Genomic DNA, 57,671 nt, shown 5'->3' with positions numbered 1-57,671 from the left:
ATCGGGCCAGACTTACCGACCTTGGCGCTCGGCATAATCCAACAACCCGCCGCGCCAGCGGGGAAACCCATAGCCATGTATCATGACCAAGTCGATATCCTCCGGCCTCTCCGCGATCCCTTCGCCCAAAATCGACCTTGCCTCGCCGATCATCGCTTCAAGAAGGCGCTCCTGAATTTCAGGCGAATTGAAGGTTCGGCGTTCTATATTTGCCTCATGTGATACTTGATCCAGCAATGACAGCACCACGGACGACTGCGTCGGGTTGATCCCCTCGTAGTTATACCAGCACGCTTCAGTTTTCCGCCCCAGCCGCTTATAGTCCTCGACGAGCCTGTGGGCTATTGGGACATAGCGAACGTCGTTGCTTTTACGAAGCTTTTGCCGTTGACGGTTCGCGTAAGCGATATCTAGACCCGACATATCCTGAGCCTCGTAGGGTTCCATAACCATACCAAACGACCGCATGGCTTCATCGATCTGGTAAGGCGTTGCTCCCTCAAGGAGGAGAAGGTCCGCAGCCTGTCGGTATCGGGCCAGGATGCGATTTCCAATGAACCCGTCACAGACCCCCGACAGAACAGGCACCTTCCGCAAGGTCTTGGCCAGGGCGTAGGCCACGCCGAGAGTTTCAGGCGACGTCTTATCGCCACGAACGATTTCCAGCAGCTTCATAATGTGAGCCGGACTGAGAAAATGCAGACCAAGGAAGCGTTCCGGTGACTGCACCTCCAATGCCAGTTCGTTGATGTCGAGGTATGAAGTGTTCGTGGCGAGAATAGTCGGGTCCGGCAAGGCAGCCGCTAGCGACGCGAAGACAGCCTTTTTTACTGCCATGTCCTCGAACACGGCCTCAATAGCGATGTCGACGGCGTCAAGACAATCATACCCGACTCGGTGATTGATCGGAGCCGTCAGGGCTTGCGCCTCACCTTGCGTTAGAATTCCGCGCGATTTCCCTTGCTTGATAATCCGGTCCGAGTTCGACTTTGCGCGGCGAGACGCTCCGCTATCAGTCTCCAAAATCGTGACGTTCAAACCACCGACCGCCAAGGCATATGCAATGGCCGCCCCCATGTTGCCTCCACCGACAACGAGGGCCGTCCGCAACTGGCGTTGTGGAGCCGGGAACTCGCCTCCTCGCGACGCTGCACCGCGTTCCGCGAAGAAAACATGTCGCAATGCGCGGGCTTGTTCAGAGCCTCGAAGCTCCAAGAATATGCTCCGTTCCTTTGCCAATCCCTCGTCGATCTGAGACATTCCAGAAAGCAACACGAGATCAACGGCCTTTCGAGGCGCGACTTGACCGGATGATTTTTTCAAGACCTGTTCTATTGCACGCTGCACAACCGGGGCATCGCTGTCCGGTAACCGAGACATTCGCTCCGTTCGCAGAGGCTTTCCCGGAGTTGGCGAAAATTGAGCGCGTATTCGTGTACTGCGAACCCTCGGCGGAAGTCCGAGCAAAGCTCAGCGATTTGCTCCTACCTATCTGAAGCCCATCGACGGTTTCACGAAGCCCCTGGCTTAAAGCACCCTTACCCACCCCTGACGCGAAGTCACCATGCCGTGACTTGGCCCCCATCTGACTTTGGAGAACCCTGTGAACATTGTGTCGGAATTATCCAATCCCGCGTATCGGCCAATAGCTTCGACCCGTCGCGCAATCTCTCGGACAACGAAATCGCCGAATTGATCGAACTGGCGACATACGCCCCAACAGCGTTTAACGCTCAGAACTGGCGATTTATCGCTGTCAGAAGCGCAGAAGCTAAGGAACGGTTGCTGCCGATGGCATACGGTCAGCAGAAAGTCGCGAACTCTTCTGTCACGTTCATTGTCTGCGGGACGATGAACATTCATCTCTCGGTTCCGACGTCGCTGAAGCCATCGGTTGAAGCGGGCATTATCTCGCAGGAAATCTATGAGGGATGGGTCGGCGCGTCACGCAACATGTATCAGGACAATTCGACCTTTCAGCGTGACGAGGCCATTCGATCAGCTACTTTCGCTGGTATGAGTTTGATGCTGGCGGCTCAAGGTCTGGGCTTGGTTTCTGGTCCGATGATAGGCTTCGACCCGGTAGCTGTCTCGAAAGCGTTCGGCCTGGCTGAAACAGACATCCCTGTGATGCTGATCTCGGTAGGATACCCCGGCACGGAAAATTGGCCCCAGAAGCCGCGCAAAGCGGTTTCGGAAGTTTTGACGTTGGCCTGACGCGCCGGGAGGTCGATCTGGTTTGCGGTCAGGTCAACCTTCAATCCTCGCCGTGGACGTCGACTACCCATTCTCACATCACCTTCGACGGCAACACTTCACGCGATCTGGAGCATACGTGTATAAGCACCGACACCTCTACTAAATCAGTGAACAACCACCAAACATCATTGCGACGAAACTGATTCAACGCGACATTGCAAAGATCGTTGGAGGTATACTTTTGCACTGCGAGATCGAATTTCTGCCGGTTGGAGATGCTTCCAAAGCTGGAGACGCTATTGTTCTTCGTTACGGCAACGCTTTCGACTACAAGCTTATGCTGGTGGACGGCGGCCATGCGGAGACCGGTGATCAGATTGTTTCTCACGTAAGGAAACACTTTGGACAACGTCCCGTCCTGGAGCATGTTGTTTTAACTCATTCGGACGGCGATCACGCGTCCGGCCTTCGGACGGTGCTCGCCGAAATTGAGGTCAAAAACCTCTGGCTTCATCTACCCTGGGAACATGCGTCGGACACATTGCATCTTTTTGCCGACAAGCGTTGGACTGTTGATGGATTACGTCGCGCAATCAAGGACCAATATTCCATTGTATCCGAGATACATGACCTGGCGGTGGCACAGGGAACTACAATCAACGGGGCTTTTCAGGGCCAGAACATCGGACCATTTCATGTTTGCTCTCCAAGTGTTCCCGCTTACAATTTTCTCCTTCCTCAATTCGACAAAACACCCGAACCCGATCAGGCAGCTATTGAACAGGCGGGAATGTGGCTTGGTAAAGAGTCACTCGTAAAGCGGATCATGGAGGCTGCGAAGGCGGCGCTTCAAGATTGGACGACCGAAACATGGGCGTTCGAGCGTCTGAAGGATGGAGGTCAAACAAGCGCGAGTAATGAATCCAGCGTTGTGCTTTATGGGACTTTTGAGAATAACGCTCGGGTACTGCTCACTGGTGACACTGGCATCAACGGGTTAACCTGGACCGCCAACTATGCCGACCGCATTGGCCTCCCTCTTCGACAGTTTTCCTTCGTTCAAGTGCCTCACCACGGGAGTCGGCGCAACGTAGGTCCAACGGTATTGAATAGACTCGTTGGACCCATATTACCTCAGGGTAGCAGCAGCCGGTTCGCGGCCTACATCTCAGCCCCCGCCGATGATGCCAAACACCCTAGACGAATTGTTATCAACGCGTTCACGAGGCGCGGCGGATTACCGATAGCAACACAGGGCAATTCGAAAGTTCATTGGGGAGGATTCCCCTCACGCCAAGGTTATTCCAACGCCGAGCCCTTGCCCTTCTATACCGAGGTCGAGGAGTATACGTGACAAGCTCCGTGCCTCCTAAGTCGTTGAAGGACCAGATCAGGTGGCAGCTCTGGCTAACAATCGCTGCAAACTTCGCGTTGTTCTACGTCGTCGCTCAATCAGACGCGTTTGCCGCTTCTGGCGTCTCCGGCCTCTTAACCGGCGCAGCAAATCTCTTGCCTGTCGGCTTGGCCCTGATCGTCACAACGATAGCAAACGGTTTGCTGGATGCGAGCATGAAAGCTCGATTGGTTTTTCTGCGTTGGAACTTCGCACTTCCTGGACACCGAGCTTTTAGTGTCTATGCGGTCGCTGATCCTCGTGTGGATGTAGCGCGGCTTCGTGAGTCGATTGGAGAGTTGCCCACTACTCCGGCCGACGAAAATCGCTTGTGGTATCGACTTTATAAACAGATCGAGACGGACCCGGCGGTTACACAAATTCACCGCGAGTTTCTCTTCACCCGCGACTATGCGGCTTTTTCCTTCTTGTTCCTACTTGGTTTTGGAGTTGCGGCGCTCTTCCTCATCAGCGAGTGGAAAGTCGCGCTTCTATATCTGCTGGCTCTGATTGGTCAGTTCATCGTCGTGCGTCACGCGGCAGCAAACTACGGGATACGGCTCGTAACCACCGTCTTAGCACAGTCTTCTGCACGGTCTCGGAAGGACCAGAAATCGTCAAAAAAATCACAGAGAGGGCGGAACGATCAAAATGACTGAGTTGAGCGGCGATCCGGCGACCGAAACGGAGCGATCAATACCTGGTAACCAAGCACCGACGGCTGAAGACGTTGAGAAAGTCGATTTCGACCAGCTCATCAAAGATGTACCGTCCGCTGATTGCTATGATTATCAGCGGCCGTTTGTGACGGCTACGGAGCATGCAAAAACCGAAGGAGATGAAAGTGCCGCATCGGTGTACGCGGCTCTTTCGGCGCTTTGCAGCTTCCATTTTCGTCCCGGTGACGTGAATGACCCTTTCGGGCCCATGATCCAGATGGAAGGTAAGCGGTCTGCCATCCCGGACGACTTCCGCTCTTGTGCAACCGTTGTTGCCCTGATGGCTGATCGCACCTCGGACGTGGCGCTCAAGGCTCGTCTGGCCGACGTAGCCTGGCTTCTGGATCGAAGACGTGTCGATCTCGGGCTTGCCGCGATATCGGCTTATTGCCAAACGGTCCGGGATGTTGCTGCTGGTGCCAGAAAATTTCGTTTGGATCAATCAAATACGCCGTACAGTGCGCAATCTCGCAACCTACTCAAACGGGCTATGAGCTTAGCCATTATGCGATCCGTCGGACTCGGCAAGCCAGAGGAAGAAGATGTCAGGTCTCTCGTAAAGCAACTCTTCAGCGAAGTATTGACGGGATCAAATCTCAGAGACGTGCAACGGTTTGCCGACCTGGCGTTACAGTACGGAATTGTACCATCGCTCGATATTGGCCGTTCGTGCGAGGATTGGCTCCGTCGCAGCAACGTGGCAGACGGCCACGACCGCGTCGACCTACTCGGCCTCGCAGCCACGGCTTATCACAAGGGCGGTTCGATGCCGGATCACTATCGATGCAGGTTGGAAGCTGCAGATACCCGTGTGAGAATGTCTCAAGCCGGACATTCGGCAATGCTTTCAGCGAGCTTGCTTACTGATGCAATTTCGGAGCTGCATGGAATTCCAGACGTCAAAGAGCGACGACGCGAATTGAGGCATCAGCTTGTCGATGTTCAGGCGAACATCTCAGACGAGCTGACGAGTTTCTCCCAAGAGATCGATTTAAAGGAAATCGTTGCGGCGCGAGAAGCGTCTTTCGAGGGACTTTGCTTACGCGACATGCTTTTTTACTTCGCGGACATGTCTCAATCACCCACGCCGGACGAACTGCGAACAGAGGCGCAGCGGAGTATCAACGACAATCCTTTTTCGTCGATTTTCTCAACATCCTTCCATGATCGAGACGGCAAGGTTTCCTATCGGTCCGAGAACGTCGATCTGATGTCGGCTCCCACTGACGAGGCGCTGAGATCGACAGTTGCCGAGGCAGAGCGTATCCGGAGGCAGATATTTGCTGAGGGTGACATCCAAACCGCTCGCCGTTTGATCAATGAGAGCTACTATATCACTGACGGAACGCTCGTTGCGCTGCTGCGTCACAGCAACTTTGTCCCCGCAGAATTGCTTCGAACATACGGTCGAGGTTTCCAGCGCTTCTTCCAGGGCGATCCCGTCAGTGGCCTATATATCCTAACGCCCCTACTCGAAGCATCAATCAGGCACGTTCTGAAGGGGCGCGGATACGACGTTTCGACTTTCGACAACGCCACAAAGACGCAGCAGGACCTAACCATCTCGGCGATGTTCGATCAGATGAAGTCGGAGTTACTCGAAGTTTTTGGCGCGGCTTTCGTTGCAGATATCGAAAAGGTATTTCTAGATCAACCGGGGCCCACCATCAGGCACCAAGTCGCTCACGGACTGATGACGGACGGAAATCCTTATGGACCAGACTCCGCATACGCGTGCTGGCTTATCTTTCGGCTTTGCCTGATTACGCTGTTCCCACACCGAGAGAAAATCGACGTAAACCTGTGGCAGTGACGCCAGAGCCACTTGAATTTGAAAGGACGACATACCGTCACTCAAGGACTTTGCTGATGCCATGAAAGCGTCTTGGGCCCGTGGCCTTGGCGATTTTCATCGCTTGCGCTGGCATATTCGCATGCTCTGAAGAACCCTATGCACAGGGAATGGACCTACAATGAAGAGATCGCTGAAGGGGAGGCTGTACCGCTCGTTTGGTTGGCACGCCTGGGCTAACCAGGCCGACGAAGACGCTGAAGAAGGTCGGCTTCTGATAGAAGAACATCGGAAACAGCCGATTCACAAACCCACTCGAAAGATCAGCTATGCGGAGATCATGTCAGATTTGGCAACTGGAAAACCAGGCAGGTTTTTGGATCGGAAGGTTCAGGCCCTGATATCGAGCGAGCTGTGGCCACCGACATCGCTAAATGAAACGTATGATCAAATCAAAGAGCGTGGCGTCGACAACGCTTGGACAACGTCAGTCAGAGGGGTCGAACACCTGTTAATGGTCGCTCATCCATCGGTGTTCAGCACTATTCGATTGGAGTTCAGCCCGCACCGAGCGACATTCGCTGTCGACGGCTCTCGTTACCAAGTCAAAGGCCAGTCTGCGGCCATGGCTATGATGGGGGTTCATATTGCGATGAACTGTCTCCGATATGAGGCGGCAGAAGAAATCGTATCGATCCGGGAGTGGATCACCCCTATCGTAGACCCCTCATTTACCGCCGTCAGGGCGAAATTTTGACGCCAAGGACGTCGCACGTGCCGTCAAAACCAAAAAGCCAAAGCGCAATCCTATCGGACGACGTCGTTTCCACTCGCTTGTGAAGAGCGCGTTTGAGTTCCTGGAAAAGGCGATTAGCGAATTCGAGAAGTCCGCGAAGTTTTCGACCGTCCATTTCGCCATCGCAATCCTGCTTTTCTTGAAGGCACGCCTCATGAAAGAGCACTGGTCACTTCTCTTAGGTAAACCCGACCAAGCTGACAAAGCAGGTTTCTTTCGAGGAGAGGCAAAGACGGTTGCTCCCGAGCAGACAATCGAAACGCGGTCGTCGTGAACGAGCTGACGCCAGAATCTCGCTCCGCCTTGACGGATGATCTCGTCACCATGGTCATAGCCACGCCTGTCGGATCACTCTGCTCGAAACTGATGTCGCTCATGGTTACATCGGTACTTGAGCCAGCCGAACAAATTTCAACGCAGACATTCCTTCCGTTCAAAATCTACGTATCCGAGAATCTCTGAGGGAATTTATGCAAGATTCCAATCATTATCCCTGCAATATCTCTCAGACTTGAGGTCACCTCCATCTGGACTTGAGTATACCATTGGCGATTGATCGCTCCTTCCATATCGACAGGGAGGTCTCAATGAACGACGACAAGATCATTTCCGGAAAGCTTGCCGCATCAGTTCTGATCGAAGATGTGAAACGCGAAACTGCAGCATTGGCTGCTCGGGGTATCAAACCTGGTCTTGCAGTGGTGATGGTCGGCGACGATCCCGCCAGCACTGTTTACGTTACCTCCAAGGGCAGGATGGCGGACGACTGTGGCTTCCTATCAAGAACATACGCACTTGATGCGAAGTCAAACCAGGCCGAAGTCATCGAGCTGGTGAAAACCTTGAACGACGATGACGAAATCCATGGCATCCTCATACAGCTTCCCCTCCCGGCAGGACTGGACGCTGAACGCGTCATTCAAACGGTCACGCCTAGTAAGGACGTTGATGGCTTCAGCGAGATCAACGCCGGGCGTCTGGCCATCGGCTCTACCGGGAGCACCATCGTACCTTGCACACCGGCAGGCTGCGCCCTCCTTATCCAGCAACGTCTTGGAGCTGATCTTTCTGGCAAGCGAGCAATCGTCATCGGCCGTTCGAATATTGTCGGCAAGCCAATGGCCCAACTGCTCCTCGCTGCGAATGCCACAGTAACCATTGCGCACTCCAGGACCGCAGACCTGCCATCATTGGTGAGAGACGCAGACATCGTCGTCGCAGCGGTAGGACGGCCAGAGTTCGTGAAAGGTGACTGGATAAAGCCCGGGGCGTTGATCATCGACGTCGGCATCAATCGCGTTTCGCGCGGTGAGAAGAAGGCCTTGGTCGGCGATGTGGCGTACGACGAGTGCTATGCCAAAGCCTCGGCGATCACTCCTGTGCCAGGGGGTGTAGGCCCTATGACCATCGCGATGCTGATGAAGAACACCCTGGAAGCAGCTCGGCGAATTGGTCGGTGAAGCAAATTCAGGCCATCGAAATGATCCTCGGTCCCGAGTTCATGGCATCTCTGACTTGACGGACCAGACGCTGCCCGCATCCCTTCCAAGTGCGGGCAGCGACCTTAGAAGTGCTGTGGACACGGCAACTTCGCCGCTGGCCGAGCTTTACATGACCCTGGGTGGCCACCCGGGAGGCTATCTGGGAGATCGATGGCGTGGTCGACGTGACAGACCGCTTGAAAACTGTTCGGTGAATGCCAGTTCGCGAACGCTTGATTTGAGTGTGCATCCATTGAAGACGCCGGTTCGCAGCATCGTTCTTGCGAGCCACCGGCCGTGGGGTCGCTGCTTGTGTATCGATGCGTCGACAAGTTGGCTCCGAATGGCCCCAAATTCAAGGTTGCGCGAAGATCGATTCGTCACTTGGCGTCCGTTCACCAAACATCTCGCACCAGGCCCTAGCGTTTCAGCGCGACAATCAATGGATAGCGTGCGCCGAACTCGAACCCTCACAACTTTTTTCACCACCGCTGGAAGCGCTGGCTGGTCTCGCTGTCGCGGTCTATCCAAGTTCAAAACAAAGTAACCTTATAAGCTTCCGCACCTCAAAACTTGCTTGATAGTCAATCATTGACTTCCACTAGGTGTCTTCTAGCACGTCGTAGTTCAATTGCCTGCAGAAACTTCAAACAATACTTACAAGGAAATTAATTAAAAAATGTATTTCCTTGGGTTTTTTCCAGCCTCAAGGAATTCTTTGAAATTTCGTAGAAGTACAATTAAGTATATTTTGAACAGATCCATTTTAGATAAACGCACATGCCTCACAGATGCTCTACAATATTCTCTGTTGACGGATTATTTTCATCAGCTTTACGGTAATCGTCGAGGTTCACCACTACGATATTCTAACGAGGCATCACCGACATGAGGACTCTCCCTCGAAATCTTCAAAAGCGACTAGCCGCCAACCCAAATCTCCCCGCCATATCGGCCGTGTGCCGGGTTATTGAGCACCTTCCTCCAATCCTTCAGTCAACCGCGTGCTTCTTAGCAATGGAAGGTCGGCGTGCAGCTGACGTACTCGAATGGACGATCAAGGTTGTGGTGGAAAGCATTGACCGAGTGTTCCGGATTGAGCGTCTCGAACATTTCATCACACGTCCAGACCGAACTAGGAAGCAATTGGTTTTCACAACCAAAGAGGCTTCCTTTTTGGCGACCTATATTTCGCAAGAACGGAACGAAATTGTCTCACGGGTCCATCGAGCTGGAGGACAACTGGAGCCAGTAAAGCTCTTCCTTCTTCCCAACGGACGTCCGGTAACACTGCGTTTGTTGCGACACCATTTTCGCCGCGTCAGCGAGGAGCTAGGCCTTCCCAGCAGCATCAACCCGTCTGCGATCCGCCAGCGTTACATTTACGAATTGATGCAACGGATACAGACATTGCCAAATCCCGAAGTTCTCTATGGGGAATGCACATTCCTCATCCAAGAGGCAGCAATTGCCACGCACAATCCGGCGTGCCCCATGTGCACCCATCGTTTGTAATTTGAACTCATCGCTTGGCGTTTCTTCGCTTTCGCAATTCACCTGGCATTGGCAACAATGAGGAGCGGCGTAGATGCGCAGCGCTGAAAATCTCTGGGATGAAGGCTCACCAGGAAGCGACTTCGACGCAGAATTCTCCCAACCAGTCCATCGGATCAAATCCCTAAATGATCCAACCGCAAACACCGGGATACCGGATGGGGTGACCCTCCTTTTTGACCGTTGGTTCAAGCCGCTTACCGAAATGAATCTCTTCATTCTCAATCATGCGAAGGATAGGCGAAATCTCTTCAACACCGCCAACAGCTATGCCGACGACCTAGCTAATTATGAGATGTATTGCGATTACAAAGGCATCACCTGGAGGGATGCGACCACCAGCGACATGGAGTTTTACCACTCGATTTTGTCATCTGGCGTCTCTTGGATCACACGCAAAACCTTTTCCCCTTCCACCATCGCCAGACGCATTGGGACTGTTAAGCATTTCTACGAGTTCTGCATCACGAAGGGGTTCATTTGCGACTCCGCATCGTCACCACACCGCTACAAAGGCAAAGCGTCTCGTGGGACGAAAGTGGTCAAAGTTAAATTCATCGATTTGCGGTCGTTGCGGCAAATTCTAACCGTGCTTGGACCATCCCCGGAGGAGAATACAGCGTCACCCACACGGGATCGAACTGTAGCCGAATATTTGTTCCTGATCGGTGGACGCCTTGAAGATGCTGTTGCTCTCACCATGACCGACGTTCTGAACTGGGAACTTGAGTTGCGGGAGCGACCAGACCGATTTCTTGTTGAGCATACGGTCGTAGGAAAGGGGAATGTCCAGCGCACGGTCCTAGTGCCGCGCCCTCTCGTCTCTCGCATCATCAAATACATCGAGACGACACGCGCCCAAATCATCACGTTGGCGCTTAAGATAAAGGGGCCAGGCTGGGCTCCTCCCAACAAAATTTTTTTGAACGGCATTGAATCGAACCACCGGGACCTCGGCAATGCAGCCTCCGCCGATACCCTCGGTCGGTCTTTCGTAGAGGGCGTCCGGAAGGCGGGCGTGCTAAAGGCGGAGGATAGAGTGCTGTTTGATGCAGATGGCAAGCCGTTCCGAGAGGGTGGATCGCCAAAGACCGAGATCGTCCTTTCCCCCAAACACTCTATCCATCATCTCCGCCACACATTCGTTGCCGTGATAGCCGACGGATTACGCCGCCACGGAAATTCAGCTCCCTTTAAGGTCATCCAAATGCTGCTGGGGCACTCATGGCTCTCGACAACTGTCGACACCTACGGAGGATCGCTGGCGTTGGATGAACCTGATATCGCAGATGCTTATGAAACTGTTTTGCGGAGCTATAACTTCCACGAGGACGTCGAATGACCTCAAAGCGGAAAGGCTCCCACCTTTGGGATGCGGTTCAGTCGCGAACCGAAAATGAACTGTATCAGCCACAACTAACGATTACTGAAAAGGAACTTTTCGCAAACGTTTCGGTAAAGGGCGGAGGCATCTACCAGGCTGACTTTTCGGAAGCATTTCGAAAACGACCAGAGATCACCCGGGCCATCGCGACAGGTTTCATCGGGTCTTCCAACGGGAAAGCAAAATCATCGGTTAAAAAAGACGAGTCTCACGCAAAACTTTTCCTAACGACATTCCTTGATGGACTCCAAAAGTCGTTCGGACAAAACGTCGCAAAACTCGCGCAACTTAACGGAAAGATTGGGAATGACTATCTGGAGTGGCTGTCTGGCGAATTTAAACTCGCAACTTTGCCAAGTGCGAAAGGTATTTTGGGAGAGACCTCTATACCAGCGATCTACAATCGCATCAGGTTGATCGTCGAGTTTCTTTCTACCTCTCCCTCCTACTCGAAGGACGTCAACGGCGTCATATTCAAACCCAACCCGAAGCCGGGATCACACAAGGCAATCAAACATCGCGAAGCTCTGTCGGAAGCCGACATGCGTCTTCTGATTGCCGCCTGTCAAAGAGAAATTCGACGAACGATAAAGCAGCTAGAATATGGTGATACTCTCAAAGAGAGGCCCGACCCAAGGCTTGACGTTTGTTCTTGGATTGAGAAAAAATTCTATTCCTTGGACGCTTGCATTCAGGCCTATTTGCACGCCGACAAAATTAGAGCCTGGGAGCACGGCAGTCTTGCGACCGAAATGCGGGGGTTCGAACGCGCTACCCACGGCAGAAAAATCAACAGGGTGTTTATTCGCGAGCACCTTCACTTCACATCTGCGACAATAATTCCTTTTGTCATCCTGTTAGAGATGACGAACCTGTTTGCCGTCGACAGCCACATTCTATTGACATGGGATGACGTCGGGGACGCCCTGACGTCAGATAAACGGGGAAGGATCGAAGCAAATAAGCCGCGTGGCGACGTTCTTCAGGTGAGAACGTTTCGGAAAAATGATCCTTATTACTTTTCCTCGCACAACCTGCTACGGCTCCTCAACAAGCACACCGCGTACACACGCACTCTTGTAGACCCAAAGTTTTCTCGCCGAATATTTTTATTCGTCGACGGACAAGGAAGACCGAAAGCGTTTACCAGCCAGAACGAGTCTCGCCTTTTCTATAAATGCCTCATGGCCTTCATTAAACGAAACAAGCTCAAGCACTTCTCGCTCTCCCAATTAAAGTCCACCGCGCCAATTTTAGTAGGTGCGGATATCAATGCTGCTTCAGAATTGCTTCATCACGAGCAAATCCGCACAACTCAAACCCACTATGATCCAGCCGCCGCTAAACGAGTGCGGCGTGAGAAAATCGCCTTTGAGATGGCGGTAAGGGAACGCAATCTCGCAACGCTTGGCAAATCCGATACCCGGGGTAAAGGGCTGACCAAGGCTGAAAAGACGGCTGTCACACCCGGATTTTTGTGTATCGAACCACTGAACTCGCCCTATCGAGATCAGATACCCGGTCGGATGTGCACGGCCTACGGTAGGTGTCCAGCCTGCCCCAACGCCACTGTCGACTGCCAATCGTCAAAGGCAGCTTACCGGCTGGCTGAGCTGTTGTCCCTACTCAACGATCACCGATTCAAATGCCTGGAAGCTCGATGGCTCGTATACTGGAAGCCTCAGGTCGATGCATTGCGAGATTTCTGGTTACGGAATTTCGATCCGAATGCCATCGCTGCGGCTGCGAACCTTAAGCTGTCGCCTTTGCCGGAGATAGATTGATGTCGTCACGACAAGGAACACGCAATCCTGATCCCATTTTCCTTCTACCTGATGCTGAACTTTCAGTCACAAAGTTTAGTGAAAGGTCCTGGTGGTTCGACCGAACATGGCACTTTGATACCGCGAACCCCGGATCACGATATCCATCTCTGAATTGGGCCCTATATTGTACAGAGCACCACTGGCAATGCCCACGATGGCAAAAATTGATCGGCGCGGGCCGGAGATTTTTGGCATCACTTCGAATTGAGAATGTGACTGGCACGAAAGCGAGCGACCTCACACTCACTTTGTTTGGGGATCGCCTTCGGTTCTTTACTCACTGGATGTATGCAGAAGGGTACTCTCACTATCGAGAGATAGGAACTCAAGCTTTCTCGTCTTACCAAGACTATGCGGTGAGCATACTTGCTGACGAGACTGTTGAAAAGCGAACGCTGACCACCATCGCGGCGTACTTGGATGTTCCTCGACGTCTTTATCAACAGTCAAGCCTCTTTCACAGCATCCCAGACATGGTTATTGCCGCTGATCCACTTGGAGGCGAGACCGGCAGGAGCATTTGCAAACGATTGAACCTCGACGACTTTGGGAGCGTCAAACCCGTTCCTGACGAGATTGCACGACCCGTCATCCAGGAAGCAATTCAATGGGTCGATCACTTCTCCGTAGACATTCTAAATGCCATTGAACTTCAGTCTTTCCTTTTCCGTCGTGTGGCGTCGTGGAACAGCAACGATTATACAAAACCTATCAACACTGGGCTTACGGGCTTTCGCTTCAACATTGGAGGACGCGACGCCGAATGGCGACCGCCTCTAGTTGCATCGCTACCAGTCCGCGTCGATTCCGAGCATGGGGAGAGAATTGTTCAGCAATCGCCGCTACAGCAACTTAGTGACCTAACGGAAGACCTTGTCGGCGCTTGTGGAATCACCATCCATGGACTTACCGGTCTTCGATCATCTGAAGGCGCGAGCCTCAAAGCGCTGCCGCTTTCTGAAACTGGCCTGCCAGCCTGCATCGAGATTAGGCCATCGCAAATCGGCCTCAACGAAGTCTTCTACATCAAAGGGAAGTTGACCAAAGGCCGCAAGGAACCCGTTGACTGCGAATGGGTCGCGGGCATGCGTCCAAGGGGAACAGACTATCTCCCGCCTCCAGTTCGCGCCGCCATTGTTCTAACGAAAGTCTATTCTTTTTGGCGAGCTTTATCAGGTACCACCGATCTCTGGCTTTCCGCAAAAAGAGCTAGTGGGTTTGCTCGTCGTACTCACACTGTCACTCGCGTGCAAACGAAGACACTCCTGAACCATGAGAACAATTTCATACGCCGCCATGTCGCCATTCCCGACAAGCTTCGATCCTGGCGAATTAACCGAGCGCAATGGCGCAAAAAGTTCTCTCAAGACGTGATCAAGTCGGACCCCGATGCGATCCCAGAGGTACAGTTGCATTATCAACACTTGTCCGACCACCTAATTGAAAGCGCCTATTTCGGAAATGATGCAAAGCTCTTGCAGCTCATCGAGGACGAGGCGATGAATCAGGCGGCGCAGGACGTCGCTCGCATGATCTTTGGTGAGCAACCATACCAATCGAAGGTCGTAGACCAGCTTGCCGCAGCGCTAAAACGCCTCTCTCTGGAAAGCAACGACCCTGAGGATATTGCTGTAACCATAAGGCGGGAACTCGCACATGAAGGCATCCGCATTTGGAGCGGTACGCACGGCGATTGCTTCTACCGCTGGGAAAGCGCCCTCTGCCATATTCGTTCGAAGGGAAAAGTTAACTTGACGGACGACCGGCCCCTGTTTGCGGACAGAAGCAACGACACCTGTGGCAGCTGCTCAAACTACATCGTCGCCGCTCGACACCGGCCATACTGGCTCTCGACGTTCAAAAGGCGGCGAAAAGGATGGCAGGACATGCTAGCAGCTGGTGAACTGCTGCTGGCTGAGGCAATGCACCAGAGAATGACGGTCGCAAGAAACTACTGCCTAGCATTGCGTGTACCCGCAGACGAGCTGAGTTGAGCAATGTCAGAAAAAACAGAGCAGGACTATCTCCGGCCATCAATCGAATCAAATCCGGAAATGTAACCCACCCCGATCTGATCAAGCTCGCAAGCCTTGGAAAGTTGAAGCTCAACGTCACAAACGTCGCAAAGGAAGCCGGACGCTCCAGAACTGCAATCGCGACAGAAGAAACCCCTTATCCTAAGGTCAGGAACGCAATTCTCCCCTATCAAAACTCCGAGGGTTACCCTCAAAGTGACACAGCGACCAAGCGCACCACGGTTCAATTTCATCTTCTTAAAAGCCGCGCGGAGGTTCGGACAAAAGAACAGATCATCCAAGTCCTCGGCACGCAGCTCGTGTCCGCAACAAAGCAGATTGACGAGCTAAAGCTCAAGCTGGACAAAGCTGAAGAGAAGCTGGCGAGACTATCGCAAGCCCGTCACACTTCCTTCTGAGCGCCAGCTACTCCGGAATTTTGTATAATGCTTGCCCTAACGGTTCACGTCGCCTACGGCAAAACATGTTCATTGTGTTCAGTCTCGCAGCGGTCTCTGAACAATCGGAAAGCAAAAACTCCAACTTCACTCGATCAAGTGAACAGTTTTAGGTTTCAGAATAATTCGATTTTTCGAATTGACGGGCTGTCGCCCGACTTCTTTGATTTTTTGTTCTTCGACCGAAAGATGGACTCTCCCTCAGCCATACCCATGGTCGGTCCATCTAAGTTCGAAGAAAAGCGGTGTCCGCCTGGTCGGCGGACAAGATAGGCATAAATTGCTCCGGTTCACCGTTTTACAACCAATGCCACATTGCGTGGCTCCGATCTGCGTCTCATGAACAGTGCAAAAAACTAAAAGGGCCAGTCAGCAGAATGCCAACTGACCCTTTCTAAACCTCGGAATGGCCGGATTTGAACCGACGACCCCTTGACCCCCAGTCAAGTGCGCTACCAGACTGCGCTACATTCCGTCACGACCAGTTATGCAAGTCTGAACAAAATCACCGGCCCACATAATGAACCTGCGACCCCTTGACCCCCAGTCAAGTGCGCTACCGGGCTGCGCTACGCCCCGACCTGCCTTTACGGCCTGATCCTGTTAGTCTTTTGGCTTTTTCCGTGCAAGCGAAAAATGCGGACGCTTGAAATAAAAGGGCTTATCCAAACACTGGAGACATGCGGACAGCACTGCCTTCACTTGTTTTTGCCATAGGTCGTCGGTGGCATCCGGCCGGCTTCTATCCGGCGGAATGGTCACGGCTTATCTCGCACCGCTGACAGAGCAGCCAAAACTCTTGCTCAAGCCGCTGCTCCTGACTAAGGAGAGCCTTATAGAGGAGCCTTTGATATGCAGATTGAAATCCCCTGCCCCAAGTGCAGAAACACCCGCATGAAATTCGAGCATGCCGAGCCGCGTAACAGCGACATTGTCACCTGCTTCACCTGCGGCCACGAGCTCGGCACCCTTGCCTTCGTGAAAGCGAGAATGATGGCCGCATTCGAGCGGATGCGCAGGCAGGCGCTTCAGCGCAAGAATTAACGCTTAAGGCTGACCGATCCTTCGGTCGAAGCGACGCGGAGCCCGAGATAATCAGGCGTCGAAAAATGCGGCGTCTCGAAAGGCGTGGCGTGGGTGGCCGTGATGACGGTCACATCCGCGCCGGCGGACTCCCCAGCCAGGATGCCGGCGACGGCGTCCTCGAATACCAGGCACTTCGCGGGATCGACGCCGAGACGACGAGCGCCCAGGAGATAGCCTTCAGGGCTCGGCTTACCGGCGGAGACTTCTTCGCCACTCACCAACATCGCAGGTGTCGGAATCCCCGCAGCGGTCATGCGGCGCTTTGCAAGTTCTATCGGCGCGGATGTGACGATCCCCCAACGTTCCCGGGGTATCCCTTCGAGGAAGGCCACTGCGCCCGGTATAGCCAGGATACCGTCCACGTCTTCCATTTCCTCGTCGAGCAGCAGCTTCGCTTCCACGACCGGATCAACACCCGGCAATGCCAGTTGCTTGATGACGTCAACCGCGCGAATGCCGTGAATGGTCTTGAGGAAGACCTCAGGCTCTATGCCGTGTCTCACCGCCCATCCCGTCCAAACGCGCTCGACGACGGCAATCGAATTGAGAAGCGTTCCGTCCATGTCGAACAGAAAGGCTTCGTACGGCTTGTCGAATATGGCGCGAGATGCAGACACGGGAATTTCCTTAGAGCTTTGGCAAGAGAGCCCTCCCCGGAGCTGATCCGGAAAGGTTATCACCCACAGGTCGGCGTACTAGCGGACCTGGTCGAGAAGACGCTTGCACTCGAGCAGGTCGTAAAGCGCTTCCTGCAACAAGGCCCGATCCTCCTTGCCGACACTCGATTTGCCGATCGAGACTTCCGGAGATTCCTCGTCTCCACCGACGAAATTGAAGAAGCGGCGCGTGATCGGCGGCTTGGCGCGGCCAACGACCTGATCTTCCTCTGCCATGGCAACGCGCGGATCACCTTCCGCGTCCTGATGCCCGGTCAGCGCCTGCACGCTTGCAAGGTCACCGTGGCCGATGGAGATGACGAACTTGTTGCCGTTCGTCTTCAAGAGCTTCTGCACGCCCTTGATCGTGTAGCCGTGATCGTAGAGCAGATGGCGTATGCCCTTGAGAAGGTCGATATCCTCAGGGCGATAATAGCGGCGTCCGCCGCCACGCTTCATCGGCTTGATCTGCGGGAATCGCGTCTCCCAGAAACGGAGGACATGTTGCGGAAGATCGAGATCGTCCGCCACCTCGCTGATGGTGCGGAAAGCATCCGGGCTCTTGTCCAACATCTTACTCCCTACGCTCTCTTGAGGCTGTCCGGGCATACCCATGGAACGCCACCGTCGACGGTAGCGACGCGAACATGCCTTCGCGACTCATCATATTTCAACGGTTTGCCGACGTGAATTCAAGTCACGTCTTCGACAAGCGCACAGATCACTGAGGGAATAGCGACGCGCCCGGCCGTCTGGCCTGCGCGCGCATCCGAAAAACCTCAGGGAGCGGGGCTTGCCGGCTTCAGCTTGGCCTTGCGGGAGGTATGCGCCTTGAGGATGCGTGTCTTCAGGACGTTGGATGCCTTGAAGGTCATCACGCGACGCGGCGAGATCGGCACTTCTTCGCCGGTCTTCGGGTTGCGGCCGATCCGCTCGTTCTTGTCGCGAACCTGAAACGTCGCGAAAGAGGACAGCTTGACTGTTTCGCCGCGAACGATCGCGTTGCAGATCTCGTCGATGACGGTCTCAACGAGTTCCGCCGACTCTGTTCGGGACAAACCAACCTTGCGAAAAACGGACTCTGCCAAATCTGCTCGCGTCACTGTTTTTCCGGTCATGGTTTCCCCGCCCATCGCCTAAGATATTTATGAAACGAGCGAAGATTATTTGTCTTGCGCCTTACGGTCAAGCTCTTGTTCGTTGTCAGTTTTTTCGGTTTTTGGATGCACTACCAGCGCAGCAGTACAGCGCCCCAAGTGAAGCCGCCGCCCATGGCCTCCAGCATCACCAGATCGCCCTGCTTGATACGACCGTCAGCAGCCGCCGTCGCCAGCGCCAACGGGATCGAAGCAGCCGAGGTGTTGCCGTGCAGATCGACGGTCACGACGACCTTTTCAGGCGCAATGTTCAGCTTCTTTGCCGAACCGTCGATGATGCGGCGGTTGGCCTGATGCGGGACAAGCCAGTCGAGATCGTCTGACGTCGTACCGGTCGCCTTGAACGCGGCCTCGATGACGTCGGTGATCATGCCAACCGCATATTTGAAGACCTCACGGCCCTCCATGCGAAGCTTGCCAACCGTTCCGGTGCTCGACGGACCACCGTCAACGTAAAGCTTGTCCTTGTGTGAGCCGTCGGAGCGAAGGTGCGCGGTCAGAACGCCGCGATCCGCCGTCGTGCCGGCGCCCTCGCCCGCCTCAAGTACGATCGCGCCCGCGCCATCGCCGAACAGAACGCAGGTCGTGCGGTCGTTCCAATCGAGAATGCGGGAGAAGGTTTCAGCGCCGATCACGAGAACACGCTTGGCCAGACCGCCGCGGATGTAGGCATCCGCCGTGGTCACGGCATAGACGAACCCGGTGCAGACAGCCTGAACGTCGAAGGCAAAGCCGTGGGTCATGCCCAGCCGGTTTTGAATGTTCACGGCTGTCGCCGGGAAGGTATTATCGGGCGTCGAGGTGGCGCAGATGATGAGATCGATATCAGCAGGCGTCAGGCCTGCATTGTCGAGCGCCGCGCGCGCGGCCGCTTCGCCGAGCGACGACGTCGTCTCATCGTCACCGGCGATATAACGCTGGCGGATACCCGTACGCTGGACGATCCATTCGTCGGAGGTATCAACGACATCTTCCATGTCGCGATTTGTCATTACGCGCTTCGGAAGCGCCGCCCCGAAACCACGAACCACTGAACGGATCATATTGCTTAAACCCCGTCGCTCACGCGGCTTCCGGCCCGATAGGGGGCTGCCGCTTGGCATGATATTTTTGAAGATCGTTTTCTATTTTCTGATTGAGGCCATTCTTGGCCATGTCATAGCCGACCTCGATCGCGGCCGCGATCCCGTCGGCATTGGCTCCGCCATGGCTCTTGATGACCACGCCATTCAACCCAAGGAAGACGCCGCCGTTGACCCGGCTCGGATCCATCTTCTCGCGGAGCATGTCGAATGCGCCCTTCGCAAAGAGATAGCCGATCCTTGCCAACAAGGTACGCGACATCGCCGCCCGCAGATATTCGCCGATCTGGCGCGCGGTGCCTTCGGCAGCCTTCAGCGCGATATTTCCGGAGAAGCCTTCGGTGACGACGACGTCGACCGTTCCCTTGCCCAGATCATTGCCTTCGACGAAGCCGAAATACTCAAGCGAATCGAGGTTGGCTTCGCGAAGCAGGCGTCCGGCTTCGCGAACCTCTTCCTGCCCCTTGATCTCCTCAACGCCGACATTCAGAAGGCCGATCGTCGGGCGCTCGACATCGAACAATGCACGCGCCATGGCGCCACCCATGAGCGCGAAATCCATCAATTGTTGAGAATCGGCGCCGATCGTCGCGCCCACGTCCAGCACGATGCTCTCACCCTTGAGGGTCGGCCAGATCGCGGCGATCGCCGGACGTTCGATATTCGCCATCGTGCGCAGACAGAACTTGGCCATCGCCATCAGCGCGCCGGTATTCCCGGCCGAAACCGCGACGTCGGCTTCCTTCGTCTTCACCGCTTCGATGGAGCGCCACATCGTCGAGACGTAGCGTCCGCGGCGGAGAGCCTGGCTCGGCTTCTCGTCCATACGCACAGCAAGTTCGCAGTCGTGGAAAACCGACTTCTCTTTTACCTTCGGAAACTGATTGAGAACGGGCTCGCACTGTTCCTTCAAACCATACATCACGAACGTAATATCGGGATGTCTTTCCAGCGCCTTGGCGGCACCGGGGATGACAACCTGGGGACCAAAGTCGCCACCCATGAGGTCGAGAGAAATTCTGATCACGCGTCCCTGATCCTTATTTTTCGCCCAAAGAGAGCGAAATTTCGGCCAAAATACCGGTTTTCCCGTCGCATACAACTGAATTGTGTCAAATAGCCAAAGGCTTTCAGTCCTTTTTCCAGTCCTTCAGCACGGCAAAGGCGGATGGCTTTTTATCGTTCTCGCCTGTGTCCTCTATGTGACCGTCGAACTCGATCCCCTCCTTGCGCGGGTAAGGATCGATCGCCAGGGCAGCGAACTCCGTAACCACCTCTCCCGCATCAATCGTATCGCCGACGAAGCTTTCCGGCAAATCGGGGCCATCGGGATCAAGGACCATTTCGCCGGCATCATTTGCCGGGCGACGCGCCAGCTTCGAATTCTCGGGAACGAAGATCTGCTCGAAGGTTTCGTCGATTGCCGACGGCACGGGCTCCAGGGTGACGACGCATTCCTGGACGATATTCGCCTTAACCCTGCCCTTCACGCGCACGCCGTCGCGCTTCCAGCGGGAAATCTGCAGGTCGGCGCGGAGGGCTTCGACCGAAAGCACATCCCATGTCTCTGCCAGTGCCTTCAGCTCCCTTGCATCAGCCTCAAGGTGCACATCAACCGGATTGGCGGAGATGTGGCCGACCTTCACGAGGTAGGAAAAGGGTACTTCGTCGTGTGATTTCGTCATAGTTGTCTCCTCACGCAACGGCCGGGAGCGTTGCCGAGCCCGTTGCGATCACGTCTTCGGACTGAGCGGACAGATGCGCTTCGGCCTGAAACATCCAACCGGCCAAACCGCTCATATCGATCGCTTCGACCGCCTTGGGGTGAATATTGCGCCCGAGGGCGGTTGCCAAGGCCTCGGCGTCTCCAGCATCCATGGCCTTCGAATAGGATTCGAGCCGGCCGTAAAACATCCCCGCCAGCTTCTTCATGCGCTTCGGCACAGTATTGTCGCCGATACCTAGCTCGCGAATGGAGTAGTCGATGTCCTCGAAGAAGGCATCGACAATTTCCTGAGCAAGTTCCTGACCGCTTGTCTGCGAGGCACGTGTCCTGCGAAAGAACAGGATCATCACGGCCGACAGCATCTCGAAGCGTCCCATGACAGTGTCGGGGACGTTCTGATGCTCGTAGAAACCCGGCATGCGCGCAGCCGATGTCAGCGTCGCATATTGTCGGTCGACGATTGCTTGATTGTTGTTTTTCTTGCCAAAGAGCCCGAAGATCATTGTTTTTTCCGGAAAGGCCTCATTCTTCGCGCCAAGCAGCGTCCGGCCTTGTTGCATGATTTTGAAAGCTGGTTTACCGAAGCATGCGCGAATTGCAATGCCGAAGCTGGCCGCCGCCGACAGACAGCGCTGGGATACTGATCGATGCCGTGGCGATCATCCGACCCCGGAAAGGCCACAATGGTTTTGCATCAGCGACACTCGCGGGCCAATGGCTGCCTTTGAATATCTTTAGGGAGTAGATGTCGTTGAAGAAACGGTATTTCAAGTCTGACAAAAAATTCCTCAGCAATGCCGCCATTGCCATCATGATCGCTTCCGCCGGGTTGTCCGGCTGCCAGACCGGCACCGTCCTGAACGGCGGTTATGTTGCCGACGAGCAGTCTCTCAATCTTGTCCCGGAAGGATCGAGCCGCGAGCAGGTCCTTCTTTCGCTCGGTACGCCGTCGACCACGGCGACCTTCGACGGCGAGGTCTTCTACTATATTTCCCAGCGCCGCGAGCGCTCGGTCGCGTTCCAGAAGCTGCGGGTCGTCGACCAGAGCGTTCTGGCGATCTATTTCGACAAGGACGGCGTCGTCGCGCGTCGCGCGAACTACACCCTCCAGGATGGCAAGGTCTTCGATACCGTCACGCGCGTCACGCCAACGGGCGGCAAGGATCTTACCTTCCTGCAGCAGCTGCTTTCCGGTGGCAGCGCCGCGAATATGGCCAAGGGCCTCTTCGGCACCAGCACCCAGGCCTCGCCGCAGAACCCCGGCAGCCTTCGCTAAAAGGCGCCACACCAATCAAAAACCCGCCGGATCGCTCCGGCGGGTTTTTCTTTGTCCTGTCGAAATGCTGTTACGCCAGAATTGCCAGCAGAAGCAGCGCGACGATGTTGGTGATCTTGATCGCCGGGTTCACGGCAGGACCGGCCGTATCCTTGTAGGGGTCGCCGACAGTATCGCCGGTCACTGAAGCCTTGTGGGCTTCCGATCCCTTCATGTGGCGAACGCCGTCCTTGTCGACGAAACCGTCCTCGAAGGACTTCTTGGCATTGTCCCATGCGCCGCCGCCCGAGGTCATCGAGATTGCGACGAAGAGACCGTTGATGATCACGCCGAGGAGCGATGCGCCGAGCGCTGCGAAGGCAGATGCCTTGGAGCCCGAGATCACCAGCACGCCGAAGTAGACGACAATAGGCGCGAGAACAGGCAGGAGCGACGGAATGATCATTTCCCGGATCGCCGCCTTCGTCAGAAGGTCCACGGCCCTGCCGTAGTCAGGCCGCTCGGTGCCCTGCATGATGCCGGGCTTCTCCTTGAACTGCCGGCGAACCTCTTCGACGATGGCACCGGCCGCGCGACCGACCGCCGTCATTGCGATGCCACCGAAGAGATAGGGGATGAGGCCACCGAAGATCAATCCGGCGACGACATAGGGATTTGAGAGGTCGAATGAAATGTCGCCGATGCCTGCAAAATACGGATACTTGTCGCCGTTGGCGGCAAAGTACTTGAGATCGTAAGAATAAGCGGCAAACAGGACCAGGGCGCCGAGACCGGCCGAGCCGATCGCGTAGCCCTTGGTGACGGCCTTCGTCGTATTGCCGACAGCATCGAGCGCGTCGGTCGACTTGCGTACTTCAGGCGGCAGATGGGACATTTCCGCAATGCCACCCGCGTTGTCCGTCACCGGACCGAAGGCATCGAGAGCCACGATCATGCCGGCAATCCCGAGCATGGCGGTAACGGCAATGCCGGTGCCGAAAAGACCGCCGAGCTGATAGGTCGCCAGGATGCCGCCGACGATGACGATCGCCGGGAGTGCCGTCGATTCAAGCGAGACGGCAAGCCCCTGGATGACGTTGGTTCCGTGGCCAGTGACCGAGGCCTGAGCGATCGAATTCACCGGGCGCTTGTTCGTGCCGGTGTAGTATTCGGTGATCACGACGATCAATGCCGTGACGACCAGACCCACCAGACCGCAAATGAAGAGATCGGTTCCCGTCGTCTCGACACCGCCGAGCGTTCCGACGGATCCCCATCCAATCGTCAGCGAGGTCGCAAGCCCAAGCCCGACGATCGACAGCAGGCCGGTCACGATGAGCCCCTTGTAGAGAGCGCCCATGATCGACCCGTTGCTGCCGAGCTTGACGAAGAACGTGCCGACGATCGAGGTGATGATGCACGCGCCGCAAATGGCCAACGGGTAGATCATCGCCGTCTCGAGAGTCGGCGTACCCGCAAAGAAGATCGCGGCGAGAACCATCGTCGCGACCACCGACACAGCGTATGTCTCAAAAAGGTCTGCCGCCATCCCTGCGCAATCGCCAACGTTGTCGCCAACGTTATCAGCGATGGTCGCCGGGTTGCGCGGATCATCTTCCGGAATTCCAGCCTCGACCTTGCCAACGAGATCGCCGCCGACGTCGGCGCCCTTGGTGAAAATACCACCGCCGAGACGCGCGAAGATCGAGATCAGCGACGCGCCGAAGCCGAGCGCGACCAATGAGTCGATCACCTCACGCGAGCCGGACTCATGTCCGAGCACCGAGGTAAGCACGAAAAAGTAGATGGAAACGCCGAGAAGGGCCAAGCCGGCAACGAGCATGCCGGTGATGGCTCCAGACTTGAAGGCAATTTCCAGGCCGGCAGAAAGACTATGAGATGCGGCCTGCGCGGTCCGGACGTTCGCCCGGACAGACACGTGCATGCCGATGAAGCCTGCAGCGCCAGAAAGAACGGCTCCGATCAGGAAGCCGATTGCAGCCGTGCCGGAGAGTAGCAGCCAGGCTACAATGAAGACAACGATACCGACGATGGCAATGGTCTTGTATTGACGCGTCAGATAGGCCTGCGCGCCCTCGCGGATATAGCCCGCGATCTCCTGCATGCGGGTATTGCCCTGATCGGCTGAAAGCACCGACCGGGTTGCCCAGATGGCATAAACCACCGAGAGCAGACCGCATGCTATTACGCATAAAAGAATGGTCATTTCGCTCTTTCCTCCAAAAGAGCCGGAGCTCACTCCCTCTCCGGCTGCGAATACGCCGACTCGATTTCCTCCCACAGAAATGCTGCAACGCCGGGTGGAGATTGCGTGGTGGAACAAACGACGTCAAGCCCCGCAAGGGCTGAAAACCCTTACGGAGCAACGGGAAAGGAGGAATGGCCAAAATGGCGGAACGCTCGGCGGGGAGCGCTCAGGCCCTATTTTTTGGCGTCGCCGCGCACCTGCTTGGCAATGCGATCAAGGACCGCATTCACCAGCTTCGGCTCATCTTCACTGAAGAAGGCCTGAGCGATCTCTACATATTCGGTGACGATGACCGCAACCGGCACGTCCTTGCGCTCGAGTATTTCGAACACGCCGGCGCGCAGGATGGCGCGAACCGTGCTGTCCAGACGCGACAAGGCCCAGTCGTCCTGCAGCGCGGACGCGATCAAGGGATCGAGGCGCGTCTGCTCGCGAACCACGCCCGAGACGATGGAGCGGAACCAGGACGCATCGGCCTTCAGGTAGGTCTCACCGTCGAGCTCCTGACCAAGGCGATGCGCTTCATACTCAGCAACAATCTCGAGGACGCCGGTTCCACCGATGTCCATCTGATAGAGCGCCTGAACCGCGGCGAGACGCGCAGCGCCTCGCTGGTTGGCCGTCTTGACCGGACGCTCCGAGTTTTCGTTCGTCATTCTTTATGCACCCAACTTCTTTTTCAGCTCGATCATCGTGAGAGCCGCACGAGCAGCAAAGCCGCCCTTGTCCTTGTCCGAACGGCGCACACGCGCCCATGCCTGTTCGTCATTCTCAACTGTCAAAATGCCGTTGCCAAGAGCAAGCGATTCACTGACCGCAAGATCCATCAACGCGCGCGAAGATTCATTCGACACGATATCGAAATGATAGGTTTCACCACGAATGACCATGCCGAGGGCGACATAGCCATCGTAGTTCGTGCCTTCATTGTCTGCTCCATCGAGCGCCATGGCAATGGCCGCGGGATCTCGAGAGCACCCGGCACGGTCACGACATCGTAAGTGGCTCCAGCCTCCTTCAGTGCGAAGGTCGCGCCTTCGAGGAGTGCATCTGCCATATCGTCATAGAAACGAGCTTCGACGATCAGAATATGGGGAGCGGTTTCGCGCGCCATGCTTCACCTTCATTTCCTAGAGGACTTGCCACGCGGCAGGTCGCGGTCAAAACACGCCTTAGTGCGAATGGCAAGCAAATTCGGCTCATGTGCTGGATGCGGAATGTGAAATTTACGCAGCGCGATAGCATTTAAACGAACGGGCGGCGGTCTGCCGCCGTCCGTGCAATCAGGACGACGATTTTTTACTCGGACTTTGCTGCGGGAAATTCCGCCAGCCTGGCAGCGTAGCGTGCCATCGTATCTACTTCGAAATTGACAGAGTCGCCTGCCTTACGCTGGCCCCAGGTCGTGACCTCAAGCGTGTGGCGGATCAGCAGGACGTCAAAATCAGTGCCGTCGACCGCGTTGACCGTTAGCGATGTGCCATCCAGGGCGATCGAGCCCTTGGGGGCAACGAACTTGGCAAGATGCTCCGGCGCGCGGAGGCGAAACCGCGTTGCATCACCTTCCTCCGTCACGGAGAGAATCTCGGCCTTGCCGTCGACATGGCCTGACACGATATGACCGCCCAACTCGTCACCGATCTTCAGCGAACGCTCGAGATTGATGCGGCTGCCTTCCTTCCACGTTCCGACCGTGGTGAGCCGCAGCGCTTCTTCCCAGGCTTCCACCTCGAACCAGCGACCATTGCTACCTTCATCAGGCAGCCCGGTGACCGTCAGGCAGATACCGGAGTGCGAGATCGAGGCGCCCATGTCGATGGTCGCGGGATCATAAGCCGTGGCGACACGCAGCTTGATGCCTTCCTTCAACGGGGAAACGGACTCGATCGTGCCAACGTCGGTGACAATTCCGGTAAACATCAAACTTCTCTTTCGTATTCGTCCAGGCGATCGTCGCCAAATATGGAAGTGCCCCTGTGCAGGAAGCCCGATGGCATATCGGTCTTCGTTACCGGCGATTCAATACCGCCCTGCCCGATCATGCCCGGGCCCTGGTAGAGAAGAATGCGATCGACATAGCCGGCGTCGAGAAAGAGCTTCGCCGTTCTGGCCCCACCTTCGACAAGCACCGACGAAATACCCCGGGAAGCAAGTGCGGGCAGCAATTCCTCGGGCCGGGAAGGATCGCTTTGCACGACCTCGACGCCCGCCTCGTCCAGGGCCTGACGACGCGCGAGAAAAGCCTTGTCCTCGCTGTTGTCGAAACGCGGAGGCTCCCTCGCGATCACGATCACTGGCACCTGCCGCGCCGTCGACACAAGCTTGCTGTCGAGCGGCAATTGCAGGTCTTCGTCGAGAACGATTCGGATCGGCGAACGATCCTCGAGGCCCGGGATACGAACGGTCAAAAGCGGATCGTCCGCGATTGCCGTGCCGATGCCAACGAGGATCGCATCGGTCTCGGCGCGGAGTTTCTGGACCTCGGCGCGCGCAAGCGGACCGGTTATCGCAATCTGGCCCCCACCCTTCCTACCGATCATCCCATCTGCAGAAACTGCAAGCTTGAGAATCACATAGGGGCGGTTCTTCGTCTGCCGCGTCAGGTAGGCGGCAAGCGATCTCTTGCCTTCCTCTTCGAGAAGGCCGGCCTCGACCTCGATGCCGGCATCGCGCAGCATGGAAATGCCCCTGCCGGAAACGCGCGGATCGGGATCGGTTACGCTGATCACGACGCGAGCAACGCCCGAGGCAATCAATGCGTTGGCACAGGGGGGCGTCTTGCCATGATGCGAGCAGGGTTCGAGCGTGACGTAAGCAGTGGCGCCGAATGCCCAATCACCCGCTTCGGCCAGAGCCTGCGGCTCCGCATGCGGACGACCGCCGACGGCCGTGGTGCCGCGCCCGACGATCTGCCCGTCACGAACGACGACGCAGCCGACCGACGGATTGGTGGATGTCTGGCCAAGATGCAGGAGACCCAGCCGGATCGCCTCCTGCATGAAACGCGCATCGTCTTCCGAAGCGCTCATCAGCTAGTTATCCAGGGGATCGCGGGCGATCTTGGCGTTGATTTCGGAGATAACCTTCTCGAAATCCTCGGCGTGCGAGAAATCCCGGTAGACCGAGGCGTAGCGAACGAAACCGACATCGTCGAGACTTTTCAGGGCTTCAAGCACTTGCAGGCCGATCTGCTCGGATCCGATTTCGACCTCGCCCGAGCTTTCCAGCCGCCGGACGATACCGGAAACCGCGCGCTCGATGCGATCACGATCGACGGGGCGCTTGCGCAGGGCGATCTCGAAGGACTTTACCAGCTTGTCGCGGTCGAAAGGCACCTTGCGGCCGGTCTTCTTGACCACCATGAGTTCGCGCAGCTGCACGCGCTCGAAGGTGGTGAAGCGACCACCGCAGTCGGGACAAATACGCCTGCGGCGGATGGACGTATTGTCCTCCGCCGGGCGTGAATCCTTGACCTGTGTGTCTTCCGATCCGCAGAATGGGCAGCGCATGCGCTATCCTTAGCCGATGTAGTCGTACATTGGGAAGCGGTTGGTCAAGTTGACCACCTTATCCCGCACGGCTGCTTCGACGCCGGCATTGCCCTCGTCGGAGTTGGCGGCCTTCAGGCCATCGAGAACCTCGACGATGAGATTGCCGATTTCCTTGAATTCCGCTTCCTTGAAGCCGCGGGTCGTACCAGCAGGCGCGCCGAGGCGGACACCCGATGTGACGAAGGGCTTTTCAGGGTCGAACGGGATGCCGTTCTTGTTGCAGGTGACGTAGGCGCGGCCGAGCGCTGCTTCCGCACGCTTGCCGGTTGCGTTCTTCTTGCGAAGGTCGACCAGCATCAGGTGGTTGTCGGTGCCGCCGGAGACGACATCGAGGCCGCCTGCGATCAGGGTTTCGGCAAGCGCCTTGGCGTTCTTGACGATCTGGGCCGCGTAGTCCTTGAACTCAGGCTGCAGCGCTTCACCGAAGGCAACGGCCTTGGCGGCGATGATGTGCATGAGCGGACCGCCCTGCAGACCCGGGAAGACAGCCGAGTTGAACTTCTTCGCCAGATCTTCGTCGTTCGTCAGGATGACACCACCGCGCGGGCCGCGCAGCGACTTGTGGGTCGTGGTCGTGGCAACATGGCAGTGCGGGAACGGCGACGGATGCTGGCCACCGGCAACGAGACCGGCGATGTGGGCCATGTCGACCATGAGGTAGGCGCCGACTTCATCGGCGATCTCGCGGAAACGCTTCCAGTCCCAGATACGGGAGTAAGCCGTGCCGCCGGCGATGATCAGCTTCGGCTTGTGGGTGCGTGCCTTTTCGGCGACGTCGTCCATGTCGAGCAGGTTGTCGCCTTCGCGAACACCGTAGGAGACGACATTGAACCACTTGCCGGACATGTTGACCGGCGAACCGTGGGTCAGGTGACCGCCCGAGTTGAGGTCGAGACCCATGAAGGTGTCGCCCGGTTGCAGCAGCGCCAGGAAGACGGCCTGGTTCATTTGGCTACCGGAGTTCGGCTGAACGTTGGCGAAGTTGACGCCGAAGAGCTTCTTGGCGCGTTCGATCGCAAGTTCCTCGGCGATGTCGACGAACTGGCAGCCACCGTAGTAGCGCTTGCCCGGATAACCCTCGGCGTACTTGTTGGTCATGATGGAGCCCTGGGCTTCCAGAACCGCGCGGGAAACGATGTTTTCCGAAGCGATCAGCTCGATCTCGTGACGCTGGCGACCGAGTTCCTTTTGGATCGAACCGAAGATTTCCGGATCGGTATCGGCAAGCGAGCGATTGAAGAAGGTCTGGGTGGAAGCATTGGTCATGGGCGGGCTCCTCAACTGGAATGCGCGAAGGTATTAGCGCCCTGCCCTGCCAAGGGCAATACGGAGAACGACATTTGCTAGGCAATCTACGCGCAACAAAAAACCGCGCTTCGAAAAGCGCGGTTTTGATCTCAATTCTTGCCGAAAACTATTACTGAACGGGCTGTTCGGTGCCCGCAGTGGTATCGAGAGCGAGTTCGGCGTTGCCGTCCATCTGATAGATATCGTCGCGGAACTGAACGACGCCGTCAGGCATGCCCCAGGCCGAAATGTAGACGAAGTAGACCGGCACTTCTTCCGAGAGCTTGATCGGCGTGTTCACACGGCTGGCGATGACCTGCTCCATCTGCTGGCGCGACCACGGCGGGGTGTCACGCAGCAGCCAGTTGGTCAGATCGCGAACGTTCTGAACGCGAACGCAGCCCGAGGACTCGAAACGCATGAGCTTGTTGAACAGGCCCTGCTGCGGCGTGTCGTGCATGTACTCGCCGTTCTTGTTGTAGAAATTGATCTTGGTCGACGCCATTGCGTTGATCTTGCCCGGATCCTGACGGAACATCAGGTTCGGCGCCTTTTCGGCGTTCCAGTCGATCGTCTCGGGCGCCACCTCGTTGCCCTTGCCGTCGATCAGGCGAATGGAGTTCTTCTCAAGATAGGTCGGGTCCTTGCGCATCAGCGGCACGATGTCCTTTTCGACGATCGAGCGCGGCGCGGTCCAGTAAGGATTGAGGATGACTTCGTAGATCTTCGAGTTGACAAGATGGGTCGGGCGGCTGAGGCGGCCGACGATCGCATTGTGGCGGGTCGCGACGCTGCCGTCTTCAACAGCTTCGACATAGGCCGCCGGAATGTTGACCATCACGTGACGACGGCCCATGTCCTCGGGGAAGGTCTGGATGCGGATCAGGTTGGTGTTCAGCTGCTGCAGGCGAACATCGGCAGGAATGTTCATCGCCTTCAGGGTGAACTCGCCGATGACGCCGTCTGCCGGCAAACCATGACGCGCCTGGAAGCGCTTCACCGCGCCATCGACATAGGAGTCGAAAGCGCTGGAAATGCCGGCTTCGCGTGGAAGATCGCCGGTGACGATCAGACGCTGGCGCAGGCTTTGAATGGACGGATCGGTCACGCCGATCTGGAGGCGCTGCTGGCTCGGAGTGACTTCGGGCCACCCACCGGCTGCGGCAATCTGCTGATACTGGGAGATCGCCTGCTGGATGCTCGGGACCGACTGCGGACCAAGGATCGGGGTATTCGAAACAACCGCCGTTGCCGTACGGGACGCTGCCTTCGCATCGAACTGATCGTCCCAATCACCGCGCTGCGGAGCAGCGATCAGCGAATCGACAGCCGATTGCGCCAACGCGGGAGCGGCGAGCGCACCCGCACCAATCATTGCCGCGGACGTCAAAAACGCCCGCCGAGAGAAAGCTTCAGTTCCGATTTTCTTCGACATTCATCCCAACCACTAAATTGCCGCCGCTTGAGAGACCGGCGGACTTTGCGTCATCCCTGCGAGAACGCAGATTCCTATCAACCGGTTGCCACGGCGCACTGCACGATTTCGCTACCCGCCATCACATGATCGCGAGCAACCAGTGCCAGATGCTCGGACCTCTGACCAAGAGGGCCATCTGCGTATATTTCCGCTGACATGCTAATATGGCCAATTCGTGTCGCGCGAAACAATACTCAACCACCAGTAGATCGCTGCGACCCGAGAAACCATTTCATTGTATAAAACGTGGCGGTTAATAGCGGCTAAAAAGCGGCTTGAATACAGGCCGTGGCGCTTGTCTGTCATGCGTTGCAAAGATGCCACGACGGCGCAAACGACAAAACCGGACGCGCAGGGAACGCATCCGGTTTTCGTTGACCTTGGAGGAGGTCGCTAGTGTCAGAGGCGATACAGGATCTGGTCGTTCCAGAAGCGATCGAGACGGGTCAGCAGCTTGTTCATCTGCGTGAACTCGTCGGTGCCGATGCCGCCGACCTTGTCGATCGAAGCAATGTGGCGTTCGTAGAGCTTGGCAACGGTTTCCGCGATGTCCTGGCCGGTTTCCGTCAGGCTGATGCGGACCGAGCGACGGTCGATGCGCGAGCGCTGATGGTTGATGAAGCCGAGGTCGACGAGCTTCTTGACGTTGTAGGAAACGTTGGAGCCCAGGTAGTAACCGCGGGAGCGAAGTTCGCCGGCGGTCAACTCGGAATTGCCGATGTTGAAGAGAAGAAGAGCCTGGACGGCGTTGACGTCGCTGCGACCCTGACGGTCGAACTCGTCCTTGATGACGTCGAGGAGACGGCGGTGAAGACGTTCAACAAGATGAAGGGATTCCATGTAAAGATCACGGATACCCAGGTCCTGCTGTTCACGGAAGTTCGATACCGCCTGCGGCTTGATTTTCGTGTTCATGATGACTGCCTCACTGTTTTGTTTGGCGGTGTTGGTTTTCTTCCCGCCTTGAGACAGACCCTATCGAATACAAATAAAATTCTACTTAAACCGCAGGCTTAACAGCGCCTTACCGAAAACCCCGCGTTGTATCAGGGTAAATCAACGCTTACCTGCTGCCGGCGCCGGCGCTTCTCCTGCCAGAGCAGGAAACGGAAGACGCAGTATATAATGGCCACCAGAATGTGCAGCAGCACGACAAGTCGGTTGGCGCCGAATGTCTCCGGCAGAAAGCCATACATGAGGATCTGGCAACCCGCGGCGAGCACCCAGACAACTGGTCCCCATGAGACCGCCAGCCATAGCCCTAGCGACGCGACAGGGAAAAGAACCGCAAGACAGGTGCTTGCCACCTTCCACTGCAGGCTCAAAAGATCGAACCTGCCGGCACCGACAAGCGAGTAGCCAACCAGCATCGCCCAATATTGCAAGCCGAACCAGAAGCACGCAATCGCGATCAGCCTGAGGAACAGCAGGAAGAGCACGCTCGTCAGCGTTCGCTTCGGTATCATGGTAGAATCAGCATCCATAGGCTCAACAATAGGTTCGCGAGGACGGCTTCGCCAGCAATGCATTCGCTTGCGGCCAATCGTCCGGTTTGGATTTGCGTGCGCGCATGATAATCAGCGCGACATCAAATGGAACTGCTGAAAGTTGGAAGACCATGGACAGAACCCATCTCGTCGACGAAATCACCGGGCACCGGCGCATGCGCCGCAACCGCAAGGCGGATTGGACACGGCGGCTCGTGCAGGAAAACCGCGTAACGGTCGATGACCTGATCTGGCCGGTCTTCGTCGTTCCGGGTTCTGGCATCATCGAACCTATCCCGGCCATGCCCGGCGTCAATCGCATGAGCGTCGACAAGCTTGTCGAGGCGACCCGGGAAGCTGCCGATCTCGGCATCCCGGCGATTGCTACCTTTCCGAATATCGAAATGGAACTGCGCGACGAGACCGGCTCCAACAGTCTCGAAGCCAACAATCTGATCAATCAGGCGACGATTGCGATCAAGAAGGCTGTGCCGAACATCGGCATCATTACCGATGTCGCGCTCGACCCCTTCACCAGCCACGGGCACGACGGCATTCTGAGGAACGGCGAGATCGTCAACGACGAGACGGTCGAGCAGGTCGCCCGTGCCGCCGTCATGCAGGCCGACGCCGGCTCGGACATCATCTCTCCTTCCGAGATGATGGATGGGCGAATCGGAGCGATCCGTCAGGCGCTCGATGCCGCGGGACACCAGAATGTCGGCATCATGAGCTATGCGACGAAGTTCGCGTCCGCCTTCTATGGCCCGTACCGCGAAGCCATCTCCACCGGCGGCCTGCTGAAGGGTGACAAGAAGACTTATTACATCGATCCGGCCAACGGCACCGAGGCGATCCGCGATGCGGCGCTCGATGTCGAAGAGGGTGCAGACATGCTGATGGTCAAGCCCGGTCTGCCCTATCTCGACATCTGCTGGCGGATGAAGGAAGCCTTCGGCCTGCCGACCTTCGCCTATCAGGTCTCCGGCGAGTACAGCCAGATCAAGGCGGCCGCGATGAACGGCTGGATCGACGGCGAACGCGCCATGCTCGAAACATTGCTTGCCTTCAAGCGCGCGGGCTGCGACGGGGTTCTCACCTACTTCGCCGTCGAGGTTGCGAAAATACTCTCCAAGCGCTGAGCGGACGGAAATATTGCATTCGGGGTGGGCGATACCATATCAGCAGGTAATCATTCACCATAGGAGACCATTGCGATGACGCTCAACCCCAACCCGCTCTATGCCGCACCGGACGACTGGCGCGCCTATAGCGGGACGCTGAGCCGCCGTGTCTTCGCTTTCGTTCTCGACTACGTGATCATCCTGCTTTTGTGCATTCCGGCAGCGGTGATCCTGTTCTTCCTGTCGATCGTCACGCTGGGGCTCGGCTTCTTCCTCTATCCGGCCCTCTTCGTGATCGTCGCCGGACTGTATTTCGGGTTCACGGTCGGTGGTCCTTCGCAGGCGTCGCTCGGGATGCGGGCGATGGGTGTCGCGATCATGCGCGTCGATGGGCGGCGGATGGACTTCCTGACGGCGATCGTCCACCTGGCGCTGTTCTGGATCCTCAACTCCGTGCTGACACCGCTGATTCTCCTGGTCGGGCTCTTCACCGAGCGCAGCAGACTGATTCACGACTTCCTGGTCGGGACGGTTACCGTACGCACCGCTTGACGCCCGGAAGCGAGAATTAAACCGCACTTCCGGCCTTTGCCGGGAGTTTTACGGCACCATATCCCAAAGTATGACGTGTAACGGCGGGCCGGGAAATGGCCCCGCTGTTGACGTTTTTCATTCTTAAGTCATGCTGTCATATCAGCATAAACCGAAGGAAATCTCCGCAGCAGATGAATACGCAGACAACGCCATCTCCGCAGTTTTATCTGACGGCTCCGGCTGCCTGCCCCTATCTGGCGCACGAGATGGAACGCAAGGTATTCACCCATCTTGTCGGGCCTCGTGCGGCGGAAATGAACGACATCCTTACACAGGGCGGCTTCCGCCGATCGCAGAACATCGCCTACCGGCCGGCATGTGAAGCCTGTCGTGCCTGCGTATCCGTGCGCATCCTGGCGCAGGAGTTCGAGCCGACGCGTTCGATGAAGCGCATTCTTGCGACGAATGCCGATATCATATCCACCGAATTCCCGGCACAGCCGTCGAGCGAGCAATACTCGCTGTTTCGCCGCTACCTGGATTTTCGTCATCAGCAGGGCGGCATGTCCGACATGACCGTGCTCGACTATGCGATCATGGTCGAAGACACGCATGTGAACACAAAGATCATCGAATACCGCCTTCGCGAAGAGGGAGCTGGACTGGAAGCTCGCCCGACCGGCGAACTCGTCGCTGCGGCCCTCACAGATACGATGAGCGATGGCCTCTCGATGGTCTATTCCTACTTCAATCCCGATCTCGATCGGCGCTCCCTCGGCACCTTCATGATTCTGGATCATGTCAGGCGCACGAAGGCGCTTGGCCTGCCGCATGTCTATCTCGGCTACTGGGTTCAAGGTTCGCGAAAAATGGACTACAAGACACGTTATCAGCCGCAGGAACATCTGACGCCGCGCGGCTGGGAGCGTTTCGATCCATCCGCAGTTCCTGAAAGTTCACACCCCTAAATGCATTCCGGCATCTCCGCTCATCGCAAAGGCCTTCTGTTGACGGCGATCGGCGGTTTGGCGCTTTCCATGGATATTCCGCTCGTCCGGCTCGCGCATGGGGACATGTGGTCGATCCTCGGAATCCGCAGCATCACGACAGTCGCCGTGACGTTGCTTGTTGTCTTGGCGATTCGATGCATCAAAGGCGGCTGGCCCGTGCTGGTGCCCGGTCGTCATCGTCGCTTTCAACCCGATGTTCGGCGCGCTGCTGTCATGCGTGTTTCTGAAGGAGCGCCCTACCCGCTCGACGCTTTTGACCATGGTTGTCATGCTGTTCGGCGTATCCTTGATCGTCTACCAAAGACTATCCGGAGGCCATTTCTTCGGCGATGCGATGGCGCTGCTGTCTGCCCTTATCCTCGCATCGGCAATTACCGTCGGTCGCGCCTCAGGCCGGGACATGGGGTTTGTTCCTCTGCTGGCGGCGGTGTTTCCGGCCGCGCTCGGCCTCGCCAATGCACTGCCTGCAGGACTCGGCATCGCGCACCCCGCGTGGATCATCTTCAACGGCGCTGTGCTGATGCCGATTGCCTTCTGGTGTCTTGCGACCGGGCCGAAATATCTCTCTGCGCCTGAGGTCGGCATGTTCTATCTGCTGGAGACAATCCTCGCGCCGATCTGGATCTGGCTGATTTTCTCCGAAGCCCCGCCGACCATGACGCTGATCGGCGGTGCCATCCTGGTTTGCGCCATCATGGGGCACTCGCTTTGGATGGCGCGGCGGTCGCCTGCGCGGCAAGCGCTGGCATGAGTGGAACGACGCCGTCGAGCTCGCGTTCGAGACCTTCAAGGACATGCGCCCACCCCTGGCGGGTCTCCTCCTCGAAATGCCCCCATTCAGCGCACATTTCGTGAGACAGCGTAAGCCTGGTACCCTCGCCTAAAGGCTCTATGTCGATCTGGATTCGATCGGCATTGTGGTCATGCTCAGCGACCGAGAAGCAGAACACCATGCGCCGCGGTCGACGAAGCTCGAGAAACACGCCGTAATGCACCGCATCTCCCGTCGGGCGCCTGTCGATGACAAGAAAATGCCCGCCGACGCGCGCATCGATATCGGCGCGGATCACCCGTCCACTATCCGTGGCAAACATGAACCGCTTGGCTCTTTCCGGGTTGAGCCAGGCATCATAGACGGCGCAGGGCGACGCGGCATAAGTATGCTCGACGTTCAACGTGATGGTATTGCAAGCACTCATCAACATTCCTCCGTGATCGGACACGGCGCCACCGTGACGCCATACGCGATCATTCCGTCCGCCATCGGAATGATGTCTGTCCATGTTGTGATTAAAGGACAAAACTAGAGGAGTTGCCTCGCTCGCCAAGAGCGAGGCGCGGATTTATTTTCGCGTCAACCGGCAAACTTGCCGCTGCGAGGGAAGCCCTTCGGGACGGTTCGGCCGGCTGTCGCACGGTCGGCAAGCCACTCGGCAAGCTCGTCCTTGTTCTTGGTGAACGTGCGCCCGGCGCTGTCCTCCCAGACGAGCCCGTCAGCGATCGCAAAGCATCGGACGTCCGATATGCCGCCGTCCTTGTAGCGCTGCAGACGAACACCCTTGCCGCGGCCCATCTCCGGCACCTGCGCCAGCGGGAAGACCAGCAGCTTACGATTTTCGCCGACAACCGCGACATGGTCGCCGCTGACGGGGACGATCAGCTTCGTCTCATCCGGCATGGAAACGTTCATGATCTGCTTGCCCTTGCGGGTATTGGCGACCATGTCGGTCTCGGCGACCACGAAGCCGTTGCCCGCCGTCGAGACGATCATCTGCTTGCGGGCCGGATCGTGTACGAAGGCGGTCAGGACGTCCTGATCGTTGTCCATATCGATCATGATGCGCAGCGGTTCGCCATGGCCTCGACCGCCGGGCAGCTTGTCGCCGCCAAGCGTGTAGGCCTTGCCGCCCGTGGTGATGATCAGGATCTTGTCGGTCGTCTGCGCCGGGAATGCGATCCTGAGCGCATCGCCTTCCTTGAATGTCAGGGTCGCGGTGTCGGAGATGTGTCCCTTCAGCGCGCGGATCCAGCCCTTTTCGGAGACGACGACAGTTATCGGCTCCTTTTCGATCATCGCCTGCTGGATCGCCTGTTCATCGGCCTCGGGCGCATCGGCAAACTGGGTGCGGCGGCGTCCGAGCTCGGTCGCCTTCGCGAACTTCTTCTTCACCTCGCCGATTTCCCAGGCGACGGTCTGCCACTGCTTGTCTTCGGATGCCAGCAGGGCTTCGATCTCGCCCTTTTCCTTGGTGAGTGCGTCGAACTCGGTGCGGATCTCGAATTCCTCGAGCTTGCGCAAAGACCGCAGGCGCATGTTAAGGATCGCTTCAACCTGATTGTCGGTGAGCGACCAGCGCGCGATCATGGCCGCCTTCGGATCGTCCTCTTCGCGGATGATGCGAATGACCTCATCGATGTTGAGGTAGGCGATCAACAAGCCGCCGAGAATTTCGAGGCGGCGGTCGATTGCAGCCAAGCGGAAGCGCGAGCGGCGCTGCAGCACCTCGCGACGATGGTCTAGCCATTCCTTCAGGACCTCGTTCAACGCCATGACGCGCGGAATGCGGCCCATGGAAAGAACGTTCATGTTCAGCGGGAACCGGCTTTCCAGTTCTGTCAGCTTGAACATCGATTCCATCAGGATGGTCGGATCGACGGTGCGGTTCTTCGGCACCAGGACGACGCGGACGTCCTCGGCAGACTCGTCCCTGATGTCTTCGAGCAAGGGCAGTTTGCGCGCCAGCAGGAGCTCGGCGATCTTTTCGATCAGGCGGGACTTCTGGACCTGGAACGGAATTTCCGTAACGACGATCTGATAACCGCCGCGGCCGAGATCCTCGGTCTCCCACTTGGCGCGTGTACGGAACCCGCCACGGCCGGTCTTATAAGCTTCGATGATGCTTTCGCGGCTGTCGATGATGATGCCGCCTGTGGGGAAATCCGGACCAGGGATGAATTCCACCAGCTTTTCGACTGAAGCATCCGGGTGCTTGATGAGATGCAGCGCGGCGTCGCAAAGTTCGTGAACGTTGTGCGACGGAATGGACGTCGCCATGCCGACGGCGATACCCGAGGAGCCGTTTGCGAGCAGGTTCGGGAAGGCGCCCGGCAGCACGACCGGCTCTTCGTCTTCCTCGTTGTAGGTTGGACGAAAATCGACGGCATCCTGTTCGATGCCATCGAGCAGCAGCCCCGCGACCTCGGTCATGCGGGCTTCGGTGTATCGATAGGCGGCAGCACTGTCGCCGTCGATGTTGCCGAAGTTACCCTGCCCGTCGACCACGGGATAGCGCTGCGAGAAATCCTGCGCCAGGCGCACAAGCGCGTCATAGACCGACTGGTCGCCATGCGGATGGAACTTACCGATGACATCGCCGACGATACGGGCACACTTCTTGAAGGCCGAATTCGGCCGAATGCCCATCTCGCTCATGGCGTGAATGATGCGGCGGTGCACCGGCTTCAAGCCGTCGCGCACGTCAGGAAGCGCGCGGTGCATGATGGTCGATAGCGCATAGGCAAGGTAGCGCTCTTCGAGCGCCGCCTTCAGATCGACCGGAAGGATACTATCGTCGTCTCCGCCAGAGGGCGGCAAAATCTCTTGTCCCATCCGTCTTGACTAGCCGAGATAGCCTGCGCGGGCAAGGAATCCGGGTATTCCGGCTGTGGATGACGTCTCGGAATGATACGAAAAGAATGACACCAGACGCTTTGCCTGAATTTGGTCGTTCTTTCGTTTTCCTTTCAACACAAATTTAGAAATCCGCAAATATAAACCGCGATCGAACCACAGTAGACCGGCGACGAATTCTCGCTCGCCGCTCAGCACTGCCACCAGGGGGACCCCAGATGACGTTTTACCGGACGACACGGCTGATGCTTTCGGGCGCTGCCTTTCTTTCTCTCGCCGGCTCAGCCTTCGCGCTCGACGGCCAGGACCTGCTGACCAAGATCAACGCGGCCTACAGCCTGCAGGGCGGCACGCTCGTCGCAGACGGCGTCGATGTCGACGGAACGACGGTCACCTTGAAGAAGGCGAGCTTCAAGCCGAACAGCGGCCAACCGGTCTCGATCGGCGACATCACGATGACCGGCGTCGAGGAAGATGAAGACGGCGGCTACTATGTCGAGGAAGCGTCCTTCCCTAATGTCAGCGCCACCAACGACGGCGCCACCTTCACGGCATCCGACCTGAAGCTCGGTGGCATCTCGATCCCGGCCAACCCGAAGGGTGACGGGCTCGACTCCATGCTGCTCTACGAAACCGCGCATAGCGGCCCGGTCAAGGTGGTCCAGGACGGCGCCGAACTGTTCTCGATCGCGGAAAGCGACGTCAACCTGACGCTGCGCGAAGACGAATCCGGCTTCGATTTCGACGGCGCCTTCAAGAGCCTCAAGGCCGACATCAGTAAGGCGACCGACGCACAGAGCAAGGAAGCGATCGACAAGCTCGCCCTGCAGCACGTCAGCGGCGACATCACCATGAAGGGCGCCTGGGAACTGACGCCCGGCACGATCGACGTTTCTGAGTTTGCGTTCGACTTCACCAACATCGGCAAGCTCAACCTCGCCTTCAAGATCTCCGGCTATACGATGCCGTTCGTGAAGTCGCTCCAGGAAGCCGCCAAGCAGGCTGAAGCCAATGCGAACAAGGAAGAGGCGCAGCAGGCGCTTGGCCTCTCGATGCTCGGACTGCTGCAGCAACTGTCGTTCGAGAGCGCCCAGATCCGCTTCGACGACGCCTCGATCACGAAGCGCGCGCTCGACTACGCCGGCAGCCAGCAGAACATGTCCGGCCAGCAGATGGCCGACTCCCTGAAGGCGATGACGCCGATCATGCTCGCCCAACTCAACATCCCCGAGCTGCAGAACGCCGTATCGGCCGCCGTCAACACCTTCCTCGACAATCCGAAGAGCCTGACGCTCGCTGCCGCGCCGGCAAAGCCGGTTCCGTTCCCGATGATCATGGGTGCGGCCATGGGTGCGCCAAACACCCTGCCGCAGGTCCTCGGCGTGAAGGTTTCGGCCAACGATTGATCGTTGCGCTGATTACACATGAAAGCCCGGTTCGCCGGGCTTTTTTTCGTTATGGATAGCTCAGCACCACGGCTGCGGTAACAGAAGTCAGTACCCAGTAGGTCACGATCCAGAGCAGCTTATTCGGTGCTCTTGCCCACGGCGTTTGGTGAAAGCGCTGGGTACGCCAGGCAATCAGGCCGATTGCCAGCAGCGATGCCGGAAAACAAACAAGCAACCGTGTGCCAAAAGGCGGAAGCACGTCCCGCAGGATGTTCACCAGCGTATCGCCGATCATCAGATCGACGCCGATACCAGCGGCCCCGTAAATGAAGATCGTCGCCAGGAACATGGAATAAACGAGTTTCGTGAACTTCGCCGTGTCTTCTCTGATCGTTGCGTTCGGACTTGCACATATGCCGACAACTCCGGCAACGAACATGAAAGCGTAGCACACGCCGGTAGCAACAAAGTTCGTAAGCAGATCGTTAGGCGCCGCCGGAACCAAAACTCGGCCGACCGTCAAAGCAACGCTGCCGACAGCGCAAAGCGCCACAGCATCGAATATCTGCCGGTAGTTCTTTCGTTGCATGAGATAATGCGGAACTCGAAGCTCTATAACTGAATCGAGAATATTGTTGCCTGCTGCCGAATTCGGCGTCACCGGACTAGCCCGCTCAGGAGCTCTTGCCATCGCGTTTACTCCTGATCGTCCGGCATGCGATTCCAGAAAAGCTTCCGGCTGCGCCGACGGCCCTCGAGCAATTCTTCCTGGTCGGCATCGGGGCTGGCGGAATCGAGATCAATCACCGTCACCTGTGTCCTTGTCGCATCCTTCGCAGGCTTGACCCTAAAGCAGATCACCTCGCCGTTTCGCGGATCAGGCTCCTCATAGTATTTGAGCGTGGCCTTCAAGCCCAATATCGCTTCATCACTCCTTACGCCCGCCCATGCAGGCTTCCCGAAGAGGAGTGCGATCCAATTGCGTTCGCTTTCGATCGGCTTGACCTCATCGAAGGAGAACACGCTCCGTCGCAACCGGTCGAAAGTGTCCCGATTTCCGTCAGCTTGGTACTGATACGCGGTGTGAAACCGATTGAGCACCCGGTTGATATCCTTGGCGTTCAAATGAACGTCTTCGTAGATTTGAATATCCACCTTGCCGTTCATTGCCTTGACCCGGCGAGGCTCTTTGCCTTTGACGTAGATCTTCGTCGCACTTCGGCTCAGTCGGACATCGCGATCTCTTATGTCGCTACCCTTGGCGATATCGACGATCTTGAACAGGACCATGCCACCGCTGTTAGGGCGAACATCCTTTATGCCGTAGCCGAAAAGCAGATTTTCGTCGGGAACGTCATATCGACTTGCTGACGCGTAGTCCCACCGGCCTTTGCCGTCGATGTTGTAGACATACAGCTTTCCGTTTTGAACGAGCCGGTCGAAACGAACGCCCCCACAGCTGTCATTCTTGCTGTACGCAAGTGCTGGCGCGGCAAGGGTCAACCCCATGACGAGTATGGCGGTAATCTTCATGCCCACTTCCCCCATCTGAGAGAAAATAGACACACAAAACTTTGCAAGCGTCTACAAACCACATGCAATCATTGATTGCAGCTCGATGCGCCATAACAATCCGATGCAACACTTCAGCAGAACCCCAGGCAATCGGCGCGCTTGGCACGTGCCCGGAACCCAACGTGCTCTGGTCCGCCCGGCTTTATTTTTCGGGTTCTAGATGGTGTAACGGCGCAGTTCGGTCAGGGCATGGTCGACCACTTCCATGAGTTCTGCCGTCGTGGCGCCGTCGCGCGCCTGGACGGACATGCCCTGGACGATGGCGCCGAGGAAGCGGGCAAGCGAGGCTGGGTTGGCATCCGCTCTGATGTCCCCTTCCTCAACGCCGCGCTCGATGCGCGACGTGAACAGCCGCAATGTGTCGAGCCGGAGCGAGGAGACATAGTGGGCGATATCTTCGCTCTCGGAAGCGCAGTTCAGCACCGCCGTCGAGATCATGCAGCCCTTGGGGTGTTCGGGCGCCGTAAAGATGATGGCCGAGTTCTTGAGAAATCGGGCGAACGTCGTGACGGTATCGATCGCGTCGCTGAACGGATTGCCCGGATCCGGCCGGGGCATGCGGCGATACTGGTTCAAGGCTTCACGATAGAGCTCGGCCTTGGAGCGAAAGGCGGCATAGAGGCTCTGTGGGGTTATCCCCATCGATGCGGTCAGGTCCGCGATGGACGATCCGTCGTAGCCATGTTCCCAGAACGTATCCCGCGCGGCCGCAAGCACCGTCTCCCGATCGAATGCCGGTGGCCGCCCCCGCCGGCCTGATGTCACCTTCTTGGCGATATCGTCATTTTTCACAATGATCACTCTAGAATTATTTCGCGACCTGAGTTATTCAGGAACGATCATTGTGATTATAGGAGATCTGGTCCGATGAGTCTTCCCCTTGATTTGCAGGCAGCAACCACGCCCGTTTTCCTGACCGAGGGTGTGGACGCAGCAATCGACGCTGCGTTGAACGATAAACGGCTGGTCGGAGCGGTCGTGCTGGTCGCCGTGGATGGCAAGGTGGCCTATCGCCGGGCTGCGGGCCTCGCCGATCGGGAGAATGGCGTTGGCATGCAGGAAGACACGATCTTCCGGCTGGCTTCGGTGACCAAACCCATCGTCACGATCGCGGCCATGCGGCTGATCGAGCAGGGACGCATGGGACTGGACGATCCGATCACCAAATGGCTCCCTGATTTTCGTCCCAGGCTTCCAAACGGAGAGGAAGCGACGATCACGATACGACATCTGCTGACCCATACCTCGGGCCTCAGCTACGGCTTTGCCGAGGAGGATGGTCCCTATGCCAAGGCCGGCATTTCCGACGGCATCGATCAACCCGGCCTCTCGCTTGCCGAAAACCTGAAGCGACTTGCGGGCGTTCCACTTCTCTTTTCTCCCGGCTCAAGCTGGCAGTATTCGCTCGCGATGGACGTCATCGGCGGCATCATCGAGAAGGAGACCGGCTGCTCGCTCGGCGAGGCCGTGGCAAAACTGGTGACCGAGCCGCTCGGCCTTGTCGACACCGCCTTTGCCGTGCGCGACCGCAGCCGGCTCGCCGCCGCCTATGTTGACGCCTCACCCGAACCGACGCCGATGGGCAAGGAGGCCTCGGTGCGGGCGCTCACCGGTTTCGTGCGCTTTACGCCGGACCGCATCTTCCATCCGAGCGCCTATCATTCCGGCGGCGCCGGCATGGCAGGCACGGCCAGCGACGTGCTGACAATCCTGGAAACGATCCGTAGGGGTGGTGCGCCCCTCCTCACGACCGGGGCTGTCGAGACCATGATGGCCGATCAGGCAAATGGTGTGCGCCAGCCTCTCGATCCGGGTGTCGGCTTCGGCTTCGGTTGGGCGGTCGTGACTGATCCGGTCGCGGCACAGGTGCCGTGGTCCAAGGGGACACTCCGCTGGGGCGGCGTCTACGGCCACAGCTGGTTCGTTGATCCGGAGAAAAAACTTACCGTCGTTGCGCTGACAAATACGACGCTAGAAGGCATGTGGGGCCGCTTCACCGTGGATCTCCGCGACGCGATCTACGCGGCAATCTGAACGCACGTTACCGACATGCAAAAAAGCCGGCGAACAGGTCGCCGGCTTTTTTTGTGCAATCAGTTCGCTCAGTCTTTCTTGACCGGCGGGATGACGCGCAGCGACAGTTCCATCAGCTGCTTCGGCGTGGCCGCCGACGGGGCGTTCATCAGGAGGTCCTGCGCCTGCTGGTTCATCGGGAACAGCGTGATTTCGCGCAGGTTCTTGGCGCCGAGCAGCAGCATGACGACGCGGTCGATACCGAAGGCGCAGCCGCCGTGCGGAGGGGCGCCGTACTGGAAGGCGCGGTACATGCCGCCGAAGCGCTCTTCGACATCCGTCTGGCTGAGGCCGACCAGCTCGAAGGCCTTGACCATGGCTTCCGGCGACTGGTTACGGATCGAGCCCGAGGCGATTTCGAAACCGTTGCAGACGGCGTCGTACTGGTAGGCCTTGAGCGACAGCGGATCCTGCGTCTGCAGCGCTTCCAGACCACCCTGCGGCATCGAGAAGGGGTTGTGGGCGAAGTCGATTTTCTTGTCTTCCTCGCTCCATTCGTAGAACGGGAAGTCGATGATCCAGCACAGCTCGAAGCGGTCGCGATCGACGAGGTTCAGGTCCTCGCCGGCCTTGGTGCGGGCTTCGCCTGCAAACTTGTAGAACTTCGCCGGCTCGCCGGCGACGAAGAAGGCGGCATCGCCCGCTTCAAGGCCGAGCTGGACGCGGAGCGCTTCGGTGCGCTCTTCGCCTATGTTCTTGGCAAGCGGACCGGAACCGCCGACCTTGCCGTCTTCTTCCTTCCAGAAGATGTAGCCAAGGCCCGGCTGGCCCAGCGACTGCGCCCAGGCGTTCATGCGGTCGCAGAATGCGCGGCTGCCGCCGGTCTTGGCCGGGATCGCCCAGACTTCAACCTTCGGGTTCGAAGCGATCATGCCGGCGAACACCTTGAAGCCGGAGCCGGCGAAGTGCTCGGTAACGGCCTGCATCTCGATCGGGTTACGCAGGTCGGGCTTGTCGGAGCCGTACTTGCGAATCGCGACGTCATAGGGGATGCGCGGCCATTCCTTGGTGACCGGCTTGCCTTCGGCGAACTGCTCGAAGACAGAGGTCATGATCGGGGCCATCGTGTCCCAGACGTCTTCCTGGGTAACGAAGCTCATTTCCAGGTCGAGCTGGTAGAATTCGCCCGGCAGGCGGTCGGCGCGCGGGTCTTCGTCGCGGAAGCAAGGCGCGATCTGGAAGTAGCGGTCGAAACCGGCCACCATCAGAAGCTGCTTGTACTGCTGCGGCGCCTGCGGCAGGGCAAAGAAGGTGCCGGGGTGGATACGGGAAGGCACAAGGAAGTCGCGCGCGCCTTCCGGCGAGGACGCCGTCAGGATCGGCGTCGTGTATTCGCCGAAGCCGGCCGACGTCATGCGGTTGCGGATATCCGAGATGATCTGGCTGCGCTTGACGATGTTCTTGTGCAGCGTCTCGCGACGCAGGTCGAGGAAGCGGTACTTGAGGCGGATGTCCTCAGGATAATCAGGCTCGCCGAAGACCGGCAGCGGCAGTTCCTTGGCTTCGGACAGGATCTCGATATCCTGTGCGTAGAGCTCGATCTCGCCGGTCGCCATGTTCTTGTTGACGGTGTCTTCCGAACGCGCCTTGACAACGCCGTCGATGCGGATGACCCACTCGCCGCGAACGGTTTCGGCGGCCTTGAAGGCTGGGCTATCCGGGTCGGCAACGACCTGGGTCATGCCGTAGTGGTCGCGAAGGTCGATGAAGAGGACGCCGCCATGGTCACGAACGCGGTGAACCCAGCCCGAGATCCGGACATTGGCGCCGACATCCGACTTGCGGAGGGCTGCACATGTGTGGCTGCGGTAACGATGCATCATCTCAATTCCCAGTATCTGGCTTAAAGACGGCAGCAGGGGCTCCAAAGGCTCTCCGGCACCGACAAGAAAATCGGGCGGAAAAGCGCATGGACCGCCTGATTTGTCAAGACTTGGCGCATAGTGCACGCGCGTTGCGACGGCTTTATAGCACGCATGCAACCGTCTCATCGAGAAAGCCGTGCGGCAGTTTGGCAAGCTCGCACCATATTGCTGAAGCTTGCGGTCAACTTTAAAGAAGAACGATATCGTTCCCGCGGAGTCTCGCCATGCCCCTTCTCACCCGTCGCAATCTCCTGAAAGCCTCTGCCGTCGCAGGTGCTTACGGCGTCGGGATCGGCGTCGCCGGCAAGTTCGGACTGGCGGAAGCGGCACCCGAACCGCAGGTGCTGAAGGCGATCAAGACGACGGCCAGCATTGCCGATTCCGGTGTGACGAAAGACATCATGACCTGGGGCGACGGCAGCATGCCGCCGGTGCTTCGGATGACAAAGGGCAAACCCTATGCGGCGCGGCTGACGAATACACTCGACGAGCCGACGACAATCCACTGGCATGGCCTGAGAATCGCCAACAAGATGGATGGCGTGCCATTCATGACGCAGCCCTACGTCTATACCGGCGACAGCTTCGACTATGCCTTCACTCCGCCGGACGCCGGTACCTTCTGGTATCACCCGCATTGCAATACGCTGACACAGATGGGTCACGGCATGACGGGGTTCTGGTGGTGGAGGATCCCGGCGATCCGAAGTTCGATGCCGAAGTGGTGCTGAACCTGCGGGACTGGCGCCTCGGCAGTGATGGCCAGTTCATTGCGCCGTTCCGGCCGCGCGATGCGGCAAAGACCGGCACTTACGGAACGGTGCGCACGGCCAACTGGCATCCGGAGCCGCAATATGATGCGCCGGCGGGCGGTCTTATACGGCTGCGGGTTGCGGTGACGGACGTTACTCGCATCTTCTCGCTGAAGATGGAAGGGGCGGAAGCGACGGTCATTGCGATCGATGGCAATCCCGTGCCGAAGCGCTTTCCGCTCGATCTGCTTTTGATCGGCCCTGGGCAACGTCTCGATCTCGCCGTACGTATGCCTGATAGCGAAGGCGCTGTTGCGACGCTCGAGGATATCAGAGGCACCACGCCAAAGACGATCGCCAAGCTCAAGGCCGTTGGAACGTCGTTGAAGCGCAATGCCGGCGATCTTGCAGCGCTTGGTGAAAACCCGGTCGCCAAGGCCGACCTTTCCTCGGCACAGAAAATTCCCCTCATTCTAAGCGCCACGGCAGAGAGCGCACCGGCCGACAGCATCTGCGGCACGCTTGGCTACAGTTTTTGGGCGATCAACAAGGTCCCGTGGCCAGGCGACACGCCCGATCCGACGGCACCGCTGGCGGAATTGAAGCTCGGCAAGAGCTATATCCTGCAGCTCGAGAACGTGACGCCGCACACGCATCCGATCCACCTGCACGGCATGAGCTTTACCGTGCTCTCCTCATCGACGCGCGAGGTCATGCCTTTCGTCAGTGACACCTATCTCGTTCAGCCGGACGAAAAGGTGCAGCTCGCCTTCGTGGCCGACAATCCCGGCGATTGGTTGCTGCATTGCCACATCATCGAGCATCAAAAGACCGGCATGACCAGTTATGTGAGAGTTGTTTGACAGCTCTTTGCGGGTTCTAGTTGACATATCCGGCCGAAAGGAGAAGGAAGGTTCAACTATGTCTATCCTGCGAATGAATTGAGATGATCGAAACAACCGCCGATTTGGAGGCGGCCTGCAAAGAGCTGGCCAAGTCAGAATTCATTACCATCGACACCGAGTTTCTCCGAGAGACGACGTTCTGGCCGGAACTCTGCTTGATCCAGATGGCAAGCCCGACAACGGAAGTGCTGGTTGATCCTCTGGCAAAGGGGCTCGATCTCAAGCCGTTCTTCGAGCTGATGGCAGATACCAGCGTTTTGAAGGTCTTCCACGCCGCGCGTCAGGATATCGAAATCATCTACAACCGGGGCGGCCTCATTCCGCATCCGATCTTCGATACGCAGGTTGCCGCGATGGTTTGCGGCTTCGGCGATTCCGTCTCTTACGACCAGCTCGTCAGCCGCACCAAGGGCGTCCAGATCGACAAGTCTTCGCGCTTCACCGACTGGAGCCGGCGGCCGCTTTCCGAAAAGCAGCTCGACTATGCCCTGGCGGACGTAACCCACCTGCGCGACGTCTATCTCTACCTCAAGGCAGAACTCGAGCGCGAAGGCCGCTCGTCCTGGCTCCGGGAAGAGATGGATATCCTCGAGGCCCGCGAGACCTACGACATGCATCCCGACGATGCATGGCAGCGGCTGAAGATGCGGCTGCGCAAGCCGCAGGAGCTTGCGGTCCTGAAATATGTTGCGGCCTGGCGCGAGCGTGAAGCCCGCTCGCGCAACGTGCCGCGCTCGCGCGTCATCAAGGACGATGCGATTTATGAAATCGCGCAGCAGCAGCCGAAGGACAACGAGGCGCTTGGCCGCTTGCGGACCATCCCCAAGGGTTGGGAACGATCGGCAGCCGGTGGCGCGGTCGTAGAGGCCGTGAATGCGGCCCTTGCCTTGCCAAAGGCCGAGATGCCGCATGCACCCCGCCAGACGCAGCCCCCTGAGGGCGCTGCAGCTGCCGCGGAGTTGCTGAAGGTTCTGCTGAAGCTGATTTCCGAGAAGCACGGCGTCGCGCCCAAGGTCATCGCCAACAGCGAAGATCTCGACCGGATCGCCGCTGAAGGCGAGAAGGCTGAAGTCGCGGCACTCCACGGCTGGCGCCGGGAGCTTTTCGGCGAACCCGCCTTGCAGCTCATTCAGGGTCAGGTCGCGCTTCGTTTCGTCGGCAAGAAAGTCGAGACCGTCGCGCTGTAACTGCCATCAGGCGGACGTTTTTATGCGTAAAGTGCTTCCGAGATCGGGCCCGATCGAGGAAACGGTGCTGGCGTGCCTTTTTGAAGCGCCTGATGTTTCCTATATGTCTTAAGCATTTCCGGCGACGCTTTACCGCGAAAAGGACTCCATGAGGGAAATATCTCCAGTCCAGAACTGGCTGCTGATCGCGCTCGTCATAGCCGGCAGTGGCGTACTCTATGATCTCAGGTTCTATGGCGGCCACCCCTTCGTCGGCGCGACGTTTGCATTGTTCATCGGCATGCCGATTATCCTGTTCGAACGCAAGGTGATCCTGCGCGGGCTTTCCCGGCGCATGCAGGCGCTGCCGACCGTGACGTTCTTCCTCGCGGAAATCTTCGTCTACGAGATCCTGATGAGCCTCGGATTTGCGGTCGCCGGCCTTTCCATGTGGTGGCTCGGCGCATTTCGTCCGGCTTCATGGGTGGATGCAGTCATCCTGCCGTTCGATGCGTTTCTCTATGCGCTTGCGGTATGCGCGCTCATCATCTTCGTGCTGCGCATTCGCGAGCTTCTCGGGCGCGACATCTTCTCGAGCATGCTTTTTAGCCGCTATCGCAAGCCGATCAGTGAGGAGCGCGTCTTTCTCTTCATCGACCTGGTAGATTCGACCGCCTTTGCCGAAAAGCATGGCGACCTCCGGGCTCAGCAAATGCTGAGTTCACTGTTTGCCTCCTTCGCCGAGCCAGTCCGGAAGTATAAGGGTACGATCGACGATTATGTCGGGGATGCCGCGATCATCAGTTGGCCGCTGGAGCGCGGCATCAAGTTTGGGCGATGCATCAACTGCATCTTCGATATCATCGGAGAAATCGAGGCGGACGCCGAGAGCTGGCTGCAAACCTACGGCCAAGTCCCTCGCCTGCGCGCCGCCTTGCATGGCGGAACGGTCATCACCGCCGAGATCGGTGTCGACCACCACAAGATCACCTATTTCGGCGATACCGTTAATACGACCTCCAGGCTTGAATCGCTCTGCAAGACGCTGAACCGATCCGTCCTGATTTCCTCCGACCTCGCCCAGCGGATCGACATGCCGGAAATGGTATCCGTCGAGGACCTCGGGAGCCATGCCGTGAAGGGGCGCGGGCAAAGCCTCGGCGTCATCTCGCTCTTCAAGGCGGACAACCTCAAGGCGTCACCAAAGCTTCATGCAAGCGTCAACGCGCCGACATGAAAGGCTTGCTAATCGAGACCCGCATTCCAATCCCTGGGGTTTCGATGAAAAATACTCTTCTTGCTTCTGTTTCATTTGTTCTTTTGATCGCTGGTTCGGCTTCTGCCGACCAACAGGAATTTCCTGCCAAGCTCGCCGGCCAGGCCATCCTGCCTGCCAACACGCTGGTTGCAGCTCCGGCCGATGCGCCTGAGTTCCTCAAGCACGCCGGCAAGTTCACCACCGCCGACCGCAAGCGCACCGAAGCGCTCGGCACCGTTCCCGGTAAGGATGGCGCGCGCGTCACCGATCTGAAGCTTCCCTTCGATGGCCAGCCGATCCAGGGCTTCTCCGGCATCAAGACCATGGCTGACGGCAGCTTCTGGACGCTCTCCGACAACGGCTTCGGCTCCAAGGCCAACTCCAGCGACGCGATGCTCTTCCTGCATCAGGTGAAGTTCGACTGGCAGACCGGCAAGGTTGATGTCGTCAAGAACCTGTTCCTGTCCGATCCGGACAAGAAGGCCCCCTTCCCGATCGTTCTCGAAGGCGCCGAGAAGCGTTACCTGACAGGTGCCGACTTCGATATCGAATCCGTACAGCCCGTCGCCGACGGCTTCTGGATCGGCGAGGAGTTCGGACCTTACCTCCTGAAGTTCGACACCGAAGGCCGCCTGACCGACGTGTTCTCGACCACCGTCGACGGCAAGGCGGTTATGTCGCCCGACAACCCGGTGCTCTCCGTTCCGGCAAACCCGACCGCCAAGATGCCGGTCTTCAACCTGAAGCGTTCGGGCGGCCTCGAAGGTCTTGCCATGTCGAAGGACGGCAGCAAGCTGTACGGCCTGTTGGAAGGCGCGCTCTATCAGGACGACGGCAAGATGGAATCGGTGGACGGCCACACCGCCATCCGCGTCATCGAGTTCGACACCGCTTCCAAGAGCTGGACCGGCCGCACCTGGTTCTACCCGTTCGAAGACAAGGGTGTGTCGATCGGCGACTTCAACATGCTCGACGACGCAACCGCGCTCGTCATCGAACGCGACAACGGTGCCGGCTCGAAGGACAAGGCTTGCGCCGATCCCAAGCAGCCGAAGCCGGATTGCTTCGAAGCACCGGCTGAACTCAAGCGCATCTACAAGATCGAGTTCAACGACGCCAATGTTGGCAAGGCTGTCCGCAAGATCGGCTATATCGATCTCCTGAACATTCAGGACCCCGACAACAAGAAGAAGGCCGGCAACAAGGAAGGCATCTACGATATGCCGTTCGTGACGATCGAGAACGTCGATCGCGTCGATGCAACGCACATCGTCGTCGGTAACGACAACAACCTGCCCTTCTCGGCCGGCCGCGCCGTCGATAAGGCTGACAACAACGAGTTCAGCCTGCTCGAAGTCGGTGAGCTTCTGAACGCCAAGTAGGTCCAGACACTCAAGAGGCCCCGTTCGAAAGAGCGGGGCCTTTTCGTTGCACACCATGGGCCGCGATTACTTCCCCACGCGGACGACGTCAGACAGGATCCACTTCTTGTCGAAGAATTCAGGTGTCGGACCGTAGGCTCGAAACATCAGCTCGAAGCCACGCTTCGGATCCGTCGGCACCCAGTTCGTATCCTTGCCCTTCGGCGCTTTCGGGCCGAAGTAGAGATCGACGGAGCCATCGTCGTTCTTCACCAGGTCCGGGATCTGCGATGAACGACTGGCGCGTGAGACATTCTTGATCAGCGCATGCGTCTTCCTGTCATAGGCGGTCACCGACCAGTATTGCTGAACGGGAACGTTCGCCGGAACGTTAAGGCGATAGGTCTTGCCCCCATCGAAGGCGTGCCCGTCCTTGTCGCGGATCGAGATCGAATAGAATTGGCCGGCGCCCAGCCGCTTGATGCCGATGTAGGCGTAGCTGTAGGCGACGCCGCGATGATCGACCGGGTAGGCATCCGGCTCGTTGAAATCGGCCTGCACAGCCTTGAGGAGGTCGGGATAGGCCGGGTAGGTCCAGCGGCTCGTTGCGGTGAAAAATGGCGGCAGACCGGCATCGTATTTTGCTTCGAGAAGCGCCTGCGCTTCCCTGATGCCCTTGGTCAGCAGGGATTGCGTATGCCGGTCGGGCGCGAAAGACTTGCCTTTCTCGATGCCGAGCGTCTTCAACTCATCGATCATGACGCGATCGCGGACGATCCATGGCTCCTCCTGGACAACGCGATTCAGGTTGTCGAAGAAACTCGCGTCCCACCTGATCGTGCTATCGAACAGGATGTCCTTGACGTCGGAGAAGACGGTCTCGGGCGGATTGGCCGCAGCAGACAGCGGATAGACTTTCAGCTTCTTGCCGTAATCGATCGAGGCCTGCACGTCGGCATCGCCGTGGCTCCGGAGATTTGAGCGAAACAGCATGTAGCCGCCGTAGACCTCGGATTTCAGCGGGATGTAGCCATCCGGCAGCTTGTCCTTGTAGTCAGGCGGCAGGACCACGAATTTTCCACCCTTGCCCTTGTCATATCCAAGCAGGCCCGCGTCTTCCAGCGGCAACTGCCAGGCCGTAACGATGTTACCGTTGAAGGATGCCTTGTCTTCGGCTGGCGGCAGATCGAGAACGACAGGCCCGTCCTTCGTGGTGAAGAAAACCATGAAGTAGAGGGCATCCGGGTTGGGTGTCAGGGTCTGGTTTTTCCAATCCAAAGGATGGCCCCAATAGATCACCTGCCCGACTTTTCCCGGTGTCTTGGCAAGCATCTCCTGCCGCATCAGGTCGTAGTTGACGGCGGGTATGCCCCAGACGACGGCTTGCGCCGCCTTCCGTTCGATCTCCCTGTCGAAGGCGCGCTGAGCCCTATCGGCGGCACCGGCCGCGGGAGCGAGCAACAGGAGACACAGGATCGCGAGGATTCTCATCGGCTTTCTCCATCCGCAACAATCGTGAGCGGATGGAGTGCCTAAAGGCGATGGAAAGGAAGTACGTTACGGTAAATATACGTCCTTCAACGGCTTGCTCACGAAAGGTGACACCGCCCATTTGTTACCGCGGTGGAGCCAGTGGCGTCTGCCATTCAGCAGACAGGCTCCGGTTCTGGTGCCTTCAGTCGCAGACCCAGCACCACAGGCAGTGCGGCCAGATAGACGACAACGACCGAAAGCCAGATCGCACCCGGCCACTGCCCTCTGACAAGCAGATACAGGCTTGAGAACCCGAGCGGCCCGACGATCGTGGCAAGGCTCACCGCCGAGGCAAGCAGGCCCTGGAACTGACCCTGCTGGTGCTCTCCCACCTGGCGGGTAGCCAGCGACTGCAAAGCCGGCGTGCCGATGCCGCCGAGTGCGAAGACCGGCATGATCGCGAAGATCATCCAGCCTTGACCGGCGAAGGCCATAACGGTCAGTGCAAGGCAAGCACCCGCGATGCCGGTCACGATGGCACCACGTTCACCCAGCAGCTTGACGGCTGGCCCCGGAAGAAACGCCTGCGCAAGGGTCTGGCAGACGCCGAAGGTGCCAAGCGACAGGCCAATCCAGAGCCCGTTCCACTGGAAGGCATCATTTCCCCAAAGCGCCCAGCAGGTGCCGTAGGCTTCACCGGTGGAACTCAGGATGAAGAACATGAGCGTCACGGGCAGCAAACGTTTCTCGGACAGCACCCAGCGTAACGGACGAAGGGGGTTGAGAGATGCCAGATCGACTTTCGTCGCACCGGCCACTCGCGATTCCGGCAAGACGAAGAACGCCAGCAGCAGATTGCAGCCGTTCAACAGGGCTGCGGCGATGAATGGCAAGCGCAGCCAATAGTCGCCCAGAACGCCGCCGAGGACAGGCCCTACGATGAAGCCCATACCGAACATCGCGTTGAACAGGCCGAAGCGGCGCGCGCGCTTATCCTCCGGCGAGATATCGGTGATGTAAGCGGTTGCAACCGACATGTTCGCGCTGGTGAGGCCCGCGATCGCGCGTCCTAGTAGAAGCATCCATAGATTGGATGCAAAGGCGAGTAGCAGATAGTTTATCGCCGCACCGCCAAGCGAAACGAGCAGGACGGGTCGGCGGCCCATGCGATCGCTGAGCGAGCCCAGCACCGGCGAGAAGATGAACTGCATGACCGCATAGAGCGCGGTCATCACGCCGATGTAGGCAGCGACGTTCCCGCCGTGGGTGACGTCGCTCAGCAGTGAAGGGAGGATGGGAAAGATAAGCCCGATGCCGACGGCATCGAGGACAATGGCAGTAAAAATAACGACAAGTGGTCTATTCATGACGCGTTCCGATCAGCGCAAGCGTCCGGTGCCCTCAGGCATCCGTTCTTGCGGTTGGGCCTGCGATGCAGGCGTCTGGTTTCTTTGGAAACGCTGGCCGATCCCTGCGTGATGTGCAGTGGATGGCTTGTACTCGACCGTCCCCGGACATCGTCCGTTCAATCCGACCATTCGTCGGATCAGAGGAGGCGGTCGCTTTTCGCGATGGGCAATGTGTACGCCAGTCGCCTGCATGTGGCAACTGGCATGGTAGCGATGATCGCGATCACTGCGAAATGCGAAGCGAGGTTACCCTCGCAGGGGGAGTTCCGTTCGAGACGATAAGCTCTCTCAGGGAATGTGGTGGAAGAGGTCCGAACTGGTTCCCGTTCGCCGCTATCGCTCTGTTGCGCCCTTGCCGGCAAGGATGTGATCGCGGAATTTGGCAATCCGCGCCATGCGCGTTTCCGGCTTCTTCGTTCCGTTGAGATTGATGACGTAGCTCTTCCGGCGGCCAGGCGTCAGCTCATGAAAAGCTTCGGCAAGTTCCGGATCCGAATCCAAAGCCTCAACCAGCTCGTCCGGCAGTTCGAGTTCGCTCTGCTGCTTGGGAGGCTTGATGCCCGCCTCGGCGTAGCCCATGGCCTCCTTCAGGTAGGAGCGGATAACGGGCTCCATCTTCGCGACCTGTTCGTTGCTCCGGAAACAGAGCATATCGGGATGCTGGGTGTTCGGCCCCTGCTTCTCGAGCGCGCCTTCGGGATCCTTCAGCAGTGCTGAGTTGAAGAACGTCGCACGGAAATTGTCGCGGAAAGCGCCAAGGATCACGATGTTGCGGCCCTCGTGCATATAGCAGGGATGCGCCCACTTCACCGTTTCGACCAGCCCCGCCTCGCGACAGATTCGGCGAAGTTCGTTCAGCCCGCCGATCCACTGGCGCGTCGAACAGTCCGGCGTCGCAAAGCGATCGCAGCGACCGCATCCTTTCGTGAAGAAGTCCTCGATGTCAGTGATCATGTCCCTCGCCCGAGTTTCGCTCATGATGTCGATGCGGCATTTCAAGCATATGGAGCCAATAGGTCAACTTGAGGCGCAAGACACGAAAGCTCATCTAGCTGGCGGCCAGGATTTTGCTGGCACTGCCATGACGGCTCCGCCTTACTCGAAGCGGAAGGCGAGGCGCTTGTTGGTGAGCTTCGACAGCTGCTGCAGGCGTCCATCCAGACGTTCGCCGGCGAAATCGTGATATTCGGCGGGAACGACGAACTCCAGATCGATATCCGGGTTCGACGATTTCTGGAAGCTCAGATTGCGGACGACACCGGGCATCGAAGCGGAGAAGAGATAGACGACGCGCAAAATGCCGCCGAGCAGCTTGGCGCGCTCGACATATTGCGGCGTGGCGATCGCGGCGAGCGGTTCGGTCGCGCCATCGTCATGCGGACCTTCGAAGCGGTAATAGTTGGTCAGCGCGATGAAGGCGCGTCCGGGGTGGCTGATGCCGACGAAAGAGGAATGGGCGATGATGTTCAACGCCTGAAGGCCGCGGTAGTCCGGATGTGCGCGCCAACTGATGTCGGCGAGAAGACAGGCGGCCTGACGATAGCGTGCCTCCTCTTCCGTCTCGACGATCCCAAAGCATGGCATCATGCGACCGGTCCAGTCAGCGAGCTCGCGAGCGTGTTCGGGCGAACGTGCACGCAGGATGGCAAGCTCGCCGGCTGCGGCCAGCAGTGGGTCGCTGCGGCGCTCGCTCTCCGAGAGCAATGAATACAGATAGCCTTCGCGCACGCCCTGCCCGGAGAAGGAGATGACAGAGGGCTTCATGACGCTCAGCACTTCCTTCATCGCGACGGCGCCGAAGGGAAGCAGCGCACGACGGTGCTTGGAGACGGCCATCCACGCGGGATCTTTCGAGTCCTTGGCAGCCTCGACCTGATCAAGGAACTGCATCAGGGCTTCCAGCGACACCTCGTAGCCCTGCATCATGTGCAGCGGATACTGCGTCATCTCCATGTGAAGCTTCGCGATGTTTCGCCAGGTGCCGCCAACGGCGTAGAAGGTTCGCCCGGCGCCTTGGGCGAGCAGCTTCGCGCTCGTCTTGACGTGTTTGCGGGCAAACGTGCGGGCCTTCTCGAGCGAGCCGCCGGCGTATTCCGACAGCCGAAGGCCACCGAGTGGCAGGGTTATGCCCTTGCCGATCTCCTTGCCCTTGATGTCGATGAGCTCCAGCGAACCGCCGCCGAGATCACCCGCGATGCCGTCCGGCGCGAAGAAGCCGCTGACGATGCCGAGAGCCGAGAACTTGGCTTCCTCTTCACCTGAGAGAACGCGGACCCTGCGTCCCAGGATCGTCTCGGCGCTGTGGATGAAGTCAGGACCGTTGGATGCCTCACGCGCCGCAGCAGTCGCCAGCACGTACATCGTTGCCGCACGCGCCTGATCGGAAAGCGCCTTGAACCGATGAAGCGCCGTCAGTGCACGCTCGACGCTCGCCTCGTCCATCTTGCCCGTCAGGGCGATGCCCTTGCCGAGGCCGCAAAGTACCTTTTCGTTGAAAAGGATCGTCGGCGAGCGGGACATACCTTCGTATATCACCAGACGGATCGAGTTCGACCCGATATCGACAACGGAGACCGGGGCAATGCCTGGAAGGCGCCCCTGGGCTTCTGATTCAACCATGAAGGTCCAATATTACTTGTTGTTTCGGCCAGAAAGCAGGCCGGCGATCAGCTTTGGCGCACTGGATTTCAACGCTTCACCACGGCCCGAAAGGCTGGGATTGGTCATGAAATACTGTTGCGCGTTGAACGGCTCCTCGCCCTTGCGCACCTCCATGCGCCTTGACGTCCCGTCGGCCAATATCTCGTAGCTCTGTTGATTGTCAATGAGGTTGCCCAGCATGATCTGTGACAAAACCTGCTCGTGCACGGTCGGATTGGTTAGCGGAACCAGCGTTTCGACACGGCGATCGAGGTTTCTCGGCATCATGTCGGCGGAGCCGATATAGACCAGCGCCTTGTCCGAAGGCAGACCGTGACCGTTGCCGAAGCAGAAGATACGGCTGTGTTCGAGGAAGCGGCCGACGATCGACTTGACGCGGATGTTTTCCGACAGGCCGGGCACCTGCGGGCGCAGGCAGCAGATACCGCGAATGACGAGATCGATTTCGACGCCGGCGTGGCTCGCCGTATAGAGCGCGTCGATGATTTCGGGATCGACGAGCGAGTTCATCTTCATCCAGATGGCGGCCGGCGCGCCGTTCTTGGCGTGCTTGATCTCTTCGTCGATGTGACGAAGGATGCGCGAGCGCAGCGTATAGGGCGATACGGCGAGCTTCATGCTCTCCTCCGGCTCGCCATAGCCGGTGATGAAGTTGAAGATATTGGCCATGTCGTGGGCAATCACCGGATTGCAGGTGAAGAACGACAGGTCGGTATAGATCTTCGCGGTGATCGGGTGATAGTTGCCGGTGCCGAGATGGCAGTAGCTGCGCAGCTTGCCCTCTTCGCGGCGCACGACCAGCGACATCTTCGAGTGGGTCTTCAGTTCGATGAAAC

At 57.9% G+C, this 57,671-nt stretch carries 48 protein-coding genes, 1 tRNA gene and 3 pseudogenes (1 of these 52 cut by a window edge); 22 read left to right on the top strand and 30 right to left on the bottom strand.

All coding sequences use genetic code 11. The annotated features are described in order from the left end of the window. Window positions 1-12 precede the first annotated feature (12 nt). A complete protein-coding gene (locus FZ934_RS04230; RefSeq protein WP_203437260.1) occupies window positions 13-1,323 on the bottom strand; it encodes a 3-hydroxyacyl-CoA dehydrogenase in 1,311 nt (436 codons plus the stop codon). 246 nt (window positions 1,324-1,569) lie between these two features. On the opposite strand from FZ934_RS04230, the gene FZ934_RS04225 reads away from it, so the two are divergent. The 10 genes from FZ934_RS04225 (at window position 1,570) to FZ934_RS04180 (ending at window position 15,578) form a co-directional block, all read left to right on the top strand. Next, window positions 1,570-2,217 (top strand): nitroreductase family protein, encoded by a 648-nt coding sequence (locus tag FZ934_RS04225; protein WP_203437261.1) that lies wholly within the window; start codon window positions 1,570-1,572, stop codon window positions 2,215-2,217. 223 nt (window positions 2,218-2,440) lie between these two features. Continuing rightward, entirely contained in the window at window positions 2,441-3,553 is a 1,113-nt protein-coding gene (locus tag FZ934_RS04220) for an MBL fold metallo-hydrolase (protein WP_153270057.1), read from the top strand. Beyond that, the gene (locus FZ934_RS04215; protein WP_153270056.1) at window positions 3,550-4,251 is read left to right on the top strand and encodes a hypothetical protein; all 702 of its coding nucleotides are present in this window, start codon (window positions 3,550-3,552) and stop codon (window positions 4,249-4,251) included. The genes FZ934_RS04220 and FZ934_RS04215 overlap by 4 nt, the downstream gene beginning before the upstream one ends. Then, window positions 4,244-6,124 (top strand): DUF4209 domain-containing protein, encoded by a 1,881-nt coding sequence (locus tag FZ934_RS28020; protein ID WP_246737836.1) that lies wholly within the window; start codon window positions 4,244-4,246, stop codon window positions 6,122-6,124. Before FZ934_RS04215 ends, FZ934_RS28020 begins: the two co-directional genes overlap by 8 nt. Before the next feature lie 160 nt (window positions 6,125-6,284). Next, window positions 6,285-6,860 (top strand): hypothetical protein, encoded by a 576-nt coding sequence (locus FZ934_RS04205; RefSeq protein WP_153270055.1) that lies wholly within the window; start codon window positions 6,285-6,287, stop codon window positions 6,858-6,860. Between the two features lie 626 nt (window positions 6,861-7,486). Further along, window positions 7,487-8,359, top strand: a complete 873-nt coding sequence (locus tag FZ934_RS04200; protein WP_153270054.1) for a bifunctional 5,10-methylenetetrahydrofolate dehydrogenase/5,10-methenyltetrahydrofolate cyclohydrolase — start codon at window positions 7,487-7,489, stop codon at window positions 8,357-8,359. A 1,609-nt stretch (window positions 8,360-9,968) separates the two neighbouring features. After that, complete coding sequence (locus tag FZ934_RS04195; RefSeq protein ID WP_153270053.1) at window positions 9,969-11,276, top strand: tyrosine-type recombinase/integrase; 1,308 nt, start codon at window positions 9,969-9,971, stop codon at window positions 11,274-11,276. Further along, window positions 11,273-13,102: a hypothetical protein gene (locus FZ934_RS04190; protein ID WP_153270052.1), complete on the top strand. Its 1,830-nt coding sequence runs from the start codon at window positions 11,273-11,275 to the stop codon at window positions 13,100-13,102. Before FZ934_RS04195 ends, FZ934_RS04190 begins: the two co-directional genes overlap by 4 nt. Before the next feature lie 206 nt (window positions 13,103-13,308). Next, window positions 13,309-15,138 (top strand): hypothetical protein, encoded by a 1,830-nt coding sequence (locus FZ934_RS04185; RefSeq protein ID WP_153270051.1) that lies wholly within the window; start codon window positions 13,309-13,311, stop codon window positions 15,136-15,138. Further along, window positions 15,135-15,578, top strand: coding sequence for a hypothetical protein (locus tag FZ934_RS04180; protein WP_153270050.1), 444 nt, complete (start codon window positions 15,135-15,137; stop codon window positions 15,576-15,578). The genes FZ934_RS04185 and FZ934_RS04180 overlap by 4 nt, the downstream gene beginning before the upstream one ends. A 440-nt stretch (window positions 15,579-16,018) precedes the next feature. On the opposite strand, the gene FZ934_RS04175 is transcribed toward FZ934_RS04180, so the two are convergent. Next, a tRNA-Pro gene (locus tag FZ934_RS04175) sits at window positions 16,019-16,092 on the bottom strand. Window positions 16,093-16,469: 377 nt separating this feature from the next. On the opposite strand from FZ934_RS04175, the gene FZ934_RS04170 reads away from it, so the two are divergent. Continuing rightward, window positions 16,470-16,661 (top strand): hypothetical protein, encoded by a 192-nt coding sequence (locus FZ934_RS04170; RefSeq protein ID WP_153270049.1) that lies wholly within the window; start codon window positions 16,470-16,472, stop codon window positions 16,659-16,661. On the opposite strand, the gene FZ934_RS04165 is transcribed toward FZ934_RS04170, so the two are convergent. The 7 genes from FZ934_RS04165 to FZ934_RS04135 form a co-directional block, all read right to left on the bottom strand. Further along, entirely contained in the window at window positions 16,658-17,320 is a 663-nt protein-coding gene (locus FZ934_RS04165) for an HAD family hydrolase (protein ID WP_153270048.1), read from the bottom strand. The two genes, FZ934_RS04170 and FZ934_RS04165, sit on opposite strands and share 4 nt — an antisense overlap. 78 nt (window positions 17,321-17,398) lie before the next feature. Then, window positions 17,399-17,932, bottom strand: coding sequence for a MerR family transcriptional regulator (locus tag FZ934_RS04160; protein ID WP_153270047.1), 534 nt, complete (start codon window positions 17,930-17,932; stop codon window positions 17,399-17,401). A gap of 206 nt (window positions 17,933-18,138) precedes the next feature. Further along, a complete protein-coding gene (locus FZ934_RS04155) occupies window positions 18,139-18,477 on the bottom strand; it encodes an integration host factor subunit alpha (RefSeq protein ID WP_056825658.1) in 339 nt (112 codons plus the stop codon). A 110-nt stretch (window positions 18,478-18,587) separates the two neighbouring features. After that, window positions 18,588-19,559, bottom strand: a complete 972-nt coding sequence (locus tag FZ934_RS04150; RefSeq protein ID WP_153270046.1) for a beta-ketoacyl-ACP synthase III — start codon at window positions 19,557-19,559, stop codon at window positions 18,588-18,590. 19 nt (window positions 19,560-19,578) lie between these two features. Continuing rightward, complete coding sequence (plsX, locus tag FZ934_RS04145; protein ID WP_153270045.1) at window positions 19,579-20,625, bottom strand: phosphate acyltransferase PlsX; 1,047 nt, start codon at window positions 20,623-20,625, stop codon at window positions 19,579-19,581. 103 nt (window positions 20,626-20,728) lie between these two features. Continuing rightward, complete coding sequence (locus FZ934_RS04140; protein ID WP_153270044.1) at window positions 20,729-21,283, bottom strand: YceD family protein; 555 nt, start codon at window positions 21,281-21,283, stop codon at window positions 20,729-20,731. Window positions 21,284-21,293: 10 nt separating this feature from the next. Further along, complete coding sequence (locus tag FZ934_RS04135; RefSeq protein ID WP_153270043.1) at window positions 21,294-21,884, bottom strand: ubiquinol-cytochrome C chaperone family protein; 591 nt, start codon at window positions 21,882-21,884, stop codon at window positions 21,294-21,296. A 185-nt stretch (window positions 21,885-22,069) separates the two neighbouring features. Here FZ934_RS04135 and FZ934_RS04130 point away from each other — a divergent pair, with 185 nt between their 5' ends. Then, window positions 22,070-22,600, top strand: a complete 531-nt coding sequence (locus FZ934_RS04130; RefSeq protein WP_153270042.1) for an outer membrane protein assembly factor BamE — start codon at window positions 22,070-22,072, stop codon at window positions 22,598-22,600. A gap of 70 nt (window positions 22,601-22,670) precedes the next feature. On the opposite strand, the gene FZ934_RS04125 is transcribed toward FZ934_RS04130, so the two are convergent. The 10 genes and pseudogenes from FZ934_RS04125 to FZ934_RS04080 all read right to left on the bottom strand — a co-directional run bounded on the left by FZ934_RS04125 (window position 22,671) and on the right by FZ934_RS04080 (window position 32,647). Further along, on the bottom strand, window positions 22,671-24,806 hold the full coding sequence (locus FZ934_RS04125; protein ID WP_153270041.1) for a sodium-translocating pyrophosphatase: 2,136 nt from the start codon (window positions 24,804-24,806) through the stop codon (window positions 22,671-22,673). Window positions 24,807-25,021: 215 nt separating this feature from the next. Further along, window positions 25,022-25,504, bottom strand: coding sequence for a transcription antitermination factor NusB (gene nusB, locus FZ934_RS04120; RefSeq protein ID WP_056825646.1), 483 nt, complete (start codon window positions 25,502-25,504; stop codon window positions 25,022-25,024). A 3-nt stretch (window positions 25,505-25,507) separates the two neighbouring features. Further along, a pseudogene (gene ribH / locus FZ934_RS04115) lies at window positions 25,508-25,962 on the bottom strand (6,7-dimethyl-8-ribityllumazine synthase). A gap of 185 nt (window positions 25,963-26,147) precedes the next feature. Further along, window positions 26,148-26,768: a riboflavin synthase gene (locus FZ934_RS04110; protein ID WP_153270040.1), complete on the bottom strand. Its 621-nt coding sequence runs from the start codon at window positions 26,766-26,768 to the stop codon at window positions 26,148-26,150. Next, window positions 26,768-27,877 (bottom strand): bifunctional diaminohydroxyphosphoribosylaminopyrimidine deaminase/5-amino-6-(5-phosphoribosylamino)uracil reductase RibD, encoded by a 1,110-nt coding sequence (ribD, locus tag FZ934_RS04105; RefSeq protein ID WP_153270039.1) that lies wholly within the window; start codon window positions 27,875-27,877, stop codon window positions 26,768-26,770. The genes FZ934_RS04110 and ribD overlap by 1 nt, the downstream gene beginning before the upstream one ends. Window positions 27,878-27,880: 3 nt before the next feature. After that, window positions 27,881-28,357, bottom strand: a complete 477-nt coding sequence (nrdR, locus tag FZ934_RS04100) for a transcriptional regulator NrdR (protein ID WP_113362760.1) — start codon at window positions 28,355-28,357, stop codon at window positions 27,881-27,883. 9 nt (window positions 28,358-28,366) lie between these two features. Beyond that, entirely contained in the window at window positions 28,367-29,665 is a 1,299-nt protein-coding gene (glyA, locus tag FZ934_RS04095) for a serine hydroxymethyltransferase (RefSeq protein WP_153270038.1), read from the bottom strand. A gap of 151 nt (window positions 29,666-29,816) precedes the next feature. Then, window positions 29,817-31,121: a L,D-transpeptidase family protein gene (locus FZ934_RS04090; RefSeq protein WP_153270037.1), complete on the bottom strand. Its 1,305-nt coding sequence runs from the start codon at window positions 31,119-31,121 to the stop codon at window positions 29,817-29,819. 441 nt (window positions 31,122-31,562) lie between these two features. After that, the gene (gene ldtR, locus FZ934_RS04085; protein ID WP_056825631.1) at window positions 31,563-32,078 is read right to left on the bottom strand and encodes a transcriptional regulator LdtR; all 516 of its coding nucleotides are present in this window, start codon (window positions 32,076-32,078) and stop codon (window positions 31,563-31,565) included. Window positions 32,079-32,209: 131 nt separating this feature from the next. After that, window positions 32,210-32,647, bottom strand: coding sequence for a DUF6163 family protein (locus tag FZ934_RS04080; protein WP_153270036.1), 438 nt, complete (start codon window positions 32,645-32,647; stop codon window positions 32,210-32,212). A 134-nt stretch (window positions 32,648-32,781) separates the two neighbouring features. Here FZ934_RS04080 and hemB point away from each other — a divergent pair, with 134 nt between their 5' ends. The 4 genes and pseudogenes from hemB to FZ934_RS04060 all read left to right on the top strand — a co-directional run bounded on the left by hemB (window position 32,782) and on the right by FZ934_RS04060 (window position 36,069). After that, on the top strand, window positions 32,782-33,792 hold the full coding sequence (gene hemB, locus FZ934_RS04075) for a porphobilinogen synthase (RefSeq protein ID WP_153270035.1): 1,011 nt from the start codon (window positions 32,782-32,784) through the stop codon (window positions 33,790-33,792). 75 nt (window positions 33,793-33,867) lie between these two features. Further along, the gene (locus FZ934_RS04070) at window positions 33,868-34,326 is read left to right on the top strand and encodes an RDD family protein (protein WP_153270034.1); all 459 of its coding nucleotides are present in this window, start codon (window positions 33,868-33,870) and stop codon (window positions 34,324-34,326) included. A 173-nt stretch (window positions 34,327-34,499) separates the two neighbouring features. After that, window positions 34,500-35,276, top strand: a complete 777-nt coding sequence (locus FZ934_RS04065) for an arginyltransferase (protein WP_153270033.1) — start codon at window positions 34,500-34,502, stop codon at window positions 35,274-35,276. After that, a pseudogene (locus tag FZ934_RS04060) lies at window positions 35,277-36,069 on the top strand (DMT family transporter). Here the strand turns inward: FZ934_RS04060 and FZ934_RS04055 are convergent. Then, window positions 36,011-36,517: an SRPBCC family protein gene (locus tag FZ934_RS04055; RefSeq protein WP_153270032.1), complete on the bottom strand. Its 507-nt coding sequence runs from the start codon at window positions 36,515-36,517 to the stop codon at window positions 36,011-36,013. The pseudogene FZ934_RS04060 and the gene FZ934_RS04055 overlap by 59 nt on opposite strands. A 155-nt stretch (window positions 36,518-36,672) precedes the next feature. After that, window positions 36,673-38,928, bottom strand: a complete 2,256-nt coding sequence (gene parC, locus FZ934_RS04050; protein ID WP_153270031.1) for a DNA topoisomerase IV subunit A — start codon at window positions 38,926-38,928, stop codon at window positions 36,673-36,675. 239 nt (window positions 38,929-39,167) lie between these two features. On the opposite strand from parC, the gene FZ934_RS04045 reads away from it, so the two are divergent. Further along, window positions 39,168-40,355 (top strand): hypothetical protein, encoded by a 1,188-nt coding sequence (locus FZ934_RS04045; protein WP_153270030.1) that lies wholly within the window; start codon window positions 39,168-39,170, stop codon window positions 40,353-40,355. Window positions 40,356-40,404: 49 nt separating this feature from the next. On the opposite strand, the gene FZ934_RS04040 is transcribed toward FZ934_RS04045, so the two are convergent. The 3 genes from FZ934_RS04040 to FZ934_RS04030 form a co-directional block, all read right to left on the bottom strand. Then, a complete protein-coding gene (locus tag FZ934_RS04040) occupies window positions 40,405-41,028 on the bottom strand; it encodes a hypothetical protein (protein ID WP_153270029.1) in 624 nt (207 codons plus the stop codon). 5 nt (window positions 41,029-41,033) lie between these two features. Next, complete coding sequence (locus FZ934_RS04035; RefSeq protein WP_153270028.1) at window positions 41,034-41,870, bottom strand: hypothetical protein; 837 nt, start codon at window positions 41,868-41,870, stop codon at window positions 41,034-41,036. Window positions 41,871-42,068: 198 nt separating this feature from the next. Beyond that, window positions 42,069-42,713, bottom strand: coding sequence for a TetR/AcrR family transcriptional regulator (locus tag FZ934_RS04030; protein WP_153270027.1), 645 nt, complete (start codon window positions 42,711-42,713; stop codon window positions 42,069-42,071). Window positions 42,714-42,779: 66 nt separating this feature from the next. On the opposite strand from FZ934_RS04030, the gene FZ934_RS04025 reads away from it, so the two are divergent. Then, entirely contained in the window at window positions 42,780-43,946 is a 1,167-nt protein-coding gene (locus FZ934_RS04025) for a serine hydrolase domain-containing protein (protein ID WP_153270026.1), read from the top strand. A gap of 68 nt (window positions 43,947-44,014) precedes the next feature. Here FZ934_RS04025 and aspS read toward each other — a convergent pair whose 3' ends face one another. Next, a complete protein-coding gene (gene aspS / locus FZ934_RS04020; RefSeq protein WP_153272360.1) occupies window positions 44,015-45,805 on the bottom strand; it encodes an aspartate--tRNA ligase in 1,791 nt (596 codons plus the stop codon). Between the two features lie 269 nt (window positions 45,806-46,074). Here aspS and FZ934_RS04015 point away from each other — a divergent pair. From FZ934_RS04015 to FZ934_RS04000, 4 genes and pseudogenes are all read left to right on the top strand, one after another. Next, window positions 46,075-47,465: pseudogene (locus FZ934_RS04015) on the top strand (multicopper oxidase family protein). Between the two features lie 83 nt (window positions 47,466-47,548). Then, window positions 47,549-48,694, top strand: coding sequence for a ribonuclease D (gene rnd / locus FZ934_RS04010; RefSeq protein WP_153270025.1), 1,146 nt, complete (start codon window positions 47,549-47,551; stop codon window positions 48,692-48,694). A gap of 148 nt (window positions 48,695-48,842) precedes the next feature. Next, the gene (locus FZ934_RS04005; protein WP_153270024.1) at window positions 48,843-49,910 is read left to right on the top strand and encodes an adenylate/guanylate cyclase domain-containing protein; all 1,068 of its coding nucleotides are present in this window, start codon (window positions 48,843-48,845) and stop codon (window positions 49,908-49,910) included. Between the two features lie 44 nt (window positions 49,911-49,954). Then, on the top strand, window positions 49,955-51,313 hold the full coding sequence (locus FZ934_RS04000; RefSeq protein ID WP_153270023.1) for an esterase-like activity of phytase family protein: 1,359 nt from the start codon (window positions 49,955-49,957) through the stop codon (window positions 51,311-51,313). Window positions 51,314-51,379: 66 nt separating this feature from the next. Here the strand turns inward: FZ934_RS04000 and FZ934_RS03995 are convergent, their stop codons facing one another. The 5 genes from FZ934_RS03995 to FZ934_RS03975 form a co-directional block, all read right to left on the bottom strand. Continuing rightward, the gene (locus FZ934_RS03995) at window positions 51,380-52,783 is read right to left on the bottom strand and encodes a DUF1254 domain-containing protein (protein ID WP_153270022.1); all 1,404 of its coding nucleotides are present in this window, start codon (window positions 52,781-52,783) and stop codon (window positions 51,380-51,382) included. Between the two features lie 155 nt (window positions 52,784-52,938). Next, a complete protein-coding gene (locus tag FZ934_RS03990) occupies window positions 52,939-54,132 on the bottom strand; it encodes a TCR/Tet family MFS transporter (RefSeq protein ID WP_153270021.1) in 1,194 nt (397 codons plus the stop codon). Between the two features lie 375 nt (window positions 54,133-54,507). Beyond that, complete coding sequence (locus FZ934_RS03985) at window positions 54,508-55,128, bottom strand: YdeI/OmpD-associated family protein (protein ID WP_153270020.1); 621 nt, start codon at window positions 55,126-55,128, stop codon at window positions 54,508-54,510. A 141-nt stretch (window positions 55,129-55,269) separates the two neighbouring features. After that, window positions 55,270-56,793: an exopolyphosphatase gene (gene ppx / locus FZ934_RS03980; protein WP_153270019.1), complete on the bottom strand. Its 1,524-nt coding sequence runs from the start codon at window positions 56,791-56,793 to the stop codon at window positions 55,270-55,272. Between the two features lie 12 nt (window positions 56,794-56,805). Then, window positions 56,806-57,671 carry the final stretch of an RNA degradosome polyphosphate kinase gene (locus FZ934_RS03975; protein WP_153270018.1) on the bottom strand. The gene runs 1,339 nt beyond the window's last position, so only the last 866 of its 2,205 coding nucleotides appear in the window; its start codon lies off the right edge, out of view — the gene reads right to left on this strand; it ends in the stop codon at window positions 56,806-56,808.

Source organism: Rhizobium grahamii (assembly GCF_009498215.1).
GTDB classification, from domain to species: domain Bacteria; phylum Pseudomonadota; class Alphaproteobacteria; order Rhizobiales; family Rhizobiaceae; genus Rhizobium; species Rhizobium grahamii_A.
The sequence above is the reverse complement of the archived record's forward strand: the minus strand, read 5'-3'. Positions and strand labels throughout refer to the sequence as shown.

Excerpts from the sequence above, each read along its gene's own strand:
- FZ934_RS28020 (WP_246737836.1), top strand. The coding sequence starts at position 4,244 with ATGACTGAGTTGAGCGGCGATCCGGCGACCGAAACGGAGCGATCAATA.
- FZ934_RS04205 (WP_153270055.1), top strand. The coding sequence starts at position 6,285 with ATGAAGAGATCGCTGAAGGGGAGGCTGTACCGCTCGTTTGGTTGGCAC.
- FZ934_RS04200 (WP_153270054.1), top strand. The coding sequence starts at position 7,487 with ATGAACGACGACAAGATCATTTCCGGAAAGCTTGCCGCATCAGTTCTG.
- FZ934_RS04195 (WP_153270053.1), top strand. The coding sequence starts at position 9,969 with ATGCGCAGCGCTGAAAATCTCTGGGATGAAGGCTCACCAGGAAGCGAC.
- FZ934_RS04190 (WP_153270052.1), top strand. The coding sequence starts at position 11,273 with ATGACCTCAAAGCGGAAAGGCTCCCACCTTTGGGATGCGGTTCAGTCG.
- FZ934_RS04170 (WP_153270049.1), top strand. The coding sequence starts at position 16,470 with ATGCAGATTGAAATCCCCTGCCCCAAGTGCAGAAACACCCGCATGAAA.
- FZ934_RS04160 (WP_153270047.1), bottom strand. The coding sequence starts at position 17,932 with ATGTTGGACAAGAGCCCGGATGCTTTCCGCACCATCAGCGAGGTGGCG.
- FZ934_RS04155 (WP_056825658.1), bottom strand. The coding sequence starts at position 18,477 with ATGACCGGAAAAACAGTGACGCGAGCAGATTTGGCAGAGTCCGTTTTT.
- FZ934_RS04150 (WP_153270046.1), bottom strand. The coding sequence starts at position 19,559 with ATGATCCGTTCAGTGGTTCGTGGTTTCGGGGCGGCGCTTCCGAAGCGC.
- FZ934_RS04140 (WP_153270044.1), bottom strand. The coding sequence starts at position 21,283 with ATGACGAAATCACACGACGAAGTACCCTTTTCCTACCTCGTGAAGGTC.
- FZ934_RS04135 (WP_153270043.1), bottom strand. The coding sequence starts at position 21,884 with ATGCAACAAGGCCGGACGCTGCTTGGCGCGAAGAATGAGGCCTTTCCG.
- FZ934_RS04130 (WP_153270042.1), top strand. The coding sequence starts at position 22,070 with ATGTCGTTGAAGAAACGGTATTTCAAGTCTGACAAAAAATTCCTCAGC.
- FZ934_RS04125 (WP_153270041.1), bottom strand. The coding sequence starts at position 24,806 with ATGACCATTCTTTTATGCGTAATAGCATGCGGTCTGCTCTCGGTGGTT.
- nusB (WP_056825646.1), bottom strand. The coding sequence starts at position 25,504 with ATGACGAACGAAAACTCGGAGCGTCCGGTCAAGACGGCCAACCAGCGA.
- FZ934_RS04110 (WP_153270040.1), bottom strand. The coding sequence starts at position 26,768 with ATGTTTACCGGAATTGTCACCGACGTTGGCACGATCGAGTCCGTTTCC.
- ribD (WP_153270039.1), bottom strand. The coding sequence starts at position 27,877 with ATGAGCGCTTCGGAAGACGATGCGCGTTTCATGCAGGAGGCGATCCGG.
- nrdR (WP_113362760.1), bottom strand. The coding sequence starts at position 28,357 with ATGCGCTGCCCATTCTGCGGATCGGAAGACACACAGGTCAAGGATTCA.
- glyA (WP_153270038.1), bottom strand. The coding sequence starts at position 29,665 with ATGACCAATGCTTCCACCCAGACCTTCTTCAATCGCTCGCTTGCCGAT.
- FZ934_RS04090 (WP_153270037.1), bottom strand. The coding sequence starts at position 31,121 with ATGTCGAAGAAAATCGGAACTGAAGCTTTCTCTCGGCGGGCGTTTTTG.
- ldtR (WP_056825631.1), bottom strand. The coding sequence starts at position 32,078 with ATGAACACGAAAATCAAGCCGCAGGCGGTATCGAACTTCCGTGAACAG.
- FZ934_RS04080 (WP_153270036.1), bottom strand. The coding sequence starts at position 32,647 with ATGGATGCTGATTCTACCATGATACCGAAGCGAACGCTGACGAGCGTG.
- hemB (WP_153270035.1), top strand. The coding sequence starts at position 32,782 with ATGGACAGAACCCATCTCGTCGACGAAATCACCGGGCACCGGCGCATG.
- FZ934_RS04070 (WP_153270034.1), top strand. The coding sequence starts at position 33,868 with ATGACGCTCAACCCCAACCCGCTCTATGCCGCACCGGACGACTGGCGC.
- FZ934_RS04065 (WP_153270033.1), top strand. The coding sequence starts at position 34,500 with ATGAATACGCAGACAACGCCATCTCCGCAGTTTTATCTGACGGCTCCG.
- FZ934_RS04055 (WP_153270032.1), bottom strand. The coding sequence starts at position 36,517 with ATGAGTGCTTGCAATACCATCACGTTGAACGTCGAGCATACTTATGCC.
- parC (WP_153270031.1), bottom strand. The coding sequence starts at position 38,928 with ATGGGACAAGAGATTTTGCCGCCCTCTGGCGGAGACGACGATAGTATC.
- FZ934_RS04045 (WP_153270030.1), top strand. The coding sequence starts at position 39,168 with ATGACGTTTTACCGGACGACACGGCTGATGCTTTCGGGCGCTGCCTTT.
- FZ934_RS04040 (WP_153270029.1), bottom strand. The coding sequence starts at position 41,028 with ATGGCAAGAGCTCCTGAGCGGGCTAGTCCGGTGACGCCGAATTCGGCA.
- FZ934_RS04035 (WP_153270028.1), bottom strand. The coding sequence starts at position 41,870 with ATGAAGATTACCGCCATACTCGTCATGGGGTTGACCCTTGCCGCGCCA.
- FZ934_RS04025 (WP_153270026.1), top strand. The coding sequence starts at position 42,780 with ATGAGTCTTCCCCTTGATTTGCAGGCAGCAACCACGCCCGTTTTCCTG.
- aspS (WP_153272360.1), bottom strand. The coding sequence starts at position 45,805 with ATGCATCGTTACCGCAGCCACACATGTGCAGCCCTCCGCAAGTCGGAT.
- rnd (WP_153270025.1), top strand. The coding sequence starts at position 47,549 with ATGATCGAAACAACCGCCGATTTGGAGGCGGCCTGCAAAGAGCTGGCC.
- FZ934_RS04005 (WP_153270024.1), top strand. The coding sequence starts at position 48,843 with ATGAGGGAAATATCTCCAGTCCAGAACTGGCTGCTGATCGCGCTCGTC.
- FZ934_RS04000 (WP_153270023.1), top strand. The coding sequence starts at position 49,955 with ATGAAAAATACTCTTCTTGCTTCTGTTTCATTTGTTCTTTTGATCGCT.
- FZ934_RS03995 (WP_153270022.1), bottom strand. The coding sequence starts at position 52,783 with ATGAGAATCCTCGCGATCCTGTGTCTCCTGTTGCTCGCTCCCGCGGCC.
- FZ934_RS03990 (WP_153270021.1), bottom strand. The coding sequence starts at position 54,132 with ATGAATAGACCACTTGTCGTTATTTTTACTGCCATTGTCCTCGATGCC.
- FZ934_RS03985 (WP_153270020.1), bottom strand. The coding sequence starts at position 55,128 with ATGATCACTGACATCGAGGACTTCTTCACGAAAGGATGCGGTCGCTGC.
- ppx (WP_153270019.1), bottom strand. The coding sequence starts at position 56,793 with ATGGTTGAATCAGAAGCCCAGGGGCGCCTTCCAGGCATTGCCCCGGTC.